The 45,154-nt window shown below is 70.5% G+C and carries 44 protein-coding genes; 30 read left to right on the forward strand and 14 right to left on the reverse strand.

What is annotated here, in order from left to right; all coding sequences use genetic code 11:
- Positions 1 to 46: 46 nt before the first annotated feature.
- The gene (locus AOK03_RS20500) at positions 47 to 619 is read right to left on the reverse strand and encodes a YceI family protein (protein ID WP_055566767.1); all 573 of its coding nucleotides are present in this window, start codon (positions 617 to 619) and stop codon (positions 47 to 49) included.
- Between the two features lie 117 nt (positions 620 to 736).
- Here AOK03_RS20500 and AOK03_RS20505 point away from each other — a divergent pair, with 117 nt between their 5' ends.
- A complete protein-coding gene (locus tag AOK03_RS20505; protein ID WP_055566768.1) occupies positions 737 to 1,591 on the forward strand; it encodes a helix-turn-helix domain-containing protein in 855 nt (284 codons plus the stop codon).
- A 36-nt stretch (positions 1,592 to 1,627) separates the two neighbouring features.
- Here AOK03_RS20505 and AOK03_RS20510 read toward each other — a convergent pair whose 3' ends face one another.
- Complete coding sequence (locus AOK03_RS20510) at positions 1,628 to 2,581, reverse strand: carbohydrate kinase family protein (protein ID WP_055566769.1); 954 nt, start codon at positions 2,579 to 2,581, stop codon at positions 1,628 to 1,630.
- A 177-nt stretch (positions 2,582 to 2,758) separates the two neighbouring features.
- On the opposite strand from AOK03_RS20510, the gene AOK03_RS20515 reads away from it, so the two are divergent.
- On the forward strand, positions 2,759 to 3,184 hold the full coding sequence (locus AOK03_RS20515) for a Rieske (2Fe-2S) protein (protein WP_055566770.1): 426 nt from the start codon (positions 2,759 to 2,761) through the stop codon (positions 3,182 to 3,184).
- Positions 3,185 to 3,217: 33 nt separating this feature from the next.
- Here the strand turns inward: AOK03_RS20515 and AOK03_RS20520 are convergent, their stop codons facing one another.
- Positions 3,218 to 4,177 (reverse strand): hypothetical protein, encoded by a 960-nt coding sequence (locus tag AOK03_RS20520; protein ID WP_055566771.1) that lies wholly within the window; start codon positions 4,175 to 4,177, stop codon positions 3,218 to 3,220.
- A 225-nt stretch (positions 4,178 to 4,402) separates the two neighbouring features.
- Here AOK03_RS20520 and AOK03_RS20525 point away from each other — a divergent pair, with 225 nt between their 5' ends.
- Both AOK03_RS20525 and AOK03_RS20530 read left to right on the forward strand, forming a co-directional pair.
- Positions 4,403 to 5,098: a papain-like cysteine protease family protein gene (locus AOK03_RS20525; protein ID WP_055566772.1), complete on the forward strand. Its 696-nt coding sequence runs from the start codon at positions 4,403 to 4,405 to the stop codon at positions 5,096 to 5,098.
- 5 nt (positions 5,099 to 5,103) lie between these two features.
- The gene (locus tag AOK03_RS20530) at positions 5,104 to 5,949 is read left to right on the forward strand and encodes a hypothetical protein (protein ID WP_244177677.1); all 846 of its coding nucleotides are present in this window, start codon (positions 5,104 to 5,106) and stop codon (positions 5,947 to 5,949) included.
- A gap of 67 nt (positions 5,950 to 6,016) precedes the next feature.
- Here AOK03_RS20530 and AOK03_RS20535 read toward each other — a convergent pair whose 3' ends face one another.
- Positions 6,017 to 6,967: a L,D-transpeptidase gene (locus AOK03_RS20535; RefSeq protein ID WP_055566773.1), complete on the reverse strand. Its 951-nt coding sequence runs from the start codon at positions 6,965 to 6,967 to the stop codon at positions 6,017 to 6,019.
- A 124-nt stretch (positions 6,968 to 7,091) separates the two neighbouring features.
- Here AOK03_RS20535 and AOK03_RS20540 point away from each other — a divergent pair, with 124 nt between their 5' ends.
- The 14 genes from AOK03_RS20540 (at position 7,092) to AOK03_RS45210 (ending at position 22,997) form a co-directional block, all read left to right on the forward strand.
- Positions 7,092 to 7,652, forward strand: a complete 561-nt coding sequence (locus tag AOK03_RS20540; protein ID WP_055566774.1) for a SigE family RNA polymerase sigma factor — start codon at positions 7,092 to 7,094, stop codon at positions 7,650 to 7,652.
- Positions 7,642 to 8,274 (forward strand): L,D-transpeptidase, encoded by a 633-nt coding sequence (locus tag AOK03_RS20545; RefSeq protein WP_157869018.1) that lies wholly within the window; start codon positions 7,642 to 7,644, stop codon positions 8,272 to 8,274. Before AOK03_RS20540 ends, AOK03_RS20545 begins: the two co-directional genes overlap by 11 nt.
- A gap of 36 nt (positions 8,275 to 8,310) precedes the next feature.
- Positions 8,311 to 10,407, forward strand: a complete 2,097-nt coding sequence (gene uvrC / locus AOK03_RS20550) for an excinuclease ABC subunit UvrC (protein ID WP_055566776.1) — start codon at positions 8,311 to 8,313, stop codon at positions 10,405 to 10,407.
- On the forward strand, positions 10,404 to 11,339 hold the full coding sequence (rapZ, locus tag AOK03_RS20555) for an RNase adapter RapZ (RefSeq protein ID WP_055566777.1): 936 nt from the start codon (positions 10,404 to 10,406) through the stop codon (positions 11,337 to 11,339). The genes uvrC and rapZ overlap by 4 nt, the downstream gene beginning before the upstream one ends.
- Complete coding sequence (locus AOK03_RS20560; protein ID WP_055566778.1) at positions 11,336 to 12,358, forward strand: gluconeogenesis factor YvcK family protein; 1,023 nt, start codon at positions 11,336 to 11,338, stop codon at positions 12,356 to 12,358. Before rapZ ends, AOK03_RS20560 begins: the two co-directional genes overlap by 4 nt.
- A complete protein-coding gene (gene whiA, locus AOK03_RS20565) occupies positions 12,349 to 13,338 on the forward strand; it encodes a DNA-binding protein WhiA (RefSeq protein ID WP_055566779.1) in 990 nt (329 codons plus the stop codon). The genes AOK03_RS20560 and whiA overlap by 10 nt, the downstream gene beginning before the upstream one ends.
- Positions 13,339 to 13,499: 161 nt before the next feature.
- A complete protein-coding gene (locus AOK03_RS20570) occupies positions 13,500 to 16,460 on the forward strand; it encodes a M14 family metallopeptidase (RefSeq protein WP_055566780.1) in 2,961 nt (986 codons plus the stop codon).
- Positions 16,461 to 16,649: 189 nt separating this feature from the next.
- Positions 16,650 to 17,660, forward strand: coding sequence for a type I glyceraldehyde-3-phosphate dehydrogenase (gene gap / locus AOK03_RS20575; RefSeq protein WP_055566781.1), 1,011 nt, complete (start codon positions 16,650 to 16,652; stop codon positions 17,658 to 17,660).
- A gap of 101 nt (positions 17,661 to 17,761) precedes the next feature.
- Positions 17,762 to 18,973 carry a phosphoglycerate kinase gene (locus tag AOK03_RS20580; protein ID WP_055566782.1) on the forward strand — a complete coding sequence of 404 codons (1,212 nt, stop codon included), beginning with the start codon at positions 17,762 to 17,764 and terminating at the stop codon, positions 18,971 to 18,973.
- Between the two features lie 6 nt (positions 18,974 to 18,979).
- Positions 18,980 to 19,756 carry a triose-phosphate isomerase gene (gene tpiA / locus AOK03_RS20585; protein WP_055566783.1) on the forward strand — a complete coding sequence of 259 codons (777 nt, stop codon included), beginning with the start codon at positions 18,980 to 18,982 and terminating at the stop codon, positions 19,754 to 19,756.
- 101 nt (positions 19,757 to 19,857) lie between these two features.
- Complete coding sequence (gene secG, locus AOK03_RS20590) at positions 19,858 to 20,088, forward strand: preprotein translocase subunit SecG (protein ID WP_030784160.1); 231 nt, start codon at positions 19,858 to 19,860, stop codon at positions 20,086 to 20,088.
- Positions 20,089 to 20,247: 159 nt separating this feature from the next.
- Positions 20,248 to 20,583, forward strand: coding sequence for an RNA polymerase-binding protein RbpA (locus AOK03_RS20595; RefSeq protein WP_003957010.1), 336 nt, complete (start codon positions 20,248 to 20,250; stop codon positions 20,581 to 20,583).
- A 179-nt stretch (positions 20,584 to 20,762) separates the two neighbouring features.
- A complete protein-coding gene (gene pgi / locus AOK03_RS20600) occupies positions 20,763 to 22,415 on the forward strand; it encodes a glucose-6-phosphate isomerase (protein ID WP_055566784.1) in 1,653 nt (550 codons plus the stop codon).
- 87 nt (positions 22,416 to 22,502) lie between these two features.
- Complete coding sequence (locus AOK03_RS45210) at positions 22,503 to 22,997, forward strand: DUF2087 domain-containing protein (protein ID WP_107098045.1); 495 nt, start codon at positions 22,503 to 22,505, stop codon at positions 22,995 to 22,997.
- 52 nt (positions 22,998 to 23,049) lie between these two features.
- Here the strand turns inward: AOK03_RS45210 and pgl are convergent, their stop codons facing one another.
- From pgl to tkt, 5 genes are read right to left on the reverse strand one after another with little or no spacing between them, the layout of a single operon-like run.
- Positions 23,050 to 23,829 (reverse strand): 6-phosphogluconolactonase, encoded by a 780-nt coding sequence (gene pgl, locus AOK03_RS20610; protein WP_055566785.1) that lies wholly within the window; start codon positions 23,827 to 23,829, stop codon positions 23,050 to 23,052.
- Positions 23,826 to 24,893 carry a glucose-6-phosphate dehydrogenase assembly protein OpcA gene (opcA, locus tag AOK03_RS20615; protein WP_055566786.1) on the reverse strand — a complete coding sequence of 356 codons (1,068 nt, stop codon included), beginning with the start codon at positions 24,891 to 24,893 and terminating at the stop codon, positions 23,826 to 23,828. The genes pgl and opcA overlap by 4 nt, the downstream gene beginning before the upstream one ends.
- The gene (gene zwf / locus AOK03_RS41955; RefSeq protein ID WP_055566787.1) at positions 24,890 to 26,413 is read right to left on the reverse strand and encodes a glucose-6-phosphate dehydrogenase; all 1,524 of its coding nucleotides are present in this window, start codon (positions 26,411 to 26,413) and stop codon (positions 24,890 to 24,892) included. Before zwf ends, opcA begins: the two co-directional genes overlap by 4 nt.
- Positions 26,414 to 26,419: 6 nt before the next feature.
- Positions 26,420 to 27,538: a transaldolase gene (gene tal / locus AOK03_RS41960; RefSeq protein ID WP_055566788.1), complete on the reverse strand. Its 1,119-nt coding sequence runs from the start codon at positions 27,536 to 27,538 to the stop codon at positions 26,420 to 26,422.
- Positions 27,539 to 27,572: 34 nt separating this feature from the next.
- The gene (tkt, locus tag AOK03_RS20630; protein WP_055566789.1) at positions 27,573 to 29,675 is read right to left on the reverse strand and encodes a transketolase; all 2,103 of its coding nucleotides are present in this window, start codon (positions 29,673 to 29,675) and stop codon (positions 27,573 to 27,575) included.
- A gap of 419 nt (positions 29,676 to 30,094) precedes the next feature.
- Between tkt and AOK03_RS20635 the strand changes: the two genes are divergently transcribed.
- The 3 genes from AOK03_RS20635 (at position 30,095) to AOK03_RS20645 (ending at position 32,710) form a co-directional block, all read left to right on the forward strand.
- On the forward strand, positions 30,095 to 31,048 hold the full coding sequence (locus tag AOK03_RS20635) for a heme o synthase (protein ID WP_079074854.1): 954 nt from the start codon (positions 30,095 to 30,097) through the stop codon (positions 31,046 to 31,048).
- Positions 31,049 to 31,151: 103 nt separating this feature from the next.
- Positions 31,152 to 31,499 (forward strand): hypothetical protein, encoded by a 348-nt coding sequence (locus AOK03_RS20640; protein ID WP_055566791.1) that lies wholly within the window; start codon positions 31,152 to 31,154, stop codon positions 31,497 to 31,499.
- Positions 31,500 to 31,603: 104 nt separating this feature from the next.
- Positions 31,604 to 32,710 carry an amidohydrolase family protein gene (locus AOK03_RS20645; RefSeq protein ID WP_055566792.1) on the forward strand — a complete coding sequence of 369 codons (1,107 nt, stop codon included), beginning with the start codon at positions 31,604 to 31,606 and terminating at the stop codon, positions 32,708 to 32,710.
- Here the strand turns inward: AOK03_RS20645 and AOK03_RS20650 are convergent.
- From AOK03_RS20650 to AOK03_RS20660, 3 genes are all read right to left on the reverse strand, one after another.
- Positions 32,690 to 33,679 (reverse strand): COX15/CtaA family protein, encoded by a 990-nt coding sequence (locus tag AOK03_RS20650; protein WP_055566793.1) that lies wholly within the window; start codon positions 33,677 to 33,679, stop codon positions 32,690 to 32,692. The two genes, AOK03_RS20645 and AOK03_RS20650, sit on opposite strands and share 21 nt — an antisense overlap.
- An 80-nt stretch (positions 33,680 to 33,759) precedes the next feature.
- A complete protein-coding gene (locus AOK03_RS20655; RefSeq protein WP_055566794.1) occupies positions 33,760 to 34,530 on the reverse strand; it encodes an ABC transporter permease in 771 nt (256 codons plus the stop codon).
- A 180-nt stretch (positions 34,531 to 34,710) separates the two neighbouring features.
- On the reverse strand, positions 34,711 to 35,634 hold the full coding sequence (locus AOK03_RS20660; protein ID WP_055566795.1) for an ABC transporter ATP-binding protein: 924 nt from the start codon (positions 35,632 to 35,634) through the stop codon (positions 34,711 to 34,713).
- Between the two features lie 111 nt (positions 35,635 to 35,745).
- Between AOK03_RS20660 and AOK03_RS20665 the strand changes: the two genes are divergently transcribed.
- Complete coding sequence (locus AOK03_RS20665; protein WP_055566796.1) at positions 35,746 to 36,525, forward strand: formate/nitrite transporter family protein; 780 nt, start codon at positions 35,746 to 35,748, stop codon at positions 36,523 to 36,525.
- A gap of 22 nt (positions 36,526 to 36,547) precedes the next feature.
- Here the strand turns inward: AOK03_RS20665 and AOK03_RS20670 are convergent, their stop codons facing one another.
- Positions 36,548 to 37,339: an AAC(3) family N-acetyltransferase gene (locus AOK03_RS20670; RefSeq protein ID WP_055566797.1), complete on the reverse strand. Its 792-nt coding sequence runs from the start codon at positions 37,337 to 37,339 to the stop codon at positions 36,548 to 36,550.
- Positions 37,340 to 37,500: 161 nt separating this feature from the next.
- Here AOK03_RS20670 and AOK03_RS20675 point away from each other — a divergent pair, with 161 nt between their 5' ends.
- The 8 genes from AOK03_RS20675 to AOK03_RS20710 all read left to right on the forward strand — a co-directional run bounded on the left by AOK03_RS20675 (position 37,501) and on the right by AOK03_RS20710 (position 44,130).
- The gene (locus tag AOK03_RS20675; protein ID WP_055566798.1) at positions 37,501 to 38,253 is read left to right on the forward strand and encodes a helix-turn-helix transcriptional regulator; all 753 of its coding nucleotides are present in this window, start codon (positions 37,501 to 37,503) and stop codon (positions 38,251 to 38,253) included.
- Complete coding sequence (gene sufB / locus AOK03_RS20680; protein WP_055566799.1) at positions 38,250 to 39,671, forward strand: Fe-S cluster assembly protein SufB; 1,422 nt, start codon at positions 38,250 to 38,252, stop codon at positions 39,669 to 39,671. Before AOK03_RS20675 ends, sufB begins: the two co-directional genes overlap by 4 nt.
- An 86-nt stretch (positions 39,672 to 39,757) precedes the next feature.
- Positions 39,758 to 40,939 (forward strand): Fe-S cluster assembly protein SufD, encoded by a 1,182-nt coding sequence (gene sufD, locus AOK03_RS20685; protein ID WP_055566800.1) that lies wholly within the window; start codon positions 39,758 to 39,760, stop codon positions 40,937 to 40,939.
- Complete coding sequence (locus AOK03_RS20690) at positions 40,936 to 41,280, forward strand: bifunctional 3-phenylpropionate/cinnamic acid dioxygenase ferredoxin subunit (RefSeq protein ID WP_055566801.1); 345 nt, start codon at positions 40,936 to 40,938, stop codon at positions 41,278 to 41,280. Before sufD ends, AOK03_RS20690 begins: the two co-directional genes overlap by 4 nt.
- Before the next feature lie 7 nt (positions 41,281 to 41,287).
- On the forward strand, positions 41,288 to 42,052 hold the full coding sequence (sufC, locus tag AOK03_RS20695) for a Fe-S cluster assembly ATPase SufC (RefSeq protein WP_055566802.1): 765 nt from the start codon (positions 41,288 to 41,290) through the stop codon (positions 42,050 to 42,052).
- The gene (locus AOK03_RS20700; protein WP_055566803.1) at positions 42,049 to 43,305 is read left to right on the forward strand and encodes a cysteine desulfurase; all 1,257 of its coding nucleotides are present in this window, start codon (positions 42,049 to 42,051) and stop codon (positions 43,303 to 43,305) included. The genes sufC and AOK03_RS20700 overlap by 4 nt, the downstream gene beginning before the upstream one ends.
- Before the next feature lie 16 nt (positions 43,306 to 43,321).
- On the forward strand, positions 43,322 to 43,795 hold the full coding sequence (gene sufU / locus AOK03_RS20705) for a Fe-S cluster assembly sulfur transfer protein SufU (RefSeq protein ID WP_055566804.1): 474 nt from the start codon (positions 43,322 to 43,324) through the stop codon (positions 43,793 to 43,795).
- Positions 43,792 to 44,130 carry a metal-sulfur cluster assembly factor gene (locus tag AOK03_RS20710; protein ID WP_030358830.1) on the forward strand — a complete coding sequence of 113 codons (339 nt, stop codon included), beginning with the start codon at positions 43,792 to 43,794 and terminating at the stop codon, positions 44,128 to 44,130. The genes sufU and AOK03_RS20710 overlap by 4 nt, the downstream gene beginning before the upstream one ends.
- 67 nt (positions 44,131 to 44,197) lie before the next feature.
- On the opposite strand, the gene AOK03_RS20715 is transcribed toward AOK03_RS20710, so the two are convergent.
- On the reverse strand, positions 44,198 to 45,154 hold a 957-nt coding region (locus tag AOK03_RS20715; protein WP_079074855.1), incomplete at its 5' end, for a DUF7847 domain-containing protein.

Genomic DNA, 45,154 nt, shown 5'->3' on the forward strand with positions numbered 1-45,154 from the left:
GCCCCCGCGCCCCCGGGCCGCCCGAGCCCGTCGTACTGCCGTCTGCTCACTGCTCAGCGACGGGCTCCAGGAACTGCATGTCCAGCTGGATCTTCACGACCTCGCCGAGCAGCCCCGGGGCGAAGTCGAGCCCGAAGTCGCTGCGGCGGATCTCGCCCGTCGCCTCGAACCCCGCGTGCCTGCGCTCCTGACCGGGGAAGCCCTCGACGCCCCCGAACTCCACGGCCAGCGTCACCGGCCTGGACACCTCGCCGATGGTCAGCGCGCCCTCCATGACCCACTCCTCGTCCGCGCCCGCGATCCGCGTCGAACGGAACGTCATGGTGGGCCGCTTCTCGACGTCGAGCAGGTCCGAGGCGACCACGTGTGCGTCCCGGTCCTTGTTGCCCGTGTCGATCGAGGCGAGCGCGATGGTGGCCGTCACCGAGGAGTCCTCGGCACGCTCACCCACCACCAGCTCGGCCCGCACATCGGCGAAACGGCCGCGCACCTTGGAGATGCCGAGGTGGCGGATGGAGAAGTTGACGGCGGAGTGGAAGGGCTCGATCTCCCAGACCCCGGCGGTCAGTGGCAGCGCGGGTGCGGAGGAGCGGGACGTGTCGGTCGTTTCGATGGTCATGCGTCCACCTTGCGGCGCGGTCGGGGCGGGAGGGAGGCCGAGCCGAGGCTGGTAGTGACAGGGCCACGATCCGGACCGGGACCGCTGATACGTTCGCAACGTGAGCGAGAACAAGTCGTGAGCGAGAACGAGCTGGGCGCCTTCCTGCGTGCGCGCAGGGAAGCCGTCACACCCACCGAGGTCGGCCTGCCGAGCGGCCCCCGCCGCCGGACACCGGGCCTGCGCCGCTCCGAGGTCGCGACCCTCGCAGGCATCAGCGTCGAGTACCTCACCCGGCTCGAACAGGGCAGGGACCGCCATCCGTCCGCCCAGGTGCTCGGCGCGCTCGCCGACGCGCTGCGCCTGACGGTCGAGGAGCGCATCCACCTGCGCCGCCTGGAGAAGGAGCGGGGCGCCGACCCCTGCTGTCCGGCTGCCGTCGCGCCGACGGAGTCCGTCCGGCCCACCGTGCGGGCCGTCCTGGACAGCCTGGAGCCCACGCCCGCCGTCCTGCTCAACCGCCTCGCGGACGTGCTGGCCTGCACGACGGGCTACCGGCGGATCGCGGAACCCCTCGGCATCCTGGACGGCGAGCGGCCCAACCTCGCCCGGTACGTGTTCACCGACGAACGGGCCCGCGCCGCCTACCCCGAGTGGGACCGCCTCGCCGACGACCTGGTCGGGCACCTCAAGACCGAGTCCATGCTCGACGACTCCCACGTGCGCGGCTTCACCGACGAGCTGACCGTCGACGCGGGCGCGCCGTTCGCCGACCGGATCGCCGCCGCGCCCGTGCTGCCCCGCCGCAGCGGCCTCCAGCGGATCACCCACCCCGGCGCAGGCCCGCTCCGCCTCGAGTACGAGACGTTCGCGCTGCCCGACGCCGACCCGCAGCGCCTGATCGTCTACGTCCCGGCCGACGCAGCCACCTCGGCCGCCCTGGACCGGCTCACCGGCCGCCGACCCGGTGGTCTGCACGTCGTCAACGGCTGACGGCACGCCGACCGTCCGGGCCGACAGCGACAGCGGTCAGGCGAGTTCCGCCGCGTACGGAGGCTCCGCGCCCGCCCGGGAGCAGGTGAGCGCCGCCGCGCGCGCCGCGAACCGCAGTACATCGGTCCAGCCGTCCGCGCCGAGACCGGCCAGGGCAGGGGCCGACAGCGCGTCCCGCCCGCAGAGGCCGTGCAACAGCGCCGCGTTGACGGTGTCGCCCGCGCCGATCGTGTCGACCACGTCGACCTCCGCACCGGGCACGCGCAGCTCCGTGCCGCCGTCCCGCATGTACAGCGACAGACCGTCCCCGCCGCGCGTCACGACCACGGCCGCGGGCCCCGACGCCAGCCACTCCTGCGGGGTGCCGCCGAGCCAGTCGGCGTCCTCCTGCGACAGCTTGAGCAGCGACACCGACGGCAGCCAGCTCTTGAACCGGGCGCGGTAGGCGTCCGCGTCGGGGATCAGACCGGCGCGCACGTTCGGGTCCAGCGCCGTGAAGACGCCGCGCGCCGCCGCCTGCCGCATCAGCTCCTCGTACGCACTCGCGCCCGGCTCCAGGACGAGCGAGCAGGTGCCGAACGACATCGCCCGTACGCCGTCGGGGAGCCGGTCGGGTGCCTCGAAGAGCCGGTCGGCGGTGCCCTCGACGTAGAAGGAGTACCCCGCGGAGCCGTCCGCGCCGATCGACGCGACGGCGAGCGTCGTCGGTTCCGGACCGCGCTGCACGGGCGTCACGTCGACTCCGGCCGCCCGCAGCCCGTCCAGCAGCGCCTCGCCGAACGCGTCCCGGGAGACGCGCGAGCAGAAGGCGACGGGGGAGCCGAGTCGGCCGAGCGCCACGGCGGTGTTGTACGGGCCGCCGCCGAGACGCGGCGCGAGCGCGGGCAGCCCCGCGCCACCGGCCGCGCCCTCGTGCGGCCCGCCGTCCGGCTCCCCGGCCGTCCCCTGCGGCACGAGGTCGATCAGGGCCTCTCCTGCGACGACAATCACGGGTCATTCCTCTCGGGCACCGTCCGGGTGGGCTCGCCGCGCTCAGGCTAGGCCGTGCGCGGCGCCGCGGGCAGGACCGGGCAGGACTCGGGCACGGTCGTGCCCGACACGGTCGCGGCGCGCTGCACCGGTATGGTCTGATCCGTCACCGATGCCCCCCTGACCTGTGGAGACACCATGTCCGGCACGCCCCACGCCCGCCGCACCGTGCTGCGGGCCGCCGCTCTCGCCCCCGCCGTCGGACTCGGGCTCACCGCCTGCTCCTCCGGCGACGGGTCGAACCGGTCGGCGCCGACCGCGCCGGTGGACCTCGGGAAGGCCGACGACGTGAAGGTGGGCGCGTCCAAGCTGTACAAGGACAGCAACGTCGTGGTCAGCCGGATCTCCGACGACGAGTACAAGGCGTACAGCACGATCTGCACGCACGAGCGGTGCCCGATCCAGAACCTGGAGGGGCACAAGCTGACCTGCCAGTGTCACGGCAGCCAGTTCGACGCCACCAACGGCAAGGTGCTGCACGAGCCGGCCGTCGAACCGCTCGCCGCGGTGCCGGTGAAGGTGGCGAACGGCAAGATCATCGCGGGTCCGGCGAAGAAGGCCTGAGCGGGCCGAGGGCCGGGCCGCCCTCCCGGAGCCTCACTCCCAGTCCCACGCGATCCCCAGGATCCCCGCCCGCACCTGCGGCTCGACCACGTGCACCGAGCGGTGGTTGCCGCTCAGCGTCAGCTCCTGCCGACCGCCGCGCGGGGCCGCCGCCGAGTGCTGTGTGAAGCGGTGGCAGCGCACGGGCAGGGCTGCCTCGTCGTAGCGGATCTGCAGCGCGTACTGGCCGCCCGCGTAGGTGAATCCGCGCATGTACTCGGTGGCGGCCCCGGCCGTGCCGTCCTCGAAACCGTAGCCGAACAGATGGGTCTCGCCCGCGCGCAGCCGGGCGTCGAAGAGCAGCTCGGCGACCAGCACCCCCGTCCCCTGGTGCCAGCGCACCCGTCCCGTGCGGCAGTTCTCCAGGGCGAGCACCCGGACGCGGTCGGGGGAGCATCCGGGATCGCCGTGGTGGATGGCCACATAGCGGTCCACACCGTCCCGGTGGGCGCGCACGATGTGCTGCGACTCGCGGCCGAGCAGCTCGCGCTCCGCGCCGATCCGCACCCGCTCGTGGTGGCCGATGGTGTGCAGCCCGCCGTCGACCGGCGAGCCGAGATCGGTCAGGAGGGACCGCAGCACGTCGGAGGCCTCCACCAGGGAGCGGTACGAGCGGGCGGCGGGCCGGGCCCGGTCCGCGCGTTCCGAGGGCTGCACGAGCAGCCGGATCAGTGATTCCTCCGGGAGCTGGAGGATCTCCTCCAAGGCGCGTACGGCGCGCAGGGACTCGGCGCGCTGGGGTCGGCGGGCGCCCTGCTGCCAGTAACTGAGGCTCGTCACCCCGACGTTGACGCCGTGCCGGACCAGATGGTGGCGTATGCGGTGCAGGGGCAGGCGGCGCGCGGCGATGGCGGTGCGCAGCGCGAGGTGGAAAGGGCCGGTGCGCAGGGCGGCCGCCAGGTCCGCGGGCGCCTCGGGGCCGGGTTCCGCCGCGAGTGGGGTGCCGTGCCGCAAAGCGGACTCCTTCTGTGAACGTTCACATCTGCCGTTCCGGCGTTCGCGCCGGTGGGGGCGGGCTGCCAGGTGGACGCGCGGCTCGCGTTCACATCCGTACGCCGCCGTTCACGTCCCAAGTAATCCCGCATTGAAGCGTGTTGACCTGCACCCGACAACACTTGATGCTCAATCGCAGCGTCCGGACGCGCTCCTCCACACCCCACCCCGCACGGGAGGAACGCGATGCGCCCACCACACAGCAGGAGCCGGAGCGCCGGCAGGCAAAGACGCCTCGCCGCGCTCGCCGTCGTCACGGCGGCCCTGTTCGCCGCGCCGGTGGCCACGGCCACGGCAGCCCCGCTCGACCCCGCCCACGCCCCCGCCCCGGCGGCCGCGCCCGAGGCCGCCGGAGCGAGCGGTACCACCACCGCCGAGAACGCCGCCGACCCGTCCGTCCTCGCCGCCAAGCGGCTGAACATCACCATGCAGGCCCAGCAGAAGACCAACTGGTGCTGGGCCGCGGGCGGCAACACCATCGCGACCTTCATGGGCCGCAACTACAGCCAGAACCAGTTCTGCAACGCCGCCTTCGGGCGCAACCAGAACACCGAGTGCCCCAACAACCAGGCCACCCTCGGCAATGTGCAGAACGGTCTGCGCTGGGCGGGCATCAACTCCGGCTCGTACGTCACCGGCTGGCTGCGCTATCCGACCGTGAAGGCCGAGATCGACGCGGGCCGCCCGGTCGAGACCCGCATCCAGTGGTCCAACGGCGGCGGCCACATGCACGTCCTCTACGGCTACGACGACGCGAGCAGCTGGGTCTACTGGGGCGATCCCTGGCCCTCCAACGACCGCTACAACTGGGCCTCGCACGACTGGTACATCGACAACAACACCTTCTCCTGGACCCACTCGCTCTACCGGATCGGGGCGTGAGAGCGATGACCCGTCACCTTCCCCGCCATCTCTCCGGCCACCTGCCCGGCCAGTTGGCCAGGGCCGCGCTCGCGGGCACCGCCGCCACCCTGCTCCTCGGCCTCGCGGCCCCCGCGGCCTCCGCGGACACCCGCCCCGCCGCGCCCTCGGCGGCATCCCGGGACGCCGCGCACCAAGTGGCCGAGGCGCCGAAGACCCTCGACACGCTCTCCCGCTTCTTCGCCAGGGAGGGAGCGGTCAGCAAGGCCGCGGCCGCCCCGCGCGTCGAGGGCAAGGCCGTGCCCGTGTACTACCTCTCCCCGGACTTCGTCGCGGGCAAGAAGGGCGCACCCATCGCCCGCCTGGAGTTCCTCGCCAGCAGGGCGGTCTCCTCCGACGGTCAGGAGGCCTCCCTCTGGACCGTCGAGCGGGGCGGCGCCTGGCAGGTCGTGAACATCGCCACGGGGGACGACGAGAGCCACTACGCGCGCGTGGGTGCGAAGAAGCTCCCCGGCGGCACCGTCTTCCACGAGCCGCAGATCAACGCCTGGTACGTCCAGGACGACGCCCACGCGCGCGTGCTGCCCCTCGACAAGGACGCGATACGTGCCGTGGGCGCGGACGGAACCTCGGTCGCCGCCTACCGCGAGCGCGTACGGAAGGCGTACGCCGACAAGCTGCCCGGCTCCGCGTACGAGAAGTCGGGCAAGGCGGGCGGCTACGCCGAACCCGGCACGGCGTCGACCGCGACCGTGTCCACCGAAGGCCCGGTCACGGTCGCCTCGTCGCTGGCGGGCGCGGGGGCACTGGTCGCCCTCGGCCTCTCCGGGGCCGCGCTCGTCCGGCGCCGCGGCGCCCGGCAGCGGGGCTGACCCGGGGGAGCGGCGGCCGGGACGCCGGCCGCCGCTCCGTGGAGAGCCCGCGGTACCTCCTCGGCGCTCAGTCCAGCGCGCTGCCCGCGCGCCACTGCTTCCAGCCGACGTTCCAGCCGCCGTAGCCGTTGCCCGCCGCCACGGTCTCCTTGGAGCCGACGACCCGCACGATGTCGCCGGGGATGACCTCTTCGTAGAAGCGCCGCGCGGTCCCGTCGGTCGCCAGGCCGATGCAGCCGTGCGTCACGTTGCTCTCGCCCGCGGTGGCGTTCGCGTTCGGGTTCTCGTGCAGGTAGGTGCCCGAAGCCGTCAGGTGCACGGCGTAGTTGTAGTAGTCCTTGTAGGCCTTTCCGTAGCCCACGGTCCGGGAGTCCATGAGCACCCGGGACTGCTTGTCGAGGACGACCATGGTGCCGTTCCAGGTGTCCATGCCCGGGGCGCCCGCGGTGACCTTCACCTCGCGCGCCCTGCCGTCCTTCACCACCCTCATCGTGTGGGTCCGCACGTCGACGGTGGCGACGAGCGAGCGGCCCACCTCGAACGTCCGGGTGGTGCCGGACCCCGCCCGGACGGTGACCTCCGTACCCGGCTTCCACGGCTCGCGCGGCCGGTAGTCGACGCGCTGGCCGTCGAGCAGGTTGCGGTCCTCGACCCAGCTCCACGACCCCGTCACACCGGGGCTCGTCTCCACCTTCAGACGCCGCTCCACCGCGGCCCGCTCCGCCACCGGCACCGGACGGGCGAAGGTGAGCGATATCGGCATGCCGACGCCGACGGTCTGGCCGTCCGAGACGTTGACGCGCACGTTCTTGAGCGCGGCGGGATCCGGAGCGGGCTTCTTCGTGGGCTCCTGCCGCGCGGCCGCGCGGTCCGCCGCGGTCGACGCGGGTTTCGGGTCGGACGCCCGGTCCCCGTCCGCCCCGCCCTGCGCGGAGCACCCCGCGAGCGCGAGCGAACAGAGCGCCGCCGCGCCCCACGCGCGCGTGGCGCGCCGCGTCATCGTCGTTCCTGTGGTCATCGGTCCCCCTGGGCTGTGTTTCGATATACGCGACCTGTACGCACGGGGGAGGCGGCAGGTTGCACCCCAGGTGCGGGAATTCTCAGATCATGTGATCCGGTGGGCCGGACGGGGGTGCGGGGGCATGACGGAGGACGAGTTCGACGCGTTCTACGCCGCCGCCTTCCCGCGGCTGGTCGGCCAGTTGTACGCGCTGACCGGTGACCACGGCGAAGCGCAGGACGTCGTCCAGGAGGCGTTCGTCCGGGCCTGGGACCGCCGCCGGAGCTTCCTCGCCGACGAGGCCCCCGAGGCCTGGATCCGTACCGTCGCCATGCGCCTCGCGGTGAGCCGCTGGCGCCGGGCCAGGCGCTGGCTGGACCTCGTGCGCAGGAACCCGCCCGCCGACCGGGTCCCAGGACCGGGACCCGAACACACCGCCCTGGTGCAGGCGCTGCGCACCCTCCCGGAGGCGCAGCGCACCGCCGTCGTGCTGCACCACCTGTGCGACCTGAGTGTGGAGCAGGTAGCCTCCGAGACCGGCTCGCCCGTCGGAACGGTCAAGGCCCGCCTCTCGCGCGGCCGGGCGGCGCTCGCCGCGCAGTTGTCCGCCGAGCGGGACGGACGGGGCACGGACGGCGGCGCACGCGACGACGACGGCGACGGCGACGGGCAGAGCGCGAAGGAGAGTGGCCGTGTCCGATGACCTGACCTCCGCGCTCCGGGACCTGGCGGCCGACCACCGGACGCCGCCTCCCGTGCCCGGCGCCGAGATCCGCCGTCGTGCCGAGGTGCGCGGACGCCGCCGTCGCGTCGCGGCCGCGGGAGCGACCCTCGTCACGGCGGCCGTGGCCGTCACCGTCGCGGCCGGGCTGACGACCGGCTCCGGCTCCGATGACGAACGCCCGCACCGGAAACCGGCGCCCGTCGCCACGGACAGCGCCCGCACCCCCGCCGCCACGGTCGACCTGTCCCGGCACCGGATGACGCTCGACGGCCGGGAGCTGCCGATCTCCGCGGGCACCGCCGCGCACCCCACCCCGACCGGCGCCATGACGGTCGTCGCCACCCACCGCAAGAAGCGCATGCCCGCGGGGGACTTCGGCCTCGGCGAGTACGACCTGACGCTGCCCTGGGTCGTCGAGCTGCGCACCCCCGACGGCGGCACCAACTACGTCGTCGCCCTGACCTACAACGAGAAGGCGCCGGGGAAGACGGACGTCACCAAGGGCTGGATCGGCCTGCGCCCCGACGACGCCCGCACGCTCCACGACCGTCTCGAACCCGGCGACGTGATCACCGTCCGCGCCGGTGGCCCCGCTCGCTGACCCGTACTGTCAGCGGCCGCCAGTAGGCTGTCCGACATGGCCGACCCTTCCAGCTACCGCCCCAAGCCGGGACAGATCCCCGACGCCCCGGGGGTCTACAAATTCCGCGACGAGCACCGCCGGGTGATCTACGTCGGGAAGGCCAAGAGCCTGCGCCAGCGCCTGGCCAACTACTTCCAGGACCTGGCGAACCTCCACCCCCGCACCCGCTCCATGGTGACGACGGCGGCCTCCGTCGAGTGGACGGTCGTCACCACCGAGGTGGAGGCGCTGCAGCTGGAGTACTCCTGGATCAAGGAGTTCGACCCCCGGTTCAACGTCAAGTACCGCGACGACAAGAGCTATCCGTACCTCGCGGTGACGATGAACGAGGAGTTCCCGCGCGTGCAGGTGATGCGCGGCAGCAAGAAGAAGGGCGTGCGCTACTTCGGTCCGTACGGCCACGCGTGGGCCATCCGCGACACGGTGGACCTGCTCCTGCGCGCCTTCCCCGTCCGGACCTGCTCCGCCGGTGTGTTCAAGAACGCCGCCCGCACCGGCCGCCCCTGCCTGCTCGGGTACATCGGCAAGTGCTCGGCGCCCTGCGTTGAGCGCATCACGCCCGACGACCACCGCCAACTCGCCGAGGACTTCTGCGACTTCATGGCGGGCCGCACGGGCACGTACATCCGCCGCCTGGAGCGACAGATGACGGACGCGGCCGAGGAGATGGAGTACGAGCGGGCGGGCCGCCTGCGCGACGACATCGAAGCCCTCAAGAAGGCCATGGAGAAGAGCGCCGTCGTCCTCGCCGACGCCACGGACGCCGACCTCGTCGCCCTCGCCGAGGACGAGCTGGAGGCCGCCGTGCAGATCTTCCACGTCCGCGGCGGACGCGTGCGCGGACAGCGCGGCTGGGTCACCGACAAGGTCGAGGCGGTCACCAGCGGCGACCTCGTCGAGCACGCCCTCCAGCAGCTGTACGGCGAGGAGCGCGGCGACGCCGTGCCCAAGGAGGTGCTCGTCCCCGCGCTGCCCGACCCCATAGAGCCGGTCCAGGAGTGGCTGACCGAGCGCCGCGGTGCGAACGTCTCGCTGCGCATCCCGCAGCGCGGCGACAAGAAGGCCCTCATGGAGACCGTCGCGCGCAACGCGCAGCAGTCCCTCGTGCTGCACAAGACCAAGCGCGCCTCCGACCTGACCACGCGCTCGCGCGCGCTGGAGGAGATCGCCGCCGCCCTGGAGCTGGACAGCGTCCCGCTGCGCATCGAGTGCTACGACATCTCGCACCTCCAGGGCGACGACGTCGTGGCGTCGATGGTCGTCTTCGAGGACGGCCTCGCCAGGAAGAGCGAGTACCGCCGCTTCCAGATCAAGGGCTTCGAGGGCCAGGACGACGTCCGCTCCATGCACGAGGTGATCACGCGCCGCTTCAAGCGCTACCTCGCGGAGAAGGAGAGGAGCGGGGAGTGGGTCGACGAGGAGACCGGTGAGGTCGCCGACCTCGGGCCCACCGAGGAGGACGGGCGGCCCAAGCGGTTCGCGTATCCGCCGCAGCTCGTCGTGGTGGACGGCGGCCAGCCGCAGGTCGCCGCGGCCAAGAGGGCCCTGGACGAGCTCGGCATCGACGACATCGCGGTGTGCGGCCTGGCCAAGCGCCTGGAGGAGGTCTGGGTCCCCGACGAGGACGATCCGGTCATCCTGCCGCGCACCAGCGAGGGGCTCTACCTCCTCCAACGGGTGCGTGACGAAGCCCACCGCTTCGCCATCACCTACCAGCGGACCAAGCGGGCCAAGCGCTTCAAGGCCGGGCCGCTGGACGAGGTCCGCGGCCTCGGCGATGCCCGGAAACGTACGGTGATCAAGCACTTCGGTTCGGTGAAGCGGCTGCGATCCGCGACAATCGACCAGATCTGCGAGGTTCCGGGAGTGGGCCGCAAGACGGCCGAGGCCATCGCGGTGGCCCTCGCCCAGGCGGCCCCCGCCACCCCCGCGGTCAACGTGACCACCGGAGAGATCCTGGACGACGACGAGCCGTCCGCCGCGGCCGACGACGACCGGGAGCCGCCCGCCGAGGGCGGGCCCGGGGAGAATGAGAGCGGGGAGCCCGTGACCGCGGGCACCCCGGAAGAACGACGGGGGCAGGAGACATGAGCGAGCACGACGAAGGTGGAGAACAAGTGAGTGCGGGCACGCCCAACGAGACGCCGGCCGTCCCGGACGCCGCGATCCCCGAGCTGGTGATCATCTCGGGCATGTCGGGTGCCGGACGCAGCACGGCGGCAAAGTGCCTGGAGGACCTCGGCTGGTTCGTGGTCGACAACCTGCCGCCCGCGCTGATCCCCACCATGGTGGAGCTCGGCGCCCGCTCGCAGGGGAACGTCGCCCGCATCGCGGTCGTCGTCGACGTGCGGGGCAGGCGCTTCTTCGACAACCTCCGCGACTCCCTCGCCGAGCTGGAGTCGAAGAACGTCACGCGGCGCATCGTCTTCCTGGAGTCCTCCGACGAGGCCCTGGTCCGCCGCTTCGAATCGGTCCGCCGCCCGCACCCGCTGCAGGGCGACGGCCGCATCGTCGACGGCATCGCGGCCGAGCGCGACCTGCTGCGCGAGCTGCGCGGCGACGCCGACCTGGTCATCGACACCTCCAGCCTGAACGTGCACGAGCTGCGCGCCAAGATGGACGCCTCGTTCGCGGGCGAGGAGGAGCCCGAGCTGCGGGCCACCGTCATGTCCTTCGGCTTCAAGTACGGCCTGCCGGTCGACGCCGACCTGGTCGTGGACATGCGCTTCCTGCCGAACCCGCACTGGGTCCCCGAGCTGCGCCAGTACACCGGCCTCAACGAGGAGGTGGCGGCGTACGTCTTCAACCAGCCCGGCGCCAAGGAGTTCCTCGACCGGTACGCGGAGATGCTCCAGCTCATCGCCGCGGGCTACCGCCGCGAGGGCAAGCGGTACGTGACGATCGCCGTCGGCTGCACGGGCGGCAAGCACCGCTCCGTCGCCATGTCGGAGAAGCTCGCGGCGCGCCTGGTGTCCGAGGGCGTGGAGACCGTCATCGTCCACCGGGACATGGGGCGCGAATGACACCGAACCGCCGGACCGTCCGCCTGAGCCGACTGGGCCGCAAGCGGGGCACCCAGCCGAAGGTGGTCGCGCTCGGCGGGGGCATGGGCCTGTCCGCCTCGCTCGCCGCGCTGCGCCGCATCACGGGAGCCGGTGACCTCACCGCCGTCGTCACGGTCGCCGACGACGGCGGCTCCAGCGGTCGGCTCCGCGACGAGCTCGGCGTGCTGCCGCCCGGCGACCTGCGCAAGGCCCTCGCCGCGCTCTGCGGCGACGACGACTGGGGCCAGACCTGGTCCCGCGTCATCCAGCACCGCTTCCAGTCCAAGGGCGACCTGCACGAGCACGCGGTCGGCAATCTGCTGATCGTCGCCCTGTGGGAGCAGCTCGGCGACCACGTCCAGGCGCTGGACCTGGTCGGCCGGCTGCTCGGCGCGCAGGGCCGGGTGCTGCCCATGTCGGCCGTGCCGCTGGAGCTCCAGGCCCTGGTCAAGGGCCACGACCCGGAGCGCCCGGACGACGTGGACACCGTGCGCGGGCAGGCCACGGTCGCGCTCACGCCCGGCGAGGTCCAGTCCGTGCACGTCGTCCCGCACGACCCGCCGGCCGTCCCCGAGGCGGTCGCCGCCGTGCTCGACGCGGACTGGGTGGTGCTCGGTCCCGGCTCCTGGTTCTCCTCGGTGATCCCGCACCTGCTGGTCCCCGAACTGCTCGACGCGCTCACCGAGACGAAGGCCCGCAAGGTCCTCTCGCTCAACCTCGCGCCGCAACCGGGAGAAACCGAAGGGTTCTCTCCGCAGCGTCATTTGGAGGTTTTGGCCCGACACGCCCCTAAACTCGCCCTGGACGTGGTGCTGGCCGACGAGGCCGCCGTGCCCGACCGTGAGTCACTGACCGATGCCGCCAAGCGGCTCGGTGCCACGGTCGAGCTGGCGCCGGTGGCCCGGCCCGACGGGACTCCGAGGCACGACCCGGAGCTCCTGGCAGCCGCGTACGACCGTATTTTTCGGATGCATGGAAGGATCGGCCCATGGCGATGACGGCAGCGGTGAAGGACGAGATCTCCCGGCTCCCCGTCACCCGGACCTGCTGCAGAAAAGCAGAGGTCTCGGCGATCCTGCGGTTCGCGGGCGGCCTTCACCTGGTGAGCGGCCGCATCGTGATCGAGGCGGAGCTGGACACCGCGATGGCCGCCCGGCGGCTCAAGCGGGACATCCTGGAGATCTTCGGGCACAGCTCGGAGCTGATCGTGATGGCCCCCGGCGGCCTGCGGCGCGGCTCGCGCTACGTGGTCCGTGTCGTGGCGGGCGGCGACCAGCTGGCCCGCCAGACGGGCCTCGTCGACGGCCGCGGCCGTCCCATCCGGGGCCTGCCGCCGCAGGTGGTCTCGGGGGCCACCTGCGACGCCGAGGCGGCCTGGCGCGGGGCGTTCCTCGCGCACGGCTCGCTCACCGAGCCCGGCCGCTCCTCCTCCCTGGAGGTGACCTGCCCGGGCCCGGAGGCCGCGCTCGCGCTGGTCGGCGCCGCGCGCCGGCTGCAGATCGCGAGCAAGGCCCGCGAGGTGCGGGGCGTGGACCGCGTCGTCGTGCGCGACGGTGACGCGATCGGCGCGCTCCTCACCCGCCTCGGTGCGCACGAGTCGGTGCTCGCCTGGGAGGAGCGGCGGATGCGCCGCGAGGTGCGCGCCACCGCCAACCGCCTGGCCAACTTCGACGACGCCAACCTGCGCCGCTCGGCCCGTGCGGCCGTCGCCGCGGGGGCCCGTGTGCAGCGCGCCCTGGAGATCCTCGGCGACGAGGTGCCGGAGCACCTGGCGGCCGCCGGGCGGCTGCGCATGGAGCACAAGCAGGCTTCCCTGGAGGAGCTGGGCGCGCTCGCCGACCCGGTGCTGACGAAGGACGCCGTCGCGGGCCGCATCCGCCGCCTGCTCGCCATGGCCGACAAGCGGGCCCAGGACCTGGGCATCGCGGGCACGGAGTCCAACCTGTCCGAGGAGCTCGCGGACAACATGGCGGTCTGACGCCGGTCCCGTATGCCTCGTGAGCCGCTGGTGCCCCACCGGGCACCGGCGGCTTTCGTATGCCCGCCCCGCACGCCTTCACGCGCTGTATTGACATGATCATGCACTGTCACGAGCCTGGCATCCGGCACATCTGTGCCGGACAACCGCAAGGGGGGCTCATGAGACGAAGAGCGAGTGCGAGATCCGTTCTCGCCACCGGAGCACTGCTCATCGGCGGCCTCGCAGCCGCACCGAACGCCCAGGCCAGCGGCCCGGGCAAGGCTCCGGCCGCCGACGATCCGGCGTCCGTGCAGGTCTATCAGGCAGAAGTCACCAAGAAGCAGATCCCGATCCTCGTCGAGGCCGGGCAGGACGCCCATGAGCTCGCGGGACAGACGCCCGAGAGCGGCACCGGCCGCGTCGAGCTGTATCTCACCGAGGGCCAGGCCAAGGCCATCGAGCGCAAGGGCATCGAGCTCAGCGAGCACAAGGTGTCGGCGGCGACGCAGAAGCGGCTCAAGGCCGCGGGGGACGGCGTCTACCGGCCGTACAGCGGAAAGGGCGGCCTCCAGGAGGAGATCGTCAGGACCGGGCAGGCGAACCCCGGCATCACCAAGGTCGTCTCCATCGGCAAGACCCTCCAGGGCAAGGACATCCTCGCCCTGAAGCTCTCCAAGGACGCCAAGAAGTCCAAGGACGGCTCCAAGCCCTCCACGCTGTACATGTCCAACCAGCACGCGCGCGAGTGGATCACCCCCGAGATGACCCGCCGCCTGATGCACCACTACCTGGACAACTACGGCAAGGACAAGCGCATCACCAAGCTCGTGAACTCCACCGAGCTGTGGTTCGTGCTCTCCGCCAACCCCGACGGCTACGACTTCACGCACGCCGCCGAGGGCAACCGCCAGTGGCGCAAGAACCTGCGCGACGTCGACGGCGACGGCAGGATAGCGCCGGGCGACGGCGTCGACCTCAACCGCAACTTCGCCTACAAGTGGGGCTACGACAACGAGGGCTCGTCCCCGGACGCCTCCTCCGAGACCTACCGCGGCACCGGAGCGATGTCCGAGCCGGAGACCAAGGCGCTCGACCGCTTCCAGAAGCGCATCGGCTTCACGTACGGGATCAACTACCACTCCGCGGCCGAACTGCTCCTCTACGGAGTGGGCTGGCAGGTCGCCACGCCGACCCCGGACGACGTGCTCTACAGGGCGCTGAACGGCACCCCGGAGAAGCCCGCCGTTCCCGGCTACCATCCGCAGGTCTCCTCCGAGCTCTACACCACCAATGGTGAGGCCGACGGCCACGCGGGCAACGTCAACGGCATCTCGATGTTCACCCCGGAGATGTCCACCTGCCAGACCGCGTCGAACATCGACCCGAACGACGCCTGGAAGCCCGAGGACTGCGCGTCCATCTTCACCTTCCCCGACGACGAGAAGCTGATCCAGCAGGAGTTCGCCAAGAACGTCCCCTTCGCGCTCGCCGTCGCCGAGACCGCACTCCACCCCGACCAGCCGGTCTCCGTCACCGGCATCGAGGCCCCGGACTTCACCCCTGACACGTTCGCCACCTCGTACGCCCGCGGAGGCGACCAGGAGGTCGCCGTCACCGCCCGCAAGTCGGTGCGCGACAAGAAGCTCAACTACCGCGTCAACGGCGGCCGCACGCACCACGAGGGCCTCAAGGCCTGGAAGGGCGGCGAGACCTACGGCGGCGACGACAACCTCTACTTCGACGAGTACCGCGCCGAGGTCGAGGGCGCACGCGTCGGCGACAAGGTGGAGGTGTGGTTCACCGGCCGCACGAAGAACGGCGGCAGCCAGAGCGAGCACTTCACCTACACCGTCGCCGAACGCCCGAAGGCGAACACGCTCGTCGTCGCCGAGGAGGGCGCGACGGCCACCCAGACGCAGAAGTACGTCGACGCCATCGAGGCCAACGGACGCACCGCCGCCGTCTGGGACGTCGCCAAGCAGGGCGTCCCGCACCCGCTCGGCGTCCTGTCGCACTTCTCCGCGGTCGTCCACTACACCGGCGACCCGGTCCCCGGTGCCCCCACCCAACTCGCCCTGCGCGACTACCTCAACGAGGGCGGCAAGCTCATCGAGTCCGGCGAGCGCACCGGCACCAACGTCGACCTCGGCGAGGCCCTCACCGACGACTTCGCGCAGTACTACCTCGGCGCGTACGAACGGCTCTCCGCGCCCGGCGCGAAGAGCTTCCAGGGCAGCGGCGCGCTCGACGGCGTCAGCGCCCCGCTCGCCGCCGCAGACGCCAACCCGCTCGACAAGGCCGGCCGGTTCACCGTCACCTCCGACAGCCTGCCGCCCGAGCGGTTCCCGCAGTTCAAGAGCGCGGCCGCGGGCTCCTACCCCGGCCTCACCAACCCGTACGCGCCCTTCGAGGGGCAGGGCATGGCCTCGGCCACCCACGCCGACCAGGACTGGAAGCGGCTCACCCGCACCATCGACCTGACCGGCGTCACGGCCGCCGACCAGCCGGAGCTGCGGTTCGCGCTCAACTGGAACCTGGAGACCGGCTACGACCACGGCCTCCTGGAGGCGCACACCACCGGCGCCGACGACTGGACCACGCTGCCCGACAAGAACGGCAACTCGTCCAGCGCCGTCCCCGCCGAGTGCGCGGCCGGGTTCTTCGTCAACGGCCACCCGTTCCTGCGCCACTACCTGACGGTCGGGGCCAACGGCTGCACGGCGTCCGGCACCACCGGCGCCTGGAACAGCTTCACCGGCTCCTCCGCCGGCTGGAAGCCCGTCGCCTTCGACCTCAGCCCCTACGCGGGCAAGAAGATCGAGGTGGCCCTCAGCTCCGTCACCGACCCCTCCACCGGCGGCCGCGGCCTCTTCGCCGACAACGCGCAGCTGGTCGTCAACGGCAACGTCACGGAGACCGAGGGATTCGAGTCGTCGCTCGGCTCCTGGAGCGTCGCGCCGCCCCCGGCCGGGAGCCCCAATATCACAGGCGACTGGGCCCGGACCGGCGAGCTCTACCGCTCCTTCGCGGCGGTCACAGCGCGTGACAGCGTGCTCCTCGGCTTCGGCTTCGAGCACGTGCCCGGAAACGCCGAGAGGGCCGCTCTTATGGGCGCCTCCCTGGCACATCTGCGCACCTGACGCTCCGTAATCGGGACGAAGGTCCCGGCGGCCCGTACCCCTACTCCGGGGTACGGGCCTTTGTGCCGCTTACGGCCCCTCTCGATGTCACCTCAGGGGCTTCAGAGAGGTAGGGTCGGAGGCGGTCGGGGACATCCCATACAACTCGCCGGCGTCTAAAACCGGCGTACCAACGAGGAGATCGGTTTCGTGACGATCCGCGTAGGCATCAACGGCTTTGGCCGCATCGGTCGCAACTACTTCCGCGCGCTGCTGGAGCAGGGTGCGGACATCGAGATCGTGGCTGTCAACGACCTGGGCGACACCGCCACCACGGCGCACCTGCTGAAGTACGACACCATCCTGGGCCGCCTCAAGGCCGAGGTGTCGCACACCGAGGACACCATCACGGTCGACGGCCACACCATCAAGGTGCTGTCCGAGCGCAACCCCGCCGACATCCCGTGGGGCCAGCTGGGCGTCGACGTCGTCGTCGAGTCCACCGGCATCTTCACCAAGAAGGCCGACGCCGAGAAGCACATCGCGGGCGGCGCCAAGAAGGTCCTCATCTCGGCTCCGGCCAAGGACGAGGACATCACCATCGTGATGGGCGTCAACCAGGACAAGTACGACGCGGCCAACCACCACGTCATCTCCAACGCCTCCTGCACCACCAACTGCGTGGCGCCGATGGCGAAGGTTCTCGACGAGAACTTCGGCATCGTCAAGGGCCTGATGACCACGGTCCACGCGTACACCAACGACCAGCGCATCCTGGACTTCCCGCACTCGGACCTGCGCCGCGCCCGCGCCGCCGCCGAGAACATCATTCCGACCACGACCGGTGCCGCGAAGGCCACCGCTCTGGTCCTGCCCCAGCTCAAGGGCAAGCTCGACGGCATCGCGATGCGCGTCCCGGTCCCGACCGGTTCCGCCACCGACCTGGTCGTGGAGCTGCAGCGCGAGGTCACCAAGGACGAGGTCAACGCCGCGTTCAAGAAGGCCGCCGACGACGGCGACCTGAAGGGCATCCTCTACTACACCGAGGACCCGATCGTGTCGTCCGACATCGTCAGCGACCCGGCGTCCTGCACCTTCGACTCCTCCCTGACCATGGTCCAGGAAGGCAAGACGGTGAAGATCCTCGGCTGGTACGACAACGAGTGGGGCTACTCCAACCGTCTCGTCGACCTCACTGTCTTCGTCGGCGGTCAGCTCTAGCCATCAGAGCAGGCACGTAGATGTGAGCACAGGGTCCGGACCGCGCAACGTCGCGCGCTCCGGGCCCTGTTGCGCGTCAGCCCATCCAAGGAGTCCAGTTCATGAAGACGATCGACGAACTTCTCGCCGAAGGAGTCGACGGCAAGCGGGTCTTCGTCCGCGCCGACCTCAACGTGCCGCTCGACGGCGCCACCATCACCGACGACGGCCGCATCCGCGCCGTCCTGCCGACCGTCAAGGCGCTCGCCGGTGCGGGCGCCAAGGTGGTCGTGGCCTCGCACCTGGGCCGCCCCAAGGGCGCCCCGGACCCGGCCTTCTCGCTGCTGCCCGCCGCCGAGCGGCTCGGTGAACTCCTCGGCGCGCCCGTCGCGTTCGCGCAGGACACGGTCGGCCCCGCCGCGCACGACGCGGTGGACGGCCTGCAGCCCGGTCAGGTCGCCGTCATCGAGAACCTCCGCTTCAACGCCGGCGAGACCTCCAAGGACGACGCCGAGCGCGGCGAGTTCGCCGATCGGCTGGCCGCCCTCGCGGACGTCTACGTGGGCGACGGCTTCGGCGCCGTGCACCGCAAGCACGCGTCCGTGTACGACCTCCCGGCCAAGCTCCCGCACTACGCGGGCTACCTGATCGCCACCGAGGTCGGCGTCCTCAAGAAGCTCACCGAGGACGTCAAGCGCCCGTACACCGTCATCCTCGGCGGCGCCAAGGTCTCCGACAAGCTCGCCGTCATCGACGAGCTGCTCGGCAAGGCCGACCGGCTGCTGATCGGCGGCGGCATGGCCTACACCTTCCTCAAGGCCAAGGGGCACGAGGTCGGCATCTCCCTCCTCCAGGAGGACCAGATCCCGGTCGTCACGGAGTACATGGAGCGCGCCGAGAAGAACGGCGTCGAGCTCGTACTGCCCGTCGACGTCCTGGTCTCCACGGACTTCCCCGACCTGAAGACGAAGGCTCCCGCCGACTTCAAGACCGTCGACGCGGACCAGATCCCCTCGGACATGGAGGGCCTGGACATCGGCCCCAAGAGCCGTGAGCTCTTCGCCGAGAAGATCGCCGACGCCGAGACCGTCTTCTGGAACGGCCCGGTCGGCGTCGCCGAGCACCCCGACTACGCCGGGGGCACGGCCGCCGTCGCGCGCGCCCTGCTCAACTGCGACGGCTTCACCGTGGTCGGGGGCGGCGACTCCGCCGCGGCCGTCCGCAACCTAGGCTTCGACGAGAACGCATTCGGCCACATCTCGACCGGCGGCGGCGCCTCCCTCGAATACCTCGAGGGCAAGACGCTCCCCGGCCTCGCCGCACTGGAGAACTGACACCTGATGACTACGCGTACCCCGCTGATGGCGGGCAACTGGAAGATGAACCTCAACCACCTTGAGGCCATCGCCCACGTCCAGAAGCTCGCCTTCGCCCTGGCGGACAAGGACTACGAGGCCTGCGAGGTCGCCGTCCTGGCGCCCTTCACCGATCTGCGCTCCGTGCAGACCCTGGTCGACGGCGACAAGCTCAAGATCAAGTACGGCGCCCAGGACATCTCGGCGCAGGACTCCGGTGCCTACACCGGCGAGATCTCGGGCCCGATGCTGTCCAAGCTGAAGTGCACCTACGTCGCCGTGGGCCACTCCGAGCGCCGTCAGTACCACAACGAGACCGACGAGATCTGCAACGCCAAGGTGAAGGCCGCGTTCAAGCACGGCCTGACCCCGATCCTCTGCATCGGCGAGGGCCTGGACATCCGCAAGGCGGGCCAGCAGGTCCAGTACACGCTGAACCAGCTCGACGGCGGCCTCAAGGACATCCCGGCCGAGCAGGCCGAGACCATCGTGATCGCGTACGAGCCCGTCTGGGCCATCGGCACCGGCGAGGTCGCGACCCCCGAGGACGCGCAGGAGGTCTGCGGCGCGATCCGCGGCCGCCTCGCCGAGCTGTACTCGCAGGAGCTCGCGGACAAGGTCCGCATCCAGTACGGCGGCTCCGTGAAGGCGAAGAACGTCGCCGACATCATGGCGCAGGCCGACGTGGACGGCGCCCTGGTCGGCGGCGCCGCGCTGGACACGGACGAGTTCGTCAAGATCGTTCGCTTCGGCGACCAGTGAGTATGCGCTAGCGACGTTACGTCGTACCCTGACGGGGGCCGAAGGAAGCCTTCGGCCCCCGTCGTCGATTCAGTTCCGAGGAAGTTGGTCCAGCCGTGGTTATGGGGTTCTCGATCGCCCTGATCGTCTTCAGCGCTCTGATGATGTTGCTGGTGCTGATGCACAAGGGCAAGGGCGGCGGTCTTTCCGACATGTTCGGTGGCGGCATGCAGTCGTCCGTCGGCGGCTCCTCCGTCGCGGAGCGCAACCTCGACCGCATCACGGTCGTGGTCGGTCTGCTGTGGTTCGCGTGCATTGTCGCGCTCGGCCTGCTGATGAAGGCGAACAACTAGCGCCAGCCACTGGTCGCTTGTCCGGTGCGCGCCCGCGTGCGCGGCTTATCATGGGGCTTGCGTCCGGGGGTGGGGTGTAACTCCCAACACTGGACGCGCGTTGGGCCTTACGTAAACTGAGGCGCCCGCAGCAGCACCATCACGCAGGGAGTTACGACCGTGGCAAGTGGCAACGCGATCCGAGGAAGTCGGGTCGGGGCGGGGCCGATGGGCGAGGCCGAGCGCGGTGAGTCCGCGCCGCGACTGCGCATCTCCTTCTGGTGCTCCAACGGGCACGAGACGCAGCCGAGCTTCGCCAGCGACGCGCAGGTCCCCGATACGTGGGACTGTCCCCGCTGCGGCTTTCCGGCAGGTCAGGACCGGGACAACCCGCCGGACCCGCCGCGCACCGAGCCGTACAAGACGCACCTGGCGTACGTACGCGAGCGGCGCAGCGACGCGGACGGGGAGGCGATCCTCGCGGAAGCGCTCGCCAAACTGCGGGGCGAGATCTAGCACTTGAATACGACGTGAGAACCGGCCGGACACCAATTGGTGTCCGGCCGGTTTCTTCGTCCCGTACGTGTGCTGACAGACAGTTTCGGACATCTCATCCCGCTCTCTGATCGATTAGGTTGGAGGGTGCAGCGGGGCAATTGGACGTACGCGCGTACGAAAGAAGGCTGAAGTCCGAGATGAACGCAGAAAGCCGCGCCAGGCTCGATCAGACTCCCGAGTGGACGGCGCTCGCCGGGCACCGTGACCGGCTGGGGGAGGTGCAGCTGCGAGAGCTGTTCGCCGCGGACCCGGCGCGCGGTACGGCGTACACCCTCCAGGTCGGCGACCTGCACATCGACTACTCCAAGCACCTCGTCACCGGCGAGACGCTGACGCTGCTGCGCGAGCTGGCGGCCGCGACCGACGTCTTCGGGCTGCGGGACGCCATGTTCCGCGGCGAGAAGATCAACACCACCGAGAACCGGGCCGTCCTGCACACGGCGCTGCGCGCGCCGCGGGGCAGCGTCGTCGAGGTCGACGGCGAGAACGTGGTGCCCGCCGTGCACGCCGTCCTCGACAAGATGACCGCCTTCTCGGAGAAGGTCCGCTCCGGCGAGTGGACCGGACACACCGGAAAGCGCATCAAGAACGTCGTCAACATCGGCATCGGCGGCTCCGACCTCGGTCCGGCGATGGCGTACGAGACGCTGCGCTCCTTCACGGACCGCGGCCTCACCGTCCGCTTCGTGTCGAACGTGGACGGCGCCGACCTGCACGAGGCCGTGCGGGACCTGGACGCCGCCGAGACGCTCTTCATCATCGCCTCGAAGACGTTCACCACCATCGAGACGATCACCAACGCCACGTCCGCGCGCGACTGGCTGCTCACCGAGCTGAAGGCCGGTCAGGACGCCGTCGCCAAGCACTTCGTGGCCCTGTCGACCAATGCCGAGAAGGTCTCCGACTTCGGCATCGACACGGACAACATGTTCGAGTTCTGGGACTGGGTCGGCGGCCGCTACTCGTACGACTCGGCGATCGGCCTCTCCCTGATGATCGCCATCGGGCCCGACCGCTTCCGCGAGATGCTCGACGGCTTCCACCTCGTCGACGAGCACTTCCGCACGGCGCCCGCGGAGTCCAACGTGCCGCTCCTCATGGGCCTGTTGGGCATCTGGTACGGCAACTTCCACGACGCGCAGTCGCACGCCGTCCTGCCGTACTCGCACTACCTCTCCAAGTTCACCGCCTATCTGCAGCAGCTGGACATGGAGTCCAACGGCAAGTACGTCGGCCGGGACGGCAAGGAGGTCGACTGGCAGACGGGCCCGGTCGTCTGGGGCACGCCCGGCACCAACGGGCAGCACGCCTACTACCAACTCATCCACCAGGGCACGAAGTTGATCCCGGCGGACTTCATCGGCTTCGCCGAGCCCGTCGCCGATCTGCTGCCCGGCCTGGTCGCCCAGCACGACCTGCTGATGGCCAACTTCTTCGCGCAGACCCAGGCGCTGGCGTTCGGCAAGACGCCGGACGAGGTGCGCGCCGAGGGCGTCGCGGAGGAACTGGTCCCGCACAAGACGTTCAAGGGCAACCACCCCACCACGACGATCCTCGCCAAGGAACTGACCCCCTCGGTCCTCGGCCAGCTCATCGCGCTCTACGAGCACAAGGTCTTCGTGCAGGGCGCCGTGTGGAACATCGACTCCTTCGACCAGTGGGGCGTCGAGCTCGGCAAGGTCCTCGCCAAGCGCGTCGAGCCCGCGCTGACCGAGGGCGCCGAGGTGCCGGACCTGGACGGGTCGACCACCGCGCTGGTCGCCAAGTACCGGGACCTGCGCGGGCGTTGAGTCTCACCTGGCGTTAATTGGATGCGGGCGAACCGCCCGGCGGGTGACACTGCTTCGGCTCTGTCACCCGCCGGGAGGGACCCCGTCATGGACCAGCTGCACGCCGCGCTCGCCGACCCCGAGAGACTCAGGCTGTACGCGCGGATAGTCCTCGACGACCTGCCGCCGCGCGAGGCCGACTCGGCCGTCGCCCGCAGGCACCTGGGACGCCTCCTCGCCACCGGGCTCGTGGAGCGGCAGCCCGACGGATCGCTCAGGGCCGACCCGGCCGTCTTCCGGCGCGCGCCGGACCCCGTCGACGCGCACGCCCATCCCACGGTGCCGCGCCGCCTCACCGGCTTCTTCGCGCACGGCCGCCTCACGGCCATCCCGGTGCGCCCCGTCGTGCGCCACGAACTCCTCGTCCACCTCATGGACACCCTCTTCGACGCCGACCGCACCTACAGCGAGGGCGAGATCAACGACGCGTTCCGCACCGTCCACGACGACACGGCGGCGCTGCGGAGGTACTGCGTCACCGACGGCCTCCTCGTCCGCGAGCAGGACGGCAGCAGCTACCGACGCGTCCTCGTGGACGCCTGAGGGCCCCGCACCGGACGGTGCGGGGCCCTCAGGGACGTAACGCGGCAGAGCGTCAGGCGACGGCCGGCGGATACAGCTCCGGGGGGAGCTGGGAGGCCGCCGCGGCGTCCAGGAGCCACAGCGTGCGCGAGCGGCCGTAGGCGCCCGCCGCCGGGGCCTGCACCTCGCCCGCGCCCGACAGGGCGATGGCCGCCGCGTTCGCCTTGTCCTCGCCCGCCGCGAGCAGCCATACCTCGCGGGCCGCCCGGATCGCCGGGAGCGTGAGCGTGACACGGGTCGGCGGGGGCTTCGGCGCGCCGTGCACGCCGACCACCGAGCGCTCCGTCTCGCGCACCGCGGGGAGCTCGGGGAAGAGTGACGCGACGTGCGTGTCCGGGCCGACGCCGAGCATCAGGACGTCGAAGGTCGGCACGGGGCCATGATCCTCCGGGCCCGCGGCCGCGGTGAGTTCGGCGGCGTAGACCTCCGCCGCCGCGTCCACCTCGTACGCGCCGTCCGACGCGGGCATCGGGTGCACCCGGGCCGGGTTGAGGGGCACCGAGTCGAGCAGCGCCTCCTTGGCCTGTGTGTAGTTGCGCTCCGGGTCGCCGTCGGGCAGGAAGCGCTCGTCGCCCCACCACAGGTCCAGACGTGACCAGTCGATCGCGTCCTTCGCGGGGGAGGAGGCCAGCGCCGCCAGCACGCCGTTGCCGTTGCGGCCGCCGGTGAGGACCACCGACGCGTGGCCGCGGGCGGCCTGCGCGTCCACGATCTTCGTGATGAGGCGGGCCGCGGCGGCCTGCGCCATCAGCTCCTTGTCGCGGTGGACGACGAGCTGCGGAGCCGCGGTCACTTCGCCGCCGCCTTCTTCGCCGCGGTCTTCTTGGCGGGGGCCTTCTTCGGCTCCTCCGACGCGGCCGCCTTGGCCTCGGCCTCGTCCTTCGCGTCGTCGGACGGCTTCTCGTCGCGGAGCGAGTCCGTCTGCTCCGCCGGCTCGCCCAGACGGTCCACGCCGTACTTCAGCGCGGACGCGTAGGTGTCGTCCGGGTCCAGGCGGCGCAGCTCCTCGGCGATCAGCTCGGCCGTCTCGCGGCGCTTGAGCGCCACCGCACGGTCGGGCTGCCCCTGGATGGAGAGCGTGGCGAGGGCACCGTCGGCGCGGTCGAGCACGATGGGACCGCAGGTGGTCTCCATGCGTACGCCGGTCAGGCCGGGGCCCGCCGACAGCGTGCGCTGCACGGGGACGTCGAGGCGGTCCGCCAGCCACATGGCGAGCAGCTCGCAGCTCGGGTTGAACTCCTCGCCCTCCACCTGCACCGAGGTGACCTTGCAGGTGACCTGGTCGAGCGCGGCGGCCAGCATGGAGCGCCACGGCGTGATGCGGGTCCAGGACAGGTCCGTGTCGCCGGGGTGGTAGGCCTCGGCGCGCGCGGTCAGCTCGTGGATCGGCTGCTCCGCGGCGTACGTGTCCGTGACGCGGCGCTGGGCCAGGGCGCCGAGCGGGTCCTTGGCGGGGTCCAGCGGGGCGTTCACCGGCCACCAGGCGACCACGGGGGCGTCGGGCAGCAGCAGCGGCAGGACGACGGACTGGGCGTGATTGATGCCCTCGCCGTACAGCCGCAGGATCACCGTCTCGCCGGTGCCCGCGTCCGCGCCGACCCGGACCTCGGCGTCGAGGCGCGAGGTGGTGCGGTCGCGGGGCGAGCGGGCGGCGCGCTTGATGACCACGAGGGTGCGCGAGGGGTGCTCGCGGGACGCCTCGCTGGCCGCCTTCAGCGAGTCGTAGGCGTTCTCCTCGTCGGTGACGATGACGAGGGTGAGCACCATGCCGACGGCCGGGGTGCCGATCGCGCGGCGGCCCTGCACGAGCGCCTTGTTGATCTTGCTGGACGTGGTGTCCGTGAGGTCGATCTTCATGGCCGGCGCCAGCTCCGTCCGTCTCGTGCGAGCATTTCGTCCGCCTCGGCCGGGCCCCAGGTGCCGGACGCGTACTGCGCGGGCTTGCCGTGCTTGTCCCAGTACTGCTCGATCGGGTCGAGGATGTTCCAGGACAGCTCGACCTCCTCCGTGCGCGGGAAGAGGTTGGCGTCGCCGAGCAGGACGTCCAGGATCAGACGCTCGTACGCCTCCGGGCTGGACTCGGTGAAGGACTCGCCGTACGCGAAGTCCATCGAGACGTCCCGGATCTCCATGGAGGTGCCGGGCACCTTCGAGCCGAACCGGACCGTGATGCCCTCGTCGGGCTGGACGCGGATGACGATCGCGTTCTGCCCGAGCTCCTCGGTGGCGGTGTGGTCGAAGGGGGAGTGCGGCGCGCGCTGGAAGACGACCGCGATCTCGGTGACGCGGCGGCCCAGGCGCTTGCCGGTGCGCAGGTAGAAGGGGACGCCCGCCCAGCGGCGGTTGTCCACCTCCAGCTTGATCGCGGCGTAGGTGTCGGTCTTCGACTTGGCGTCGATGCCGTCTTCCTGGAGGTAGCCGACGGCCTTCTCGCCGCCCTGCCAGCCCGCGGAGTACTGGCCGCGCACCGTGTCCCTGCCGAGGTCCTTCGGCAGCCGGACGGCGCCGAGCACCTTGGCCTTCTCCGCGACGAGCGCGTTGGCGTCGAAGGAGGCGGGCTCCTCCATCGCGGTCAGCGCCATCAGCTGGAGCAGGTGGTTCTGGATGACGTCACGGGCGGCGCCGATGCCGTCGTAGTAGCCGGCGCGGCCGCCGATGCCGATGTCCTCGGCCATCGTGATCTGGACGTGGTCCACGTAGGACCGGTTCCAGATCGGCTCGAACATCTGGTTGGCGAAGCGGAGCGCCAGGATGTTCTGGACGGTCTCCTTGCCGAGGTAGTGGTCGATCCGGAACACCTGGTCCGGGGCGAACACCTCGTGCACGATCGCGTTCAGGTCCTGCGCGGACGCCAGGTCGTGGCCGAACGGCTTCTCGATGACGGCACGCCGCCAGGAGCCCTCGGGGGCGTCCGCCAGCTCGTGCTTCTTGAGCTGCTGGACGACCTGGGGGAAGAACTTCGGGGGCACGGAGAGGTAGAAGGCGAAGTTGCCGCCCGTTCCCTGTGCCTTGTCCAGCTCCTGGATGGTGGCCTTGAGCTGCTCGAAGGCGTCGTCGTCGTCGAAGTTGCCCTGGACGAAGCGCATGCCCTGGATGAGCTGCTGCCAGACCTCCTCGCGGAAGGGCGTGCGCGCGTGCTGCTTGACGGCGTCGTGCACCTCCTGCGCGAAGTCCTCGTCCTGCCACTCGCGGCGGGCGAAGCCGATGAGGGAGAAGCCCGGCGGCAACAGGCCTCGGTTGGCGAGGTCGTACACAGCAGGCATCAGCTTTTTACGGGACAAATCGCCCGTGACGCCGAAGATGACCAGGCCCGACGGCCCCGCGATACGCGGGAGCCGTCGGTCTGCGGCGTCACGCAGCGGATTGCTGCTTGACAAGGTGGGTCAGCCCTTCGCGGGAGCGAGGCGCTGGAGCTCGGCCTCAGTCGACTTGAGCAGGTCGTTCCAGGACGCCTCGAACTTCTCGACGCCCTCGTCCTCGAGCAGCTGCACGACATCGTCGTAGCTGATGCCGAGCTTCTCCACCGCGGCGATCTCCGCGCGCGACTGGTCGTACGTGCCCGCGATGGTGTTGCCGGTGATCGATCCGTGGTCGGCCGAGGCCTCCAGGGTCGCCTCCGGCATCGTGTTCACCGTGTTGGGCGCGACGAGGTCGTCGACGTAGAGCGTGTCCTTGTACGCGGGGTCCTTGACGCCGGTCGAGGCCCACAGCGGACGCTGCTTGTTGGCCTGGGCCTTGTCGAGGGCGGCCCAGCGGTCGGAGGAGAAGACCTCCTCGTACGCCTCGTACGCCAGCCGCGCGTTGGCGAGCGCGGCCTTGCCCTTGAGGGACTTGGCCTCGTCCGTGCCGATGCCGTCCAGGCGCTTGTCGATCTCGGTGTCCACGCGGGACACGAAGAAGGACGCCACCGAGTGGATCTTGGACAGGTCCAGGCCGCGCTCCTTGGCCTTCTCCAGGCCGGCGAGGAAGGCGTCCATGACCGCGCGGTAGCGCTCCAGCGAGAAGATCAGCGTGACGTTGACGCTGATGCCGAGGCCGATGACCTCGGTGATCGCCGGGAGGCCCGCCTTGGTGGCCGGGATCTTGATGAGCGTGTTCGGCCGGTCCACCAGCCAGGCCAGCTGCTTGGCCTCGGCGACCGTGGCCGCCGTGTTGTGCGCCAGACGCGGGTCGACCTCGATCGACACGCGGCCGTCCTGGCCGCCCGTCGCGTCGAAGACCGGGCGCAGGATGTCGGCGGCGTCACGGACGTCCGCCGTCGTGATCATGCGAATGGCCTCTTCGACGGTGACCTTGCGGGCGGCGAGGTCGGCGAGCTGCTGCTCGTAGCCGTCGCCCGACGAGATCGCCTTCTGGAAGATCGACGGGTTGGTCGTGACGCCCACGACGTGCTGCTGGTCGATCAGCTCGGCGAGGTTGCCGGACGTGATCCGCTTGCGCGACAGGTCGTCCAGCCAGATCGCGACGCCTTCTTCGGAAAGGCGCTTGAGTGCGTCTGTCATGGAATTACATCTCCTACTTGGTCGTATATGAGCGTCAGCGCTGAGCGGCGGCGATCGATTCCCGCGCCGCCTGGGCCACCGCGTCGGCGGTGAACCCGAACTCGCGGAAGAGCACCTTGGCGTCCGCGGAGGCACCGAAGTGCTCCAGCGAAACGATGCGACCGGCGTCACCGACGAAGCGGTGCCAGGTCAGGCCGATGCCCGCCTCGACCGCCACGCGCGCCTTCACCGACGGCGGGAGCACGCTCTCGCGGTACCCCTGCTCCTGCTCCTCGAACCACTCGACCGACGGCATCGAGACGACTCGCGTCGGGACGCCCGCGGCCTGCAGCTGCTCGCGCGCCTCGACGGCGAGCTGGACCTCGGAGCCGGTGCCGATGAGCACGACCTCGGGCGCTGTGCTCTGCCCGTTGGGCCCTTCGGCCTCGAAGAGGACGTAGCCGCCCTTGGCGGCGTCCTCGTTGCGCTCGTACGTGGGCACACCCTGGCGGGTCAGCGCGAGGCCGTGCGGGGTGCCCTTGCCGAACTCCTTGGTGTAGCGCTTGAGGATCTCGCGCCACGCGATGACGGTCTCGTTCGCGTCGGCCGGGCGCACGACGTTCAGGCCCGGGATGGCGCGCAGCGAGGCCAGGTGCTCGACCGGCTGGTGGGTCGGGCCGTCCTCGCCGAGGCCGATGGAGTCGTGCGTCCACACGTACGTCACCGGCAGGTGCATCAGCGCGGACAGACGCACGGCGTTGCGCATGTAGTCGGAGAACACCAGGAAGGTGCCGCCGTAGATGCGGGTGTTGCCGTGCAGCGCGATGCCGTTCATCTCCGCGGCCATGGAGTGCTCGCGGATGCCGTAGTGGATCGTGCGGCCGTACGGATCGGCCTCCGGCAGCGGGTTGCCCTTCGGCAGGAACGAGGAGTTCTTGTCGATGGTGGTGTTGTTGGAGCCCGCCAGGTCGGCGGAGCCGCCCCACAGCTCGGGGATGACCGCGCCGAGCGCCTGCAGGACCTTGCCGGACGCGGCACGCGTGGCGAGACCCTTGCCGGTCTCGAACTCCGGGAGCTTCTCCTCCCAGCCCTCGGGCAGCTCGCCCGCGGCGATGCGGTCGAACTCGGCCGCGCGCGCGGTGTTCGCGGTGCGCCAGGCGGCGAAGCCCTTCTCCCACTCGGCCTTGGCCTCGCGGCCCCGGTCGAGCGCCTTGCGGGCGTGCGCCAGGACCTCGTCGGAGACCTCGAAGGTCTGCTCCGGGTCGAAGCCGAGGACGCGCTTGGTGGCGGCCACTTCCTCGTCGCCGAGCGCCGAGCCGTGTGCGGCCTCGGTGTTCTGCGCGTTCGGGGCGGGCCAGGCGATGATCGAGCGCATCGCGATGAAGGAGGGGCGCTCGGTCTCGGCCTTGGCGGCCTCGATCGCGGCGTAGAGGGCGGCGGGGTCGAGGTCGCCGTCCGCCTTGGGCGCCACGCGCTGGACGTGCCAGCCGTACGCCTCGTACCGCTTGAGGGTGTCCTCGGAGACCGCGGTCTCGGTGTCGCCCTCGATCGAGATGTGGTTGTCGTCCCACAGCAGGATCAGGTTGCCGAGCTTCTGGTGCCCGGCCAGCGACGAGGCCTCGCCGGAGATGCCCTCCTGGAGGCAGCCGTCACCGGCGATGGCGTAGACGAAGTGGTCGAACGGGGACGAGCCGTCGGCCGCCTCCGGGTCGAACAGGCCGCGCTCGTAGCGGGCGGCCATCGCCATGCCCACGGCGTTGGCAACGCCCTGGCCCAGCGGGCCCGTGGTCGTCTCCACGCCCACCGTGTGGCCGTACTCCGGGTGGCCCGGGGTCTTCGAACCCCAGGTGCGGAAGGCCTTCAGGTCATCCAGCTCCAGGCCGAAGCCGGCCAGGTACAGCTGGATGTAGAGGGTCAGGGACGAGTGGCCCGCAGAGAGGACGAACCGGTCGCGGCCGGTCCACTCGGCGTCCGCCGGGTCGTGGCGCATCACCTTCTGGAAGAGGGTGTACGCGGCGGGCGCGAGGCTCATGGCCGTACCGGGATGGCCGTTGCCGACCTTCTGTACGGAATCCATGGCCAGGACGCGGGCGGTGTCAACGGCCCGCTGGTCCAGTTCGGTCCACTCGAGGTCTGTGGTGGTCGGCTTGGTGCTCACCCTGAGTCAGGGCTCCTCTCCACATGTCGAATGCCGGCGGCGTAGATCCCACCGGCCGATGTCGAGCCTACCGTTGCTAGAACGCTCATTTTTTCGAGTCATTCCAGACTGCAGTGACATGCGAGGATGCGCCTGCCGAAAGGAAAGCGCAGACATTCCGCAAGTGAATACGGGCTCGCTCATATGTCCGCTCAAAAGGCCATAGGTGTCGCCCATTTGTCCGCTCAATGAACGCACGGTTCCGCTCATGTGGCGACCCAAGTCGCCCCGGACGTCGTTCGGCCGGTCGCTCAACACGACCCCACCCCCGCGAAGGGCGAGGTATGGGCAACGTCTACAGTGGCGTGGTACGCGCGGGCCTTTACCGGATCTTCATGTCTGAAGGTGCTGGTCGGCTCGCTGGGATGTCTCTGTCAGGGGTGTGCGTGACGGCCGTTGAATCCCGTCCAGCGGGGGTTTCCGGGACGGACCTTAGCCCGAGCCATCGGCCGTTCGGGGCTCGTGTCAAGGCGTTCGTGGCGCTGACCAAGCCGCGGATCATCGAGCTTCTGCTCATCACCACCGTTCCGGTGATGTTCCTCGCCGAGCAAGGAGTGCCCGACCTGTGGCTGGTCTTCGTGACCTGCCTGGGCGGATACCTCTCCGCGGGGGGCGCGAACGCGCTCAACATGTACATCGACCGCGACATCGACGCGCTGATGGACCGCACGTCGCAGCGGCCGCTGGTGACGGGCATGGTCAGCCCCCGCGAGTGCCTCGCCTTCGGCATCACCCTCGCGGTCGTCTCCACCCTGTTGTTCGGCTTCGCCGTCAACTGGCTCTCCGCCTGGCTCTCGCTCGGCGCGCTGCTCTTCTACGTGGTCGTCTACACGATGATCCTGAAGCGCCGGACCTCGCAGAACATCGTCTGGGGCGGCATCGCGGGCTGTCTGCCGGTGCTCATCGGCTGGTCCTCGGTCACCAACTCGATGTCGTGGGCGCCGATCGTCCTCTTCCTCGTCATGTTCTTCTGGACGCCGCCGCACTACTGGCCGCTCTCCATGAAGGTCAAGGACGACTACGCCCGCGTGGGCGTGCCGATGCTGCCGGTCATCGCCTCCAACAAGGTGGTCGCCCGCCAGATCGTCCTCTACAGCTGGGTCATGGTCGCCGTCTCGCTGCTGCTGCAGCCGCTCGGCTACACCGGCTGGTTCTACACCGCGGTGGCGCTGGTGACCGGCGGCTGGTGGCTGTGGGAGGCGCACGGGCTGCAGAACCGGGCCAAGGCGGAGGTCACGGGCGGCAAGCTCAAGGAGATGCGGCTCTTCCACTGGTCCATCACCTACGTCTCGCTGCTCTTCGTCGCCGTGGCGGTGGACCCCTTCCTGCGCTGACCGTCCACGGTCGAGGGCTCTGCCGACGGGCGGGGCACGTGGTGTTGCACGCCACGTGCCCCGCCCGTCGCCAGTTGATCTACCCGTCGGTAGCATCCTGCTCATGGCAGACACGCAGCAGGTGGACGACAGCAAGCAGGCCGCGAAGGCCGAGCGCCGGGCGGCCCGGCTCGCGAAGGAGATCGGCGCCTTCGCGCGGGCCCACGGCGGGGCCGAGGCGCAGATCGCGTACATCGGGCACGAGGGCACCCGGATCGTCCTCGTCGGCGAGGACGGCGGCTGGGGCGACCTGGTGGCGCCCACCTACGCCGTCGCGCAGAGCGCCGTGGAAAAGGCCGGAATCACCGTCCACGAGGACTTCGCCGGGGAATTCGCCGCCAAGGTGAAGACCGGCCCCTACGAGTGGAAGCGGATGGCCGGCATCCAGATCGGCGGCCCGAGCAACGACTGACGGCCCCCGGCAACTGCTTCCGCCGATAAAGGCCGAAAGCAACACCTGACACCCGGGTCACCCGTTAGGACCGTAGGAGCAAGGTCCACGCATCGGGAGTCCGGATGATCGAAACGCCGTCCCTGGTGGATCAGTACTGCCATGGCGTCCTCCGTACGGAGCTGGGCCTCGGCACCTTCGAGGCCCACCTCGGCCGGGGCGAGGGACCGCCCGCCCCCGGCACCACCTTCTTCGACACCCAGACCGGCTTCGCGGTGCGCCGCTGGTGCCCGCCGCTGCTCGGCATCGAGCCGCACTGCCCGCCGGCCCGCTATCTCGCCCGCCGCCGCGAACTCGGCGTCCTGGAGTCGGGGCGGCGCCTCCTGCGCGGCAGCGGCATCACCACGTACCTCGTCGACACGGGCCTGCCCGGGGACCTGACGGGACCCGGCGAGATGGCCTCCGCCGGTGCCGCCGACGCCCGCGAGATCGTCCGCCTGGAATTACTGGCCGAGCAGGTCGCGGACACCTCGGGCACCGCCGACTCGTTCCTCGCCAACCTCGCCGAGTCCGTGCACGCGGCCGCCGCCGGAGCCGTCGCCTTCACCTCGGTCGCGGGCGAGCGGCATCCGCTCGCCCTCGCCCCGGAGCCGCCGGGGCCCGGCGAGGTGCGGGGCGCGGTGGGGCGCTGGCTCGCGGGGCGGCAGGTGGGCGGCGTGCTCGCCGATCCCGTGCTGCTGCGGCATCTGCTGTGGATCGCGGTGGCCTCGGGCCGCCCGCTGCAGCTGCACGCGGGGGCCGGGGACCCGCAGACGTACTTCGGGGAGTTCGCGCGGGCCACCGCCGGGCTCGGCACCGATCTGGTGCTGCTGCACGGCTATCCGTACCACCGCAGCGCCGCGCACCTCGCGGCCGTCTTCCCGCACGTGTACGCCGATCTCGGCCCCGCACTCGTCCGCACCGGAGCCCGCGCGGCCGCCGTGCTCGCCGAGATCCTCGAACTGGCGCCCTTCGGCAAGCTGCTGTTCTCCAGCGGCGCCCACGGGCTGCCCGAACTGCACGTCGTCGGGGCACACCTGTTCAGGGAGGCACTCGGGAGGGTGCTCGGGACCTGGGTCGCGGAGGGCGCCTGGTCGCTCACCGACGCGCAGCGCGTGGCGGGTCTGATCGCCGCGGGCAACGCGCGGCGGGTGTACGGGCTGCCGGTCGGGTCAGACGGCCGAGAGCCGTGAGTCGTCCGCCTGGGCGGGCAGGTCGGCCGTGGTGAGCGGACGCTCCCGCAGCGAGAGCAGGACGCGCACCACGGCGATCCACACCACGCACGAGCCCAGCATGTGCAGGCCGACCAGGAGCTCCGGCAGGTCCGTGAAGTACTGGACGTAACCGATCGTGCCCTGCGACAGCAGGATCAGGAACAGCTGGCGGGTGCGGACCAGCGGGCCGGGCGGCGCGTCGACCGCCTTCAGGACGAACCACAGGGCGAACGTCAGCGTCACCACGATCCAGGCGAGGACCGCGTGCAGCTTGCTGACCGCCTCCCAGTCGACGCCCATTCGCGGCACGTCGCTGGAGTCGCCCGCGTGCGGCCCGGCGCCCGTCACGACGGTGCCCACCACGATCAGCAGGGCGGCGGCCGCGACCAGGAACCAGACGAGCTGCGCCACGGCCTTGCCGACCAGCGGCCGCGGTTCCGCGTCGCCCTCCTGGGTCCGCTGCCACATGACGACGGCGACCGCGATCAGGGCGGAGGAGAGCAGGAAGTGTGCCGCGACCGTGTACGGGTTCAGGCCGACGAGGACGACGATGCCGCCGAGCACCGCATTGCCCATGACCAGCCAGAACTGCACCCAGCCGAGCCGGACGAGGCTGCGCCGCATCGGCTTCTGCGAGCGGGCCGCGATGATCGCCCAGCCGACGGCCGCGGAGAGCACGTACGCCAGCATGCGGTTGCCGAACTCGATGGCTCCGTGGACGCCCATCTCATGGGTCGCGGTCAGCGAGTCGTCCGTGCACTTGGGCCAGGTCGGGCAGCCGAGGCCCGAGCCGGTCAGTCGGACAGCGCCGCCCGTCACCACGATGAGGACCGTCATGACGAGGGAGATCAGGGCCGCCCGCTGGACGGTCCGCTGGGTGGGGGTCCAGCGCTCGGCGATGAAGGCGAGCGGGTTCCGCACGGCTTGAGCGATGTCGGCTCGGGTCACGTTTGGCACGCGCCCATCGTAGGGGGCCGCTTGTGCACGGCTTCACGAGGGGGACGTATGCGGTGCTTTTGTGACCACGGTTACTCCCAGCGGAAGAACTTCGCCGCCGCGCCGAGCCCGAGCACCGACCACACCGCGAGGATGCCGAGGTCCTTCCACGGCATGCCCGCGCCGTGCTGCAGGACGTCGCGCAGGCCGTCCGAGAGCGCCGAGATGGGGAGCAGTCCGAGGAGCGTCTGAGCCGCGTCGGGGAACTTGTCCAGGGGGACGATCACACCGCCGCCCATCAGGAGCAACAGGAAGACGAGGTTCGCGGCCGCCAGCGTCGCCTCCGCCTTGAGCGTGCCCGCCATCAGCAGGCCGAGCCCGGAGAACGCCGCTGTGCCGAGCACCAGGAGCAGCAGCACGGCGAAGGGGTTGCCGTGCGGCGACCAGCCGAGCGCGAACGCGATGACCGTGACGAGAACGACCTGCAGGACCTCGGTGACCAGCACCGAGAGGGTCTTCGCCGTCATCAGGCCCCAGCGGGGGAGCGGTGAGGCGCCGAGCCGCTTGAGCACGCCGTACCGGCGCTCGAAGCCCGTCGCGATCGCCTGTCCCGTGAACGCCGTCGACATCACGGCCAGCGCGAGGATGCCGGGGGCGAGGAAGTCCACGGCCTCGCCCTTGCCGGTGTCGACGATGTCGACCGCGCTGAAGAGGACGAGCAGCAGCGTCGGGATGATGACCGTCAGGAGCAGCTGCTCGCCGTTGCGCAGCAGCATCTTCGTCTCCAGGGCCGCCTGCGCCGCGATCATGCGAGGGAGCGGGGCGGCGCCCGGCTTCGGCGTGTACGTTCCGGCGGCGCTCATCCGCGCAGCTCCTTGCCTGTGAGCTCCAGGCTGTGCTTTCCCGGGGGACAACCCCCGGGCCCCCGGCCGAAAGACGAGTGGGTGTGCGTCATGAGCGCAACTCCTTGCCGGTGAGCTCGAGGCTGTGCTTTCCCGGGGGACAACCCCCGGGCCCCCGGCCGAAAGACGAGTGGGTCTGCGTCATGAGCGCAACTCCTTGCCGGTGAGCTCGAGAAAAACGTCTTCCAGGGTGTGGCGTTCGACCGAGATGCGGTCCGGCATGACTCCGTGCTGCGCGCACCACGAGGTGACCGTGGCGAGCAGCTGCGGGTCGACCGTGCCGCTCACGCGGTAGGCGCCCGGGGTCAGTTCGGCCGCGGCGGAGTCCGGGGGCAGGGCCTTGAGGAGTGAGCCGACGTCCAGGCCGGGGCGGCCGGTGAAGCGCAGGGTGTTCTCGGCGCCGCCGCGGCAGAGCGTGTCGGGGCTGCCCTGGGCGATGACCTTGCCCGCGTCGACGATCGCGACGTCGTCGGAGAGCTCCTCGGCCTCGTCCATGTGGTGCGTGGTGAGGATGACGGAGACCCCGTCGCGGCGCAGATCGCGCACCAGCTCCCAGGTCGCCCGGCGCGCCTGCGGGTCGAGGCCCGCGGTCGGCTCGTCGAGGAAGACCAGCTCGGGCCTGCCGACCACGGCCATGGCGAGCGCCAGGCGCTGCTGCTGGCCGCCGGAGAGCCGCCGGTAGGTGGTGCGGCCGCAGCTGCCGAGGCCGAGGCGCTCGATGAGCTCGGGGACGTCCAGCGGCCGGGCGTGGAGCTTGGCCACGTGGCGGAGCATCTCGTCGGCGCGGGCGCCGGAGTAGACGCCGCCGGACTGGAGCATCACGCCGACGCGGGGTCGCAGGGCCTCGGCCTGGCGGACCGGGTCGAGGCCGAGGACGCGGACGGTGCCGGAGTCCGGCTTCCGGTAGCCCTCGCAGGTCTCGATCGTGGTGGTCTTGCCCGCGCCGTTGGGGCCGAGGACGGCGGTGATACCGGCCCCTGCCGTCAGGTCGAGACCGTCCACCGCGGTCTTGGGTCCGTACCGCTTGACCAGATTCTCGATCTGGACGACGGGCTCGTTTCGCATGGTGAGCCAGTCTAGGGACGGGCCCGAAGTCCCGGACGCGCGGGGCGGCGGTCCCCTTGCCAGGGACCTTTTCCGTCCTTACGCGCACGAATCGGGACCTAGCGTCGATGCGTGACCAGCATCGCGGAGAACGTCGAGGAGACATCCGAGCAGGCGGCGCACAAGGCGCACGACCTCCGAAGCGCTCCGCGCTACTTCGTCTCGGCGGTGCTCGCGGGCGCGTACATCGGGGTGGGCGAGGTGCTGCTCCTGGTGGCGGTGTCGCCGTTCGTGGCGGCGGGCTCGTCGGCGGTGCGGCTCCTCGAAGGAGCGGTCTTCCCGATCGCGCTGACGATCGTGATGTTCGCGGGAGCCCAGCTCTTCACCAGCAATGTGATGGTGATGCTGATCGGGGCGCTGACGGGGCGCACGGGCGCGCGGGACCTGGTGGGCAGCTGGGGGCTCTCGCTGGCCGGGAACCTCGTCGGCGCCTTCGTCTTCGGCGCCATGGTGCAGGCGTCGGGCGTGACGTCGGCGCCGTCCGCGCGGGCGATGCTCGCCGACATGGTGCGGGGCAAGGAGGCGCTGGACGGCGGTCAGCTCTTCTGGCGTGCGGTGCTCTGCAACTTCCTGGTCTGCCTGGCGATCTGGATGTTCTACCGGGCCGAGGGCGACGGCGCGAAGATCTTCGTGCTGTGGATACCGGTCCTGGTGTTCGTCGCGGTCGGCTTCGAGCACTGCGTGGCGAACATGGCGCTGTTCGCCCTCGCCATCCTGGACGGCGGCGCGGGCTTCGCCGACCTGGGCAGGAACCTGCTGTTCACGGTGGCGGGGAACGTGGTCGGGGGCGGTCTGCTCGTCGCGGGCTCCTACTGGTTCATGGGCCGTCCAGAGCGTGCGGAAGACCTCTAGGGCCTGCCCGGCGGATCAGGCCCTAGGCGGGCGACGCCAGCCACCGCTCGGCGTACGCGACGGCGTCGGCAACCGGGAACAGCCGCGATTCGGCGGCGCCCACGCGGCCTCGTACGACCTCAGTGTCCCGCTCGAAGGCCGCGCCGAGCTCCGCGAAGCGGTCGCTCGGGAACGCGGGTTCCCGCACGGTCGTCCACTGGCGTCCCTGGGGCGTCATGACCGCGAAGGAGTTCTCGGCCTCGGGGCCCGGGATGCGGTACTGGGCCAGGTGGAAGGCGGTGCAGGAGTCGTAGCCCGCGCCGAGCAGCAGGACGCGGGCGCCCGCCTTCTCCAGGTGTGCCAGCGGGCTGCGCTCGCCGAAGCTGGAGGTGCGGGCGTGCCCGGCGGTGATCGTGGCGGCGGCGGGGCCGAGCGCCGCGAAGGACGCGTGCGGGTGGGTGCTGCGCAGGGCGCCCGGCCAGGTGCGCACGGCTTCGGGGACGACGCCGACGCCGAAGGAGGGCGAGGTCAGCGGGTCGTACGCGGGCATCGACGCGCGCAGCACCGGCCACCATTCCTCGGGCACGGGCGGGTTCTGCCACGCCGAGGGCTCGGAGTTGTCACCGGTGTGGGTGGGGACCACCAGCGTGCCGTCGGGGCCGAGTGCGTCGAGGAGCGCCTGGACGAGTGCGACCACACCGCCGCTGACCCAGCCGAGCGAGCTGAGCGAGGTGTGCGCGAGGAGCGTCTCGCCGGGGCGCACGCCGAGCTTCAGGAGCTCGTCCGTGAGCGACTCGCGCGTGCACAAAGGGCCGGTCGGAGGGGGTGTCGGCATGGTCGGGAAGTCTTCCCGAAGAGACTCGGAAGCGCCACCGAATTGATCGATCAGTGATCGTTTCCGCAGGTCAGCTTAGGTATGCCTAAGTGATGCAGCGCACCGTCCGGTGATCGGGGCGCGGGTTGTCAGGCTCTGAGGAATTACGCAACAATGGCGTTGTGAAAAACGTTGGCGAGGCTCCGCAGGAGGAACTCGCGGCAGGGTCGCGCTCGGATCGCTCGACGCGCAACCGTGTCGCGCGGTCCATCCTGGACCACGGCCCGTCCACCGTCGCCGACCTCGCCAAGCGCCTCGGCCTCACCCAGGCGGCCGTCCGCAGGCACCTCGACGCCCTCGCCCACGAGAACGTGGTCGAGCCCCGCGAACAGCGGGTGTACGGCGCCAGGACCCGGGGCCGCCCCGCCAAGGTCTTCGCCCTGACCGACTGCGGGCGCGACGCCTTCGACCAGTCGTACGACAAGCTGGCCGCGGAAGCGCTCCGGTGGATCACCGAGCACCACGGCGAGGGGGCCGTCGTCGACTTCGCCCGGGCGAGGATCGTCGCCCAGGCCGAGACGTACAAGCGGGCGATGGACGCCGCGCCCCCCGAACGGCGCACCGAGGCTCTGGCGAAGGCGTTGACCGCGGACGGGTACGCTGCTACGGCGCGCAGCGCACCGGTCGGCGAACAGCTCTGCCAGCACCACTGCCCGGTCGCCCATGTCGCGGAACAGTTTCCGCAGCTCTGCGAGGCGGAGACGGAGATGTTCTCCGAGCTCCTCGGCACGCATGTGCAGCGCCTCGCCACCATCGCCCACGGAGACGGCGTCTGTACGACGTTCATCCCGCGAAGCGGCGGCAGCGGCAGCAGCAGTACCAAACGGACCACCACACCAGCATCAGCAAGCACGGCCGGGAGGAACCCCGCATGACGCTCCCCACGGAGACTGCCCACCCCGAACTCGAGGGTCTGGGCAACTACGAATACGGCTGGGCCGACTCCGACGCCGCCGGTGCCTCTGCCAAGCGCGGCATCAACGAGGACGTCGTCCGCGACATCTCCGCGAAGAAGAACGAGCCGGAGTGGATGACCAAGCTCCGCCTCAAGGGCCTGCGCCTCTTCGACAAGAAGCCCATGCCGAACTGGGGCTCGGACCTCACGGGCATCGACTTCGACAACATCAAGTACTTCGTGCGCTCCACGGAGAAGCAGGCGGAGTCCTGGGAGGACCTGCCCGAGGACATCAAGAACACGTACGACAAGCTCGGCATCCCCGAGGCGGAGAAGCAGCGCCTCGTCGCCGGTGTCGCGGCCCAGTACGAGTCCGAGGTCGTCTACCACCAGATCCGCGAGGACCTGGAGGAGCAGGGCGTCATCTTCCTGGACACCGACACGGCGCTGAAGGAGCACCCGGAGCTCTTCAAGGAGTACTTCGGAACCGTCATCCCCGTCGGTGACAACAAGTTCGCCTCGCTGAACAGCGCCGTCTGGTCCGGTGGCTCGTTCATCTACGTCCCCAAGGGCGTGCACGTCGAGATCCCGCTCCAGGCCTACTTCCGCATCAACACGGAGAACATGGGTCAGTTCGAGCGGACCCTGATCATCGTGGACGAGGACGCCTACGTTCACTACGTCGAGGGCTGCACCGCGCCGATCTACAAGTCGGACTCGCTGCACTCCGCCGTGGTCGAGATCATCGTGAAGAAGGGCGGCCGCTGCCGCTACACGACGATCCAGAACTGGTCGAACAACGTCTACAACCTGGTCACCAAGCGCGCCGTGGCGTACGAGGGCGCGACCATGGAGTGGATCGACGGCAACATCGGCTCCAAGGTGACGATGAAGTACCCCGCCGTCTACCTCATGGGCGAGCACGCCAAGGGCGAGACCCTGTCCATCGCCTTCGCGGGCGAGGGCCAGCACCAGGACGCCGGCTCCAAGATGGTCCACATGGCACCGAACACGTCCTCCAACATCGTCTCCAAGTCGGTGGCGCGCGGCGGCGGTCGTACGTCGTACCGCGGCCTCGTCGAGATCGGTGAGGGTGCCGCCGGATCGAAGTCGAACGTGCTGTGCGACGCGCTGCTCGTCGACACGATCTCGCGGTCGGACACCTACCCCTACGTCGACGTCCGCGAGGACGACGTCTCCATGGGCCACGAGGCCACCGTCTCCAAGGTCTCCGACGACCAGCTCTTCTACCTGATGAGCCGCGGCATGACGGAGTTCGAGGCCATGGCGATGATCGTGCGCGGCTTCGTCGAGCCGATCGCCAAGGAGCTGCCCATGGAGTACGCCCTGGAGCTGAACCGGCTGATCGAGCTGCAGATGGAGGGTTCGGTCGGTTAACACCGGCCGGTCCCGGCCGGTCGAGCGCCGGCCGGGCCTCCGCAGCTACTGACTTCTTTACGCAGAGAGAGAGCACGACGACAGCCATGGCTGAGGCTCAGAACATCCCGGTGGGATCGACCACCGCAGGATCGATCGCGGTGGCCGCCGAGTCCACCGTCGCGACCCGCATGAGCGCGCCCCCGTCCTTCGACGTGGACAGCTTCCCGGTGCCGCACGGCCGCGAGGAGGAGTGGCGGTTCACGCCGCTGGAGCGCCTGCGCGGGCTGCACGACGGCACCGCGGTCGCCGACGGCGGCATCCGCGTCGAGGTGAGTGCCCCCGAGGGCGTCACCCAGGAGACCGTCGGCCGGGACGACGCGCGCGTCGGCAAGGCGGGCAAGCCCGTCGACCGCATCGCCGCGCAGGCCTACTCGTCCTTCGAGAAGGCCTCGATCGTGACCGTCCCCAAGGAGACGGTGCTCACCGAGCCGATCCGCATCGCCGTGCACGGCGAGGGCGGCACCGCCTTCGCGCACCAGGTCATCGAGCTCGGCGCGTTCGCCGAGGCCCTGGTCGTCATCGACCACACCGGTGACGCCGTGCTCGCCGCCAACGTCGACTTCGTCGTCGGCGACGGCGCCAAGCTCACCGTCGTCTCCGTCCAGGACTGGGACGACAAGGCGGTGCACGTCGCCCAGCACAACGCGCTGGTCGGCCGCGACGCCTCCTTCAAGTCCGTGGTCGTCACCTTCGGCGGCGACCTGGTCCGCCTGCACCCGCGCGTCAACTACGCGGGCACCGGCGGCGAGGCCGAGCTCTTCGGCCTCTACATCACCGACGCCGGCCAGCACCAGGAGCACCGCCTCCTGGTCGACCACAACACCCCGCACTGCAAGTCCAACGTCGTCTACAAGGGCGCGCTCCAGGGCGACGACGCGCACGCGGTGTGGATCGGCGACGTCCTCATCGAGGCCGCCGCCGAGGGCACGGACACGTACGAGATGAACCGCAACCTCGTGCTGACCGATGGCGCCCGGGTCGACTCGGTGCCGAACCTCGAGATCGAGACCGGCGAGATCGTCGGCGCGGGCCACGCCTCGGCGACCGGCCGCTTCGACGACGAGCAGCTCTTCTACCTGCAGTCGCGCGGCATCCCGGAGGAGGAGGCCCGCCGCCTCGTCGTCCGTGGCTTCTTCGCCGAGCTGGTCCAGCAGATCGGCCTGCCCGACGTCGAGGAGCGCCTCATCGCGAAGATCGAAGAGGAGCTGGAGGCGACCGTCGCATGAGCCTCGACCAAGCCCGCTTCGTTCGGGCCTGCGGACTGAGCGAGCTGGAGGAGGACACCCCGAAGCGGGTGGAACTCGACGGCACGCCGGTCTCGGTCGTCCACACCGAGGGCGAGGTGTACGCGATTCACGACATCTGCTCGCACGCGAACGTCTCCCTCTCCGAGGGCGAGGTGGAGGACTGTCAGATCGAGTGCTGGCTGCACGGCTCCAGCTTCGACCTCCGCACCGGCAAGCCGTCCGGCCTTCCCGCGACGCGCCCCGTCCCCGTATACCCCGTAAAGATCGAAGGGGGCGATGTACTCGTTGACGTACACGCCTCCCTTTCCCAGGAGTCCTGAGGCACCCATGGCAACGCTTGAAATCAAGGACCTGCACGTCACCGTCGAGGCCGACAACGCCACGAAGGAGATCCTCAAGGGCGTCGACCTGACCGTGAAGCAGGGCGAGACCCACGCCATCATGGGCCCGAACGGCTCCGGCAAGTCGACGCTCGCCTACTCGGTCGCGGGTCACCCCAAGTACACGATCACCCAGGGCAGCGTGACCCTCGACGGCGAGGACGTCCTGGAGATGTCCGTCGACGAGCGCGCCCGCGCCGGCATGTTCCTGGCCATGCAGTACCCGGTCGAGGTCCCCGGCGTCTCGGTCTCCAACTTCCTGCGCACGTCGGCGACGGCGATCCGCGGCGAGGCCCCCAAGCTGCGCACCTGGGTGAAGGAGGTCAAGTCCGCGATGGAGCAGCTCCAGATGGACCCGGCCTTCGCCGAGCGCAACGTGAACGAGGGCTTCTCCGGCGGTGAGAAGAAGCGCCACGAGATCCTGCAGATGGAGCTCCTCAAGCCGAAGATCGCGATCCTCGACGAGACGGACTCCGGTCTGGACGTCGACGCGCTGCGCCAGGTCTCGGACGGCGTCAACCGCGTCCGCGAGACGGGCGAGGTCGGCACCCTCCTCATCACGCACTACACGCGCATCCTGCGCTACATCAAGCCCGACTTCGTGCACGTCTTCGCGAACGGCCGCATCGCCGAGTCCGGCGGCGCCGAGCTCGCCGACAAGCTGGAGGCCGAGGGCTACGAGGCCTACACGAAGGGTGGCGCATCCGCGTGACACAGCTGCCGGGCCTCCTCGACACCGAGGCGATCCGCAAGGACTTCCCGATCCTGGATCGCACGATCCACGACGGCAAGAAGCTCGTGTACCTGGACAACGCGGCGACCTCGCAGACCCCGCGCCAGGTCCTCGACGTACTGAACGAGTACTACGAGCAGCACAACGCCAACGTTCACCGCGGCGTGCACGTCCTCGCCGAGGAGGCCACGGCGCTGTACGAGGGCGCCCGTGACAAGGTCGCGGAGTTCATCAACGCGCCCAGCCGCGACGAGGTGATCTTCACCAAGAACGCCTCGGAGTCGCTGAACCTCGTGGCCAACATGCTGGGCTGGGCCGACGAGCCCTACCGCGTGGACCACGAGACCGAGATCGTCATCACGGAGATGGAGCACCACTCCAACATCGTGCCGTGGCAGCTGCTCTCGCAGCGCACGGGTGCGAAGCTGAAGTGGTTCGGCCTGACCGACGACGGCCGTCTCGACCTCTCGAACATCGACGAGGTCATCACGGAGAAGACGAAGATCGTCTCCTTCGTCCTGGTCTCGAACATCCTGGGCACGCACAACCCGGTCGAGGCCATCGTGCGCCGCGCCCAGGAGGTCGGCGCGCTCGTCCTGATCGACGCCTCACAGGCCGCTCCGCACATGCCGCTCGACGTGCAGGCGCTGCAGGCCGACTTCGTGGCCTTCACCGGCCACAAGATGTGCGGCCCGACGGGCATCGGCGTGCTGTGGGGCCGCCAGGAGCTCCTGGAGGACCTGCCCCCGTTCCTCGGCGGCGGCGAGATGATCGAGACCGTGTCGATGAACTCGTCGACGTACGCGCCCGCGCCGCACAAGTTCGAGGCCGGCACGCCGCCGGTCTCCCAGGCCGTGGGCCTGGGCGCGGCCGTGGACTATCTGTCGGCCATCGGCATGGACAAGATCGCCGCGCACGAGCACGCGATCACCGAGTACGCGGTCAAGCGCCTCCTCGAAGTCCCGGACCTGCGCATCATCGGTCCGACGACGGCGGAGGAGCGCGGCGCCGCGATCTCCTTCACGCTCGGCGACATCCACCCGCACGACGTGGGCCAGGTCCTCGACGAGCAGGGCATCGCGGTGCGCGTGGGTCACCACTGCGCGCGTCCCGTCTGCCTGCGGTACGGAATTCCTGCGACCACGCGAGCGTCGTTCTATCTGTACTCCACGCCCGGCGAGATCGACGCTCTCGTCGACGGCCTGGAGCACGTACGGAACTTCTTCGGCTGAGGGGCTGGCTGGGAACGTGAAGCTGGATTCGATGTACCAGGAAGTCATCCTGGACCACTACAAGCACCCGCACGGGCGTGGTCTGCGCGATGGCGACGCCGAGGTGCACCACGTCAACCCGACGTGCGGCGACGAGATCACGCTGCGCGTGAAGTACGACGGGTCGACGATCGCCGACGTGTCGTACGAGGGCCAGGGCTGCTCCATCAGCCAGGCCAGCGCGTCCGTCCTGAACGACCTGCTGGTCGGCAAGGAGCTCGCCGAGGCGCAGCGGATCCAGGAGGTGTTCCTGGAGCTGATGCAGTCCAAGGGCAAGCTGGAGCCGGACGACGCGATGGAGGAGGTCCTGGAGGACGCGGTCGCGTTCGCCGGGGTCTCCAAGTACCCGGCGCGCGTGAAGTGTGCTCTGCTGAGCTGGATGGCGTGGAAGGACGCGACGGCCCAGGCGCTGGGCACCGATGCCGACGTCGCTGAGAGGAAGACCGCATGAGCGAGAACGAGACCCTGACCACGAAGCCCGCTTCCGAGGAAGAGGTCCGCGAGGCGCTGTACGACGTCGTCGACCCCGAGCTGGGCATCGACGTCGTCAACCTCGGCCTGATTTACGGCGTGCACATCGACGACGCGAACATCGCCACGATCGACATGACGCTGACGTCCGCGGCCTGCCCGCTGACCGACGTCATCGAGGACCAGGCGAAGTCCGCGACGGAGGGCATCGTCAACGAGCTCCGGATCAACTGGGTCTGGATGCCGCCGTGGGGCCCCGACAAGATCACGGACGATGGCCGTGAGCAGCTTCGGGCGCTCGGGTTCAACGTCTGAGACGGTCTGGGACCGCACTGCTTCGAAGCCCCCCGGAGGATTCTCCGGGGGGCTTCGTCGTGCTCGCTCACGCCGCCGAGTGGAGGGAGTGCGCCAGGCCCTCCCTGCGGATGCGGCGGTCGATGTAGAGCAGGGCCGTCACCAGGGGCAGGAAGACCGTGGCGATCAGCTGGGTGAGCAGGGTGCCGAGCAGGGCGAGGATCGCGTACAGGCCGAACTGGGAGCGCAGTTGGTCGAAGAGGATCTCGGAGGTGTCGCTGTCGGGGGTCACCGCGGGGGGATCCGGGGCGGCGAACTGCAGGGGGATCCGGAACGCGAGGGACACGATCCCGACGATGGCTCCGGCGAGCAACGAGATGCCGAACGTGCGCCACCACGCGCCGCGCACGAGGCGGGCGGAGCGGCGCAGTGCGGTGAGGGGGCCCGCCGATTCGAGGACGGCGGCCGCGGGGGCGAAGGCGAAGGTGACGTACAGCCAGGCCGCCAGCGGCAGCACCAGGAGGAAGAGCAGGAAGAACAGGCCGAAGGGGAGCGTCGAGTCGGTCAGGACCGTGACGAAGAAGGCGACGAAGAGCAGGACGAACGCCGCGAGCGGGAGCACCAGGACCAGGGCGAGCAGCAGCGTCACGGCCGACACGGCCGGAGTGCGGGCCCAGGCCCTGCGCCACACGGCGCGGAAGGTCGTGGGGCGGCCGAGCACCGCCTCGTGCAGCGTCGCGGCGCAGGCCGCCTGGACGAAGGAGTTGATGGCGAGGCTCGCGAGCATGCCCGTCGCCCAGACCGTGCCGAAGGCGATGAGGAGGGGGCGGCCGTGCTCCCACGAGAAGGTGGCGCCCGGCTCGTACATGGCCCGGAAGTCGTCGCGGGTGGCGGCGTACGCGAGCAGGAGCGCGCCCGTCATCACCGCGGCGAGCAGGCCGTACGCCGCGGCGGCGGTGCCGAACAGCGGCTTGGCGTAGCGCCGCATGGTGGCGAAGGCGCCGCCGAGGACGTGGTCGACGCCGAGTGGGGCGAGGGGGATGAC

Source organism: Streptomyces atriruber, from assembly GCF_001418325.1.
GTDB classification, from domain to species: domain Bacteria; phylum Actinomycetota; class Actinomycetes; order Streptomycetales; family Streptomycetaceae; genus Streptomyces; species Streptomyces atriruber.

Coding starts and splice junctions, on each gene's coding strand:
- tpiA (WP_055566783.1), top strand. CDS start 18,980: ATGACTACGCGTACCCCGCTGATGGCGGGCAACTGGAAGATGAACCTC.
- sufD (WP_055566800.1), top strand. CDS start 39,758: ATGGCTGAGGCTCAGAACATCCCGGTGGGATCGACCACCGCAGGATCG.
- AOK03_RS20540 (WP_055566774.1), top strand. CDS start 7,092: ATGACGGAGGACGAGTTCGACGCGTTCTACGCCGCCGCCTTCCCGCGG.
- AOK03_RS20660 (WP_055566795.1), bottom strand. CDS start 35,634: ATGCGAAACGAGCCCGTCGTCCAGATCGAGAATCTGGTCAAGCGGTAC.
- AOK03_RS20580 (WP_055566782.1), top strand. CDS start 17,762: ATGAAGACGATCGACGAACTTCTCGCCGAAGGAGTCGACGGCAAGCGG.
- tal (WP_055566788.1), bottom strand. CDS start 27,538: ATGACAGACGCACTCAAGCGCCTTTCCGAAGAAGGCGTCGCGATCTGG.
- AOK03_RS20640 (WP_055566791.1), top strand. CDS start 31,152: ATGGCAGACACGCAGCAGGTGGACGACAGCAAGCAGGCCGCGAAGGCC.
- AOK03_RS20645 (WP_055566792.1), top strand. CDS start 31,604: ATGATCGAAACGCCGTCCCTGGTGGATCAGTACTGCCATGGCGTCCTC.
- AOK03_RS20670 (WP_055566797.1), bottom strand. CDS start 37,339: ATGCCGACACCCCCTCCGACCGGCCCTTTGTGCACGCGCGAGTCGCTC.
- AOK03_RS20525 (WP_055566772.1), top strand. CDS start 4,403: ATGCGCCCACCACACAGCAGGAGCCGGAGCGCCGGCAGGCAAAGACGC.
- AOK03_RS20710 (WP_030358830.1), top strand. CDS start 43,792: ATGAGCGAGAACGAGACCCTGACCACGAAGCCCGCTTCCGAGGAAGAG.
- whiA (WP_055566779.1), top strand. CDS start 12,349: ATGGCGATGACGGCAGCGGTGAAGGACGAGATCTCCCGGCTCCCCGTC.
- AOK03_RS20690 (WP_055566801.1), top strand. CDS start 40,936: ATGAGCCTCGACCAAGCCCGCTTCGTTCGGGCCTGCGGACTGAGCGAG.
- secG (WP_030784160.1), top strand. CDS start 19,858: ATGGGGTTCTCGATCGCCCTGATCGTCTTCAGCGCTCTGATGATGTTG.
- AOK03_RS45210 (WP_107098045.1), top strand. CDS start 22,503: ATGGACCAGCTGCACGCCGCGCTCGCCGACCCCGAGAGACTCAGGCTG.
- AOK03_RS20655 (WP_055566794.1), bottom strand. CDS start 34,530: ATGAGCGCCGCCGGAACGTACACGCCGAAGCCGGGCGCCGCCCCGCTC.
- sufB (WP_055566799.1), top strand. CDS start 38,250: ATGACGCTCCCCACGGAGACTGCCCACCCCGAACTCGAGGGTCTGGGC.
- AOK03_RS20560 (WP_055566778.1), top strand. CDS start 11,336: ATGACACCGAACCGCCGGACCGTCCGCCTGAGCCGACTGGGCCGCAAG.
- opcA (WP_055566786.1), bottom strand. CDS start 24,893: ATGAAGATCGACCTCACGGACACCACGTCCAGCAAGATCAACAAGGCG.
- rapZ (WP_055566777.1), top strand. CDS start 10,404: ATGAGCGAGCACGACGAAGGTGGAGAACAAGTGAGTGCGGGCACGCCC.
- uvrC (WP_055566776.1), top strand. CDS start 8,311: ATGGCCGACCCTTCCAGCTACCGCCCCAAGCCGGGACAGATCCCCGAC.
- AOK03_RS20500 (WP_055566767.1), bottom strand. CDS start 619: ATGACCATCGAAACGACCGACACGTCCCGCTCCTCCGCACCCGCGCTG.
- AOK03_RS20515 (WP_055566770.1), top strand. CDS start 2,759: ATGTCCGGCACGCCCCACGCCCGCCGCACCGTGCTGCGGGCCGCCGCT.
- AOK03_RS20530 (WP_244177677.1), top strand. CDS start 5,104: ATGACCCGTCACCTTCCCCGCCATCTCTCCGGCCACCTGCCCGGCCAG.
- sufC (WP_055566802.1), top strand. CDS start 41,288: ATGGCAACGCTTGAAATCAAGGACCTGCACGTCACCGTCGAGGCCGAC.
- AOK03_RS20535 (WP_055566773.1), bottom strand. CDS start 6,967: ATGACCACAGGAACGACGATGACGCGGCGCGCCACGCGCGCGTGGGGC.
- pgi (WP_055566784.1), top strand. CDS start 20,763: ATGAACGCAGAAAGCCGCGCCAGGCTCGATCAGACTCCCGAGTGGACG.
- AOK03_RS20570 (WP_055566780.1), top strand. CDS start 13,500: ATGAGACGAAGAGCGAGTGCGAGATCCGTTCTCGCCACCGGAGCACTG.